The sequence below is a fragment of the uncultured Imperialibacter sp. genome (genome assembly GCF_963974565.1).
GTDB classification, from domain to species: domain Bacteria; phylum Bacteroidota; class Bacteroidia; order Cytophagales; family Cyclobacteriaceae; genus Imperialibacter; species Imperialibacter roseus.
The window spans coordinates 115,343-166,005 of record NZ_CAXBCJ010000015.1 but is presented as its reverse complement, the minus strand read 5'-3'; the positions used below and the strand labels follow the sequence as shown (position 1 = coordinate 166,005).

Sequence of the window (50,663 nt, the reverse complement as noted above, 5' to 3'; positions counted from 1 at the left end):
AAGTCGTTTAATCACAACTTTACACGAAACTCAGCAAAATGTTCGGACAGAAGTGGAGCCAGGTAAGCTAATAGTTGGTGTCAACGCAATATTGATCTATATTTGAGCTCTCATAAAAATTTCGAAACTATGGCAATGGTAGTTATTATTGGTGTTTTGTTTGTGTTGGCGATTATTTGCCCGATTATTTTGCCCAACAGCAAAGTGAGCAGCCACAACAAAGACCTGGAAGTATAACGAGCAGGCTCGTGCCTGCAATTGCATCCAGGCTGTCTCCGGTTTTTTTGGTCTAGTCGATCCTGGGCTGAGTGAAAAGCTTCATTTCGTTTAGCTCAAGGCAGCAGAGCGATCCCATATCCTTTCTTTCGCCTGAATACACACAACCATTGTCCAGTGGAATCACTGGAAATTTCCTCTCTATTCTTTTCCTCATAATTGCCAATTCTACAGGAAAGTGTCCATGAACGAGGCGCTTGTTGCTGGCCTTACGGGCGTCGTAATGAAAGGCCCTCGTGTTGACCATGGCTCTGGTGTCGTCAAAAATGCTTTTCCTTTCAAAGTTGAACCCGGCATGTACAAAAAAGGTGGTTTCAGTTTCGTAGTACAAGGGAAGCGAAAGAAGAAAATCTACAAATAGCCGCTTGTTGTGATCCGAAACGGTCTGATACTCTTCATAACGTTTCATGTTAGCGTATTCCGAAGAATCGAGCCAATCGTCGTCGTCTCTGGTGAGTAAGGAGAGGAGGTACTGATCGTGATTGCCTGCCAGAGGAAAGACTTTGGGAAACCGGCTTTTTAAATCGATGATAAAGTTGAGGGTGTCGAATGAAGAGGGCCCCTTGTTTACGTAGTCGCCCAATAAAAAAAGAGGCCATTGCCCCTTATAGTCGATTTGATCCAATAAAGCCTTTAACGTATTGATGCAGCCGTGTATATCGCCAATAGCGTATACTTTTTGCTCATTTTCTATTGAAACAAATGAGCCTGATGTACTCATTTTTTCAAAAGCAAACCCCTATTTGTGGTTCTCGTCAGCCTTGGCTTTCGTTTTTCTAGCGTTAACGAAAAGAAGTGCATTAACAAGGGAGATAAGTCCAATAGCGATGTAAACGAAAAGATCAACACCGGAAGTAACTGCAGGATTAAACATATTGCTTGTGTTTTTACGTTGCGAATATAATCAGTTTGGCCAGCCGAAAAAACAGCCATGGGATAAATAAACAGCTTTACGTTAAAAAAGAGTGGCCAGTGTGCTCATTTCAGCGTTTCTGGATATGTCCCACCTGCGGAAATCATCAATTTGTTGAAAAAAATTACACAGGTAATGGCTTTAGCAAGTAGGAGGAAAATGATTCTTACATCGGCCCTACATTTGTATTGTAAGTAACAGAGCAACCCGTGCAGAAATGATGCCGGCTAGACAAAGCCAGGAAGCTCGAAAAAGAAATTAGTTTTTCAACACAGCTAAGGAACAAGTAAGTAGGAATAGTTTAATGTTTTGCAATCCAGCTAATGGTTAAAGGCAGCTTCGAATCGAGCTGCCTTTTTTTGTCGCTCAGCTTGAGAGTTCGGTTTCGCCGAACATAACAGTGCATTTGATAACCAATGTCTGGTCACATGACGGTCGGCTCAACCGAAAAGTGCGATTTGGTCAACTAAGCAGATTTTTAGTTCGAGGCTTCCTCGTCAGTTCTGTTTCGGTTACGGAAGAAGAGACTTGCACCGATAATGATTAAAACAATCGGCCAAATATCCCTGAAATTGAAACTCATAATGTCGGGAAGCAGAAAAACGGCTCCAATACCGGCAAGTATAAAACCAGATGAACGATTTCCGGTGAGGAAATTGAAGGCTCCAAGCCCAATGAGTAACATTTGCCAGGTATGGAAATACCATGGTAAATCGATGATATCGAGGTTTCTTAGCAGAAAAAGCACACCGATGACGATGAGAAAGAGGCCTAAGACCAAACGTCTTTGTGATTGTTCCATGATGTCTTATTTAAACCAACCGAATAGAAATGATAAGGTGAATGATGGACTGCTAAAATCTTTATTGTCGTAAAATGAATTGTTAATAGCGGACACCGTGCGGTAACCTACACCGGCATTGACTTTGAACCAATGAGAGAAGTTCATTTCAGCGTCCAACTGCGGCACCCACACGAACACATTGTCGGATATGGGTGAGGTGTTGGACAAAAAGTCATCTTCGGGTGTTAGCCGAAGCACGCCCCACCCCAGCTTGTTGCTAACGCCAAAGTGAACCAGCTTGTGGGGAAAGAATACATAGCCAGCGTAAAAACCACCGTGGGTAAAACTGGTTTCCCGCCTGATCCCCATTGCGTCTTTGTGTACGCTGTTGGACAGACTGAGTCCGTAACCACCGAGAAAGAGCGACCTGTTGAAGAGTACCGCCCCACCGCCGCCATTCATAATGGCAGCATGACCCTCGATGGATGAGAATTCCAGGATGATTCCTCCAAACCCGGAAATGTTGATTTTTTCGCCTCCGAACAACACTTTTGGCTCTTCGTCTCTCGCCCTGTTTTGGGCATGTAGATGGCACAAGCAAGCCATAGTAAAAACACAGACCAGGTAGAAAATCCGTTTCATTAGTTGAAGATAAAAAATTACCAAAAGTTAAAAGTAGGCCCCCGAAAGGTCAAAAATAGATTCACCTCCCCTGACCTGTTGAACTAATACGGTAAACTGAGCAATAAGGGTACTGAAATGAAAAAGGCTCCTTTTGGGAGCCCTTCAAACATAAGTATTTTTACAGCTATTCTGCCGTGCCTCGGGTCTTCCCGATTTCTCTGTCAATTAGAATTTTACCAACGCCTTCTTCTCCCACCAGGTCAAATATTTCAAGGCATCTTCTTGCCGTTGCCTCTTCTTCCACCTGCTCGTTGATAAACCAGTCGAGAAAAGAGGCAGTGGTGTAATCCTTAGCTTTGTAGCACTTATCAACAATGTTGTTGATAGAATGAGTAATGGCAATTTCCTGCTCCAGGGCAATTTCGAAAACGGACTTGAAAGAGTCGAATTCCTGCACAATGTTGGTGATTTCAGGCACAATGGCGGTTCCGCCCACGCTCGAGATATAGTTGAATATCTTTTTCATGTGAGCACGTTCCTCGTCGGACTGAAGCTCGAAGAACCGGGCGCTATGCACGTAACCGTTGCGCTCGCACCAGGAGGAGATGGCTAAATAGTTGAAGGAGCTGATGGCCTCTCTGCGCACTTGCTCGTTCAAAAGTTTCTCAATTTCTTCAGAAAGTGAGGTTTTCATTCTTACAATATCCTTCATAACAAAATCTGGTTTCAATAGGCTAAGATAACAGGAATCGAAGCCAAAAAGTGTAGCTGCTGGCTGATTTGTAATTAAACTAAATAAGTACGTTGTAAACCCGCTTATAGAGAATTGAGGTTAGCTCAAGCATGGTGGCCGCCCCGGCGAAGAGGTCTTTTAAACCGATCATTTCCTGCACCCTCATAACGAGCAATACATCTATTGACGGGATGTACACAACCTCGGTGTCGCAAAGGGAGTGACTAAGCAGGAGACTTTCAGGATTAACTGCCTCCATTTTTGATTTGAGCCGACTGAACTGAATAGCATTGAAAGGCTGCACCACACCCTGAAAAACAAGGTAGAACCGCTTGTTGGAAGTGCTTTGGTACAAAGCACCTACCCCATTTTTGAAAAGTTCCTGAGCGTCTTCTGGTAACATAGACTATTAAAATCGACGCAAAATAACGCCTATTTAAAATCAGTCCAAATAAAAAGAACTGATTTTTGTCAGCTGGAAGATAGTTGGGCCAAAAAAAACCGGGTTGCAGAACCAATACCTCATTTTCATGTTAAGCAGGTACAACAAAAGCAAGTACCTATGAAAGCGATTTGGAACGGCCAGGTAATAGCAGAAAGCAATGACACCATTGTTATTGAAAACAATCACTACTTTCCTGCCAACACCATCAAGAGCGAGTTTTTTAAAGAGAGCAACACTCATACAGTCTGCCCGTGGAAGGGGACGGCTTCTTATTACACCTTGGAAGTGGCAGGAGAGCAAAACAAAGACGCCGCCTGGTATTACCCTAAAGCCAGCGAGCTGGCCAGAAACATAGAGGGTTATGTAGCTTTTTGGAAAGGTGTGAAGGTGGAGAAGTAACTAGAAGCCAATCGACCCCAGCAGCACATTGAAAACATAGGTGTCTTGATCTGGTATGTACACCATCCTGACACCAGTGGAAAAAACAGGCAGGTATCTCATGATATTGTAATCCAAGAAGAGGTCGAGGCCTACCGAACTGAATGTAACGTCGGAAGAGGGTGTGGTTCCTATTCCATAATCGTAGAATGCATTCGCCCGAACTCGCTGGACATAGAGCAATGGGCCCAGGGCGAGATCAGGATAAACTAGCGGTAGCGCATAGTTAGCGGAAAACGTGGTCAGACCCTTGAACGATGTGTAGCCATAGCCTCTGACGTACTGAACCTGGCTGCGAAACCTGTAGTTATTGATATCCTCTTTTTGGTAGGCTCCACGCAATCTGACGGAATGGTGCTTCAGCACACCGGGCAGGTACAGGTACGCCTCTCCCGACCACAGCGTCGACAAGTAATCGCTTCCTTTAAATGGCGTGTCAAAATAGCTGAGGCTAACCGATTGCCCCCACTTTGGATAAATATCACGCTTGCTTTGTTTGAGAAGCCTGGAGTAGCTCAGGCTGTATTGCGCAGAATAAAGGGAGCCATTTCTCTGTTGGTCAATGTCCAGCACCGGATTGGCATAGTCTTCAACCAGAGTGGAGGAAAAAACAGCTGCCACGGAAGCATCTTCCTGATACTTTGAGTGCGTGAAGTGAAAAGGAATGCGAAGGCCGCCGTTGAGTCCCTTTTCAGTCCAGGTGTACAGTCTGTTGTCGTTGTTGACATTTTCAAAAACAGACCTGGTGCCAGACAGCACACCTGCATCAAGAATGACAGGCAAGCCCTGGTAGGAGAGATTGGCCGACCAGTACCCGGTACCTTCAGTGAGGTTAACGGTGTACCCAGCATCCATATACATGGTGCTCAGAATGTTTTGCGAGTATAGCCCCAGCTCAATTTGTCTGTCGCTGAGTGTGTTTATCCAGCCCCAGCCATAAGGCCGGAAAAGGTGCTTGAACTGCTGGTACTTTTTAACATTAAAGGTTACCTCCGGCACAGTGTTAAGTATGTCGGCCTGATTCTCCTGCGCTACCAAAGGCTCAAAATAATTGACCGGATTGACCACCATGTCTTGGAGTTTAGTCCAGCTCGCAGGCTCGAATGGAATCCGAACAATGTCCCAACCATCTTTGGTCATTTCGTTGTAGTAAATCCAACTTCCATCGCTTGTGACGCTGGGGTTGTAGGCCCCCAGCCTCGAGGAAGTAATCTGGAAACGCTCTTTAGAAGAAAGCTTGAATGCGTATAAATTGTCGAGGCCGGATGCATCGGAGGCATAAAGCAACCAGTCATCCGTCAGCACAGGATGCCCGAGGTTTTCAGTGGATGAAATGATCCATTCAGTTTCCTGACCAGATTTAACGTCAATGCTAACGATGCTTTTTCTGGGAGCAGCATGCTTCAGCGCTACTATCGACAGCCCATCGCTTGCAAACTGTGCCATGGAATAGTAGTGATTGCCCGGGTTTTCGAATCTGTTGAGGACATTACCGCTTTTTGCGTCGAGCAGCACAATGTTGAACTGATTGTCGATGCTTGATTCTATGGTAATCACGGTTGTGCCATCTGGCGAAATGCCAGCTCCTTTGTAGCGCTTGCGTTTGCCCAGGGTAGCTGCTTTTCCTGTTTTCAAATCAAAAACTTTGATTGAGGAATAGGTGGTTTTGTCCCAGCGTGGGTGAAAGAGAATTTCATTCCAAACGACCTTGTCACCGCCCGACGATAGGTAACCGTTGTCTTCCCAAACACCAAGCGTGTGCAACACTCTCCAGCTCCCATTACTTTCCTGTTCTACGAGCTGAGAAATGTCGCCGATGCCATACCGGACGGCCAGTACACTCTGATCAGCCGATAACTGGGGATAGGCGTATTCTGTGTATGCTTTTCCTCTCTTTTGGTTCACGGACTCGAAACTTGTCAGCGTCAAGTCGGCCACCTGGTTTTCATATAGCCCTTCCATTTCCTCAGTCATGAGGTTGTAGTTTCTGGTGAGGTTGAGTCCGGTTTCTTTTTTCAGTGCCCTGGAGAATGTGAAGGGGAGAATTGGCCAGCTAAAGGACCGTTCGGTTACCCTGTCCAGAATGTCATCACCGTATGTCTTGCGAAGGAAGGTGGTCATCAGGTAACCGGTGAGGTAATGGTTAGGAACCTGGTCTTTGTAGGATCGCAAATACTGCTTCTGATACTTAAATCCACCTCTGTCAAGCACATTGGCACGGTGAAGTGCCTGGAAATAGGGAATGCGGCCCCTGCCCGAAGCGGACATAGCTGTTTCGATTCCCACGGCGTCGCCCTCCCAAAGCCAAAGGGGTGTGGAGATAAATGCCAGGCCCGCCAGTACGTCCTCTCCAAAAAACCAGTAGCCAAGCTTTGAAATCCCTGTGATAGCCTTGTCGTATTGCACAACATGCCGGAATTCGTGGGTAGCCAGCGTGTTGAGCCAATCGTTGTTGCCGAGAAACTTGTAGTCTTGAGGGGGAGAGGTGTAAAATTCGGATCGTCTGGGCCCCAGTGTTACAAATCCGTTGGAGATAACTCCTTGATTTTGCAACAGAATTGGAATAGGTCTCGGCTTCTTGCCCAGCGACCTGGACACAGGGCCATGGAGGTGCTCCAGCGTGCTGGCCATTCGCTGGCCTTCTTTTTCAAAGCCTTCGGGAAAGAGCACATTGAAGTTGTCGGTTATTATCTCGTTCCATTTTAGTGTGGTAGGGTTGTTTTCCATCACCGGAACCTGCGCAAAAATAGGATGAAAAAAACACAGCAGAAGTAAGGTTAGAGCGGTTGGCTTTAGCATAGGCTGAAAACAACCTACCATTTGGTTAACCTTAATCATTCGAAGCATTTAAGTAAGACAGAAATATCGTCGAAATTGTTGTAAACATTGGGTGAAATGCGGATAGAGGTACCTCTGACGGAAACACTGACTTTGTGCTGTTGAAGGAGGGCCTGGGTTTTCTCAAAAGAGGTCTTTTCTTTGAACCTAACCCCAAAGAGGTGAGGAGAGCGATAGGCGTCATCTTCGATCAGATAGCCTTTGTTACGCAAAATGGTAATAGCCTCCCGGGTGAGTTGAGTGCAATATCCGCTTATTTCAGGCACCTGCCATTTGATGATTTGTTTGAGAGCAGCCTTTAGCATAGGTACGAGGATAAAATTGCTATGCTCGCCTACCTCATAGCGGAGTGCACCGGGTTGATAATTCTCCTGGTAATTGATGAGGTTAGTGAAATCTTCGCTCTCAAACCGGTTGATCCAGTTTTCTTCCACCGGCGAGCCATTGTCAAAGTGTGGGCCGTAGTAGGCAAGCCCGATGGAGTAAGGGCCCATCAGCCATTTGTAACCAGCGCAAACCAGGGCATCGGGCTCAATTTCTTTTACACTGAATGGGAAAGCTCCCACGGACTGCGTGCCGTCAATGACCAGCAACGCACCAACCTCCCTGGTACGCTGCCGAATTTTCTTCAATTCAAATACAGTACCATCGGCCCAATGACAATGGCTGATGGCCACAAGTTTAGTCTTACTGCTGATCGCTTCCAGTATGTTCTCATTCCACTTTTTCCCACGTCCGTCTGACAGCTCGGGTGGAGCAATTATTTTGAGCTCGGCGCCCTGGTTCCGGCAAGCGTTCATCCACGGATAGACATTGCTTGGAAACTGCTCTCCGGCAACAATTACTTCATCGCCCTTGCTCAGCTTCAGGTTCCTGGTAACGGTGGCCATGCCATAAGACACAGAAGGGATGACAACTATTCGATTGGCTTCAGGCGCATCAATTATCTCTGCAAACAGGTTCCTCAATTCGTCGGTATCCGAAAAAAAATCTTGTGGGGAGACCTGATAAGGAAACCGCTTTTTTTGCATACCCTCAATGCCTTTTTCTTCAACCTTGATCATCATAGGCGACATGTAGGCGCAGTTGAGGTAGGGCACACCTTCAGGCAGAAAAAATTTATCTCTTTGGCAATCGAGCATCGTTGTTCTAATTTTAGCTATCGGGGTAAAAATAATCGTAATAGTCACAATACATGCAATGGTATAAGGTATTTTCCAGCGAACAGGCCATGCAAAACAGTCTGACGATGAACAAGCCGGTAAAACTGACTGCTGGCGGGAAAACGCTTTGCCTTGTGATGACGCCGAAAGGAGTTTTTGCTTTTCACGACGCTTGTCCACATATGAGGTTTCCACTGCACCAGGGTAGGGTCAATCCCTTTGGTGAAATAGTTTGTGCATTACACAGCTATCGTTTCAACATGGAAACTGGCGAGGAGGCGGAGCAAAGAGGCAGCGACCTGGACTGTTGCCCGTTGGAGTGGAGGGAGGATGGGCTGTATGTGGGGGTAGCGTGATCCTTTCTGAGAAAGTGCTCTTATGAATCTCTTTTACTCGTATAATTGTGAACTGTTGCCACTCACTTTTTAAACCATGACTAACGTACTGCTGCTGGAAGACGATTTTACGATGGCCAATGAGCTCAAGCGACTTTTTGCCAGCCATGGCATGACTTGCGACGTGGTATATGACGGCGTGGTTTTTTTTAAACAGCTGCAAGCCAGTAGCTATCAGTTGTACGTGCTCGATATTAATGTGCCTTCCATGAGTGGGATAGAGGTTTGCAAAAAAATAAGAGAGACAGACAGTGCTACTCCCATCCTCATGCTAACCGCCTACAGTGCTGTGGAGGACAAAGTAGAAGCGCTTGAATATGGAGCGGACGATTACCTGGTAAAGCCATTTCAGATTGAAGAGCTGTTGGCCCGCATCAAGGCATTGCTGCGCAGAAGTGTGTCGCCGCAAAAGACGCCCGACAGTTTGCTGAAGGTCGCTGATTTGGAAATTTCAGTTGACGAGATGAAGGTGTGGCGGGCAAAAAAGGAAATTGTGTTAACGCCAAAAGAGTATCGACTTCTGGAGTTGCTGGCCAATGCCCGGGGTCGAGTTGTTTCAAAGCAAGCCATTGCTGAGCAGGTGTGGGACATCAACTTTGAAACAGGCACCAACACTATTGAGGTGTATATTAACTTTTTGAGGAACAAGGTTGACAAGGGCTTTGACTCGAAACTTATCCATACCAGACCGGGCTTTGGATATTATCTGAAGGAGGAAGAGTAAAATGAACCTGAAGCAGCGATTTTCAATCATTTTTAGCATGCTGTTTTCGGCGCTTCTGGGGGTTGTGCTCCTGATGATATTTTCGTTGTTTTCTCAATTTAGAAAAGAGGATTTTGAGGAGCGTCTTCAAGAAAAGGCCATTACCTCGATCAAGCTTCTTGTAGAAGTAAAAGAAGTAGACTATCAGCTCCTCAAAATCATCGACAGGAACACCATCCACAAGCTGTATAATGAGAAAATCTTGATCTTCAACGACAGTTTAGACCTGATTTATAGCAGTATCGATGATGCTGTCATTAGCTGGGACCTGGACGACTTAAAGTACCTGAGGGACAATAAGACTTTTTTTAAAAGGAGTAACGAGTATGATGTTTATGGCATGTACTACGACTCCAACGAGAAGGATTACTTTGCACTGGTTACTGCCGAAGACAAATACGGGAACAGAAAGCTCGACTACCTGAAGTATCTTTTGTCGGGGGCCTTTTTTGTGGGGGCAACCACTGTTTGGATCTTGTCATTTTACCTCAGTAAGAAAAGCCTGCTCCCTCTGGACATTGTGCGGGAGAGGATTCAGCAGATTACCGACAATAATCTTAATATCAGGCTTCCGGCTTCTAGCAAAAAGGATGAAATTGACATGCTTTCGGGTTCGTTTAACCAGATGCTTGACCGTATAGAGGGCTCTTATAAAAGGCAGAGAGAATTTGCTTCCAACGCATCACATGAGCTTCGAACCCCCATTACCCGAATTGTTACCCAACTTGAAAACGTGGTGCATGAGAAGAGCCTTTCGCCGGAGGCAAGGCAGACCTTGCGAAGTATTTCTGGCGACACTTACCAGCTATCTGATGTTGTCACTTCTCTCCTTATTTTATCAAGAATAGATGAAAAGAAGGGGCTGGGCTCCTTTCAGAAGGTGAGACTTGACGAGTCGGTCTTTGCTTGCTCGCAAAAACTTTCCAGGATTTACCCCGACTACAAGCTTCACTTTGAAATAGAGAACAATACCAGTCAGGAGATAAGTTTGGAAATAGAGGGGGACGAAATTCTGTTGGGCATCGCCATTACCAACCTTTTGAAAAATGCCTACCTGTACTCTGACAATCAGCAGGTGCTTTGCACATTGCGCACCAATACCGATACAATCGAACTAGTGCTTGTTAACAGTGGAGAAACACCCTCTGAGAGTGAGCTTACCCGGCTTTTTCAGGCGTTCAAGCGAGGATCCAATACCGCCAATAAGCCGGGAAGCGGGCTTGGCCTGGGCATAGTGCAACGAATTTTTCAATACCACGGGGCATCCATCACCTATAGGATTCCCGAGGCTCGTAAAAACGAAGTGGTGGCCACTTTTAAAATTTAAGGTTTATTTAAGGCAGTCTTTAAGCTTCCTATAAGCTCGGCGCCGTCTATTTGCTACCAGGTTATTTAAGACGGTAAGCAAAGTATGCGTTATCATATCACAGGCTTTTTGTTTTTGGTCACAGTTTTTAGGGCATTTGGGCAGGGAGGCTACACACTAGCCGAGGCTGAGTCGAAGTTTTTGAACGACAACCTCCTTCTGCTAGCCGAACAATACAATGTGGAGGCAGCGGGAGCATGGGCGATCCAGGCAAAACTTTGGGACAACCCCTACTTTTCGGCGGAATTGAATGCCTTGAACCCGCAGGAAAACCGGGTGCTGGATGTAGGGAAGGCGGGACAGAAGGGTTTTGCAATTGAGCAACTTATTCACCTTGGTGGACAGAAGAAGAATGAGGTGAACCTGGCGAGGTCCAATGTGAAGCTGGCTGAGCTTCAGTTCAATGATCTTCTTCGGAACTTGAAGTACCAATTGCGATTTAGCTACTTCTCCATTTATTACGATATGGTGTCGGTGGCGGCGCTCGACAACCAAATAAGCAATGTCGACTCGCTTCTGGCGGCGTACGAGGTGCAGGTGAACAAAGGAAACATTGCCCTCAAAGACATGGTGAGGCTCCGGTCGCTTTATCTCGGACTTAAGAATGACCGCACCATGCTGGCTTACGATATCATAGAACAGCAATCGATACTTAGGTTGCTTTTGGATTCCGGGACAGACGTTGTCCCCAATCCCACAACTGCCGAGCTACAGATATATGAACAGCGCCCCGCTCTTGGGGTAGACGTGCTGGCAGAGGCTGCTTCGGCCAACCGCCCCGACTTCTTGTACGCTTCTCAGCACGTTGAGTCGAATCAATGGAACGTGAAGTGGCAGAAGTCCTTGGCCATTCCTGACCTTACTCTCGGAGCGTCTTACGATCAACGGGGAGGCGCCTTTCAAAATCAGGTAAATCTTACGCTGGGCCTTCCTTTGCCGCTTTGGAACCGAAATCAGGGGCATATCAAACTAGCCGAGGCAGAGTTAGCGCAATCGCAAAAGTTATATGAGTTGCAGTCGTCAAAGTTGCAAAACGAGATCATCACAGCTTTGCAAAAGTACGACGAAGCCTCAGCCAATTATCAGTACATCAGCTCCCCGAACTCCGACTTCAACAATTTCGACAGAGTGTATGCCGGGGTGCTGGCCAACTTCCAGAAAAGGAATATTTCGCTGATAGAATTTACCGATTTTATGGAAAGCTATCAGCAAAGTATTATCCAGTCCAACAACATTAGAAAAGACTTCGCAGGTGCCTGCGAGCGTATTAATTACACGACTTCTACGCCAGTTTTCTGAATAAATAAACAATGAGAAAGCTATTACCTATCGTTCTCCTGGCAGTGCTGGCAACCCTTTTGGGATGCCGTCAACAGGATGCGGACACAAGTGAAAAAGAACAAACATTTGTGCTCAGCGATGCCATGCTTAAGTCCACAACTACGGCCAAAGCCGTTCTGGAGCCGCTTCGGAATGAGCTGAGGTTCTATGGTAAGATTACCACCGACAACAATAAATTGATCGAAGTATTTCCGGTGGTGGGAGGTAACGTGGTAAAAGTGTATGTGGAGCTTGGTGACTATGTGAACAAGGGTCAGTTGCTCGCCACTATCAGAAGTACCGAGGTGGCTGGCTTCGAGAAAGAACTGCAGGACGCAAAGAACGATGTGCTGGTGGCGTTGAATAATGTGAAAGTAGCGCAGGAGCTTTATGAGGGAAAGCTCGTGGCCGAAAGAGACGTGATTGAAGCCAAAAGCCAGCAAGAAAAGGCGCAATCGCAGCTCAACCGAATTGAGGAGACCTACCGGATTTACAATATGAAGTCGGGCTCAATCTATGAGGTAGTGTCGCCTATTAGTGGCTTTGTGATTGAGAAAAATATCAATCAGGACATGCAACTCAGGAGCGACCGAACCGACAACATTTTTGACATTGCCCAGATAGATGATGTGTGGGCCATTGCCAACGTGAACGAAAGCGACATCAATGAGGTGAAGCTTGGAGTAGATGCATTTGTAACCACCCTGAGCTACAAGGACAAAGTATTTCATGGCAAGGTGGACAAGATATTCAACATCATTGACCCCGCCACAAAAGCAATGAAAGTTCGGATCAAACTAGCCAATAATGATTATATGCTGAAACCGGAAATGAGAGCCTCGATTCGTATCAGCTATGCTGAAGACGTGCAAATGCTGGCTGTTCCTTCCAACGCCGTAATCTTTGACAAGAGTAAAAACTTTGTGGTCGTTTTCAACGATCGTTTTGACCTGGAAGTGAGACAAGTTGAGACTTTCAGGCAGCTGGGTGACATCACCTATATCGCCGCCGGATTGAAAGAAGGAGACAGGGTAGTTACCCACAATCAGCTACTCATTTACGACGCCCTAACTGACTAAGGTTCATGAATAAGTTCATTAGAAGCATTATTGCCTTTTCGCTCAAGAACCGGGCCTTCACTTTCTTTTGGGTCGGTATACTCGTGATCGCTGGCTTTATCAGTTTCAAAAATATGCCCATTGAGGCATTTCCGGACGTTACCAATACCCAAATCATCATCGTAACCGAGTGGAACGGACGAAGTGCAGAAGAAATTGAGCGATTCGTTACTACGCCGATAGAAATAGCCATGAACTCTGTCCAGAAGAAGACAAGTGTTCGCAGCATTACCATGTTTGGTCTTTCCGTCATAAAAATCATCTTCGACGATGATGTGGAAGATTTCTTTGCCCGGCAGCAGGTCAATAATCAGCTGAGAAACGTGTCGTTGCCTGAGGGGGTGGAGCCCGATGTGCAACCACCCTACGGCCCGACTGGCGAGGTTTTCCGGTATACGTTGAAAAGTAAAAACAGAGACACCAGGGAGTTGCTTACTATTCAAAACTGGGTGATCGACAGACAACTGCGCTCTATCCCGGGCGTTGCCGACCTTGTTGCATTTGGTGGTCAGGAGAAAGTTTATGAGATAAGTATTGACCCCAACAGGTTGGCACAATTCGACGTCACACCCCTTGAGGTGTATGAAGCCGTGGCAAAGAGTAACCTCAACGTTGGCGGGGATGTGATAGAAAAGAATGGTCAGGCCTATGTTGTCCGGGGTATTGGGCTGCTTCAAAGCCCGGAGGACATTGAGAATATTATCGTTGATGACGCAAACGGTAACCCGGTGCTTGTGAAGAACCTGGCTGAGGTAATAGAAAGCTCAATGCCACGGGTGGGCCAGGTAGGTTTGAATGACAACGACGATGTAGTTGAAGGCATAGTTGTGATGAGGAAGGGTGAGAACCCTAAGGAGGTACTGGAGAGAGTGAAAGCCAAAATAGAAGAGCTCAATACCCGGGTGCTGCCGTCAGATGTGAAAATGGAAACCTTCTACGACAGGGACAACCTGATGACCTACACCACCAATACCGTTATGCACAATCTTTTTGAAGGGATTGTGTTTGTAACTGTTATTGTATTTCTTTTCATGGCCGATTGGCGCACCACGCTGATCGTTTCTATCATCATTCCTCTATCGCTGCTCTTTGCTTTCCTCTGTCTTCGCATGAAGGGCATGAGTGCTAACCTGCTTTCGCTGGGAGCTGTCGACTTTGGGATTATTATTGACGGCGCTGTGGTGATGGTGGAAGGCCTCTTCGTATCGCTCGACCACATGGCCCGGCACAGAGGAATGGCCAACTTTAACAAGCTGGCAAAGGCTGGAATGATCAAGAAAACGGGTACAGAACTTGGCAAGGCCATATTCTTTTCCAAGCTGATTATCATTACCGCCCTGTTGCCAATTTTTGCCTTTCAGAAGGTGGAAGGTAAGATGTTTTCCCCCCTCGCCTACACACTGGGTTTTGCCCTGATTGGCGCCCTGATTTTCACGCTTACATTGGTTCCCGTTCTCTCTCACCTGCTGCTCAACAAGAACGTAAAGGAGACCTACAATCCATTTGTTAACATCTGGAATCGACTGGTTGAGAAGGGGTTTTTGTGGACATTCAGGAACAAGAAAATATCATTGATTACAGCACTTATTTTGCTGGCGGCTACGCTCTTTTCATCAAAGTTTTTGGGTACCGAGTTTTTACCGCAGTTGAATGAGGGGGCACTTTGGGTGGAGGCCAAGCTGCCGATGAGCTCCAGCCTGAACGAAACTGTGAAGACTGTAGCCACGCTTAGAAAAGAGCTTCAGAGTTTTGAGGAGGTAAATGGTGTCCTTTCCCAAACCGGAAGAAGCAACGACGGTACTGACCCAAGTGGGTTTTATTATGTGCAGATGCAAGTGAACCTGAAGCCAAAGGAGGAGTGGAAGCGAAAGATCTCACTGGACGAATTGGTAGAGGAAATGGATGAAAAGCTGAGAGCCTATCAGGGCATCGTTTACAACTACTCTCAGCCAATTATTGACAACGTTGCGGAGTCGGTGGCTGGCATCAACGCATCCAATGCAATTAAGGTTTACGGCGATGACCTCGACGACCTTGACGAAATAGCTGGCCGGGTAATTGAACAAATAAAGGACGTGCCGGGCATCAAGGACGTGGGCATATTGAGGAACCTTGGGCAACCGGAAATCAGTGTAGTTCTTGACAGGGAGAGGATGGCTGCTTATGGAGTGACTATCGCCGATGCACAAGCAGTACTGGAAATGGCTTTTGGTGGCAAAACAGTGACTCAGAAATATGAGGGAGAAAAGAAATTTGATGTGCGCATCAGGTATGATAAGGATTACAGGAAAGACGAGAGGGACATTGCTAACCTCAAGGTACCCAGCATTCACGGGGCCAAAATCGCACTGAAGGAAATTTGCTCCATTGAAACCATTTCAGGCCCAGCCTTTATTTATCGGGACAATACTAAACGCTTTATTGGCGTGAAGTTTTCGGTGCGTGAGAGAGACCTCGGCAGTACTATTGAGGAGGCACAGAAAAAAGTGTCAGCGAACATCGAATTGCCTATTGGGTATAGTATTGGCTGGACGGGAGAATTTGAAAACCAGGTAAGGGCCACAAAAAGGCTGGGAGAGGTAGTGCCCATCAGCATCATCGGTATTTTTGTGCTTTTGTTTATCATGTTTGGCAATGTAAAGGATTCGCTCCTTGTGCTAGCCAACGTGCCTTTTGCTCTCATAGGAGGTATTTTGGCTCTTCACATGACGGGCATCAATTTCGGAATTTCTGCTGGTGTCGGCTTTATTGCCCTATTTGGCATTTGTATCCAAAATGGGGTAATTCTTATCTCCGAATTTCACAAAAACATTAAGGCAAAACAGTCGCTCAATGAGTCGATCATAGAGGGTGTGAAAGTCAGAACGAGGCCAGTGGTAATGACCGCCCTTATGGCGTCAATAGGCCTGATCCCGGCTGCAACGTCAACCGGTATTGGCTCCGAATCGCAAAAACCACTGGCTGTGGTGATTATTGGCGGCCTGATTACAGCGACCGTTCTAACACTGCTCGTGTTCCCAATTATTTTCTGGGTATTCAACAAAACCAAACACGAACAGATCAGGTAGTGACGGAATTATTTGGCGAACGATTTACCGAACGGCAGGTCTTCCAGGTCAACATTGCCACCGGTGAGAATGATGCCAATTTTTTGCCCCTTGAATTCCTCTTTTCTTTTCAACAAAGCGGCAAAGGGTACGGCACATGAAGGTTCGATGATGATTTTCATACGCTCCCAGATGATGCGCATGGCGTCGACAATTTCAGTTTCTGAAACTGTGACAATTTCCTTAACGTGATTTCTGATGATCTCGAAGGTGAGCGGGCTCAGGCTTGTTCGCAGGCCATCGGCAATTGTCACGGGCGGCTTGGCAGGCATCAGCTTGCCTTTCTTCACCGACTGATAGGCATCGTCTGCTAACTCAGGCTCGGCCCCAATAACCGCAGTTTTCGGCGAGAGGTAATGGCAAGCCAGGGCGGTGCCACTTAGCAAGCCACCGCCACCTACAGGGGCCATTACTACATTCAAATCCACGACCTCTTCCATCAGCTCTTTGGCAGCAGTCGCCTGGCCGGCGATGATAGCCGGGTCGTCGTAAGGAGGGATAAATGTCGCTCCCGTTTCAGCTATTACTTTCTTTAGTGTGTCCTCTCTTGACTTCAGTGTAGGCTCACAAAAAATGACTTCGGCACCGTAGCCGATTGCAGCGTTTTTCTTCACTTCGGCCGAATTACTGGGCATCACAATGTAGGCCTTTACACCAGCCATTTTAGATGCCAGGGCAACAGCCTGTGCGTGATTGCCCGACGAGTGTGTTGCGAACCCCTTTGTCCGGTTTTCAGGCACGATGGAGAAGATGGCATTTACGGCTCCCCTCATTTTGAAAGCCCCGACCTTTTGGAAGTTTTCGCATTTAAAATAAACACTGGCGCCAACCATTTCATCAATGCTATGCGAGGTGAGTACAGGTGTTTGCAGGATGTGACGAGCGATTCGGGTGTGCGCCCGTTTGATATCGCTCATAGAGGGAATGGTCAATTCCATTTTTTATGGTATTTCTAGGTTGTTAGTTCATTGTAAAAGGTGATCGATATCCAGCATTCAACTAACCGGTTACGGACGACCTCGCAAGGTTTTAATGTGCCTCCAGCCAGTTATTGCCTACACCGGTGCCGACCTCCAAAGGTACTTCAAGGGAAATGGCATTTTCCATAAAATGCACCACTTTTTCTTTGACTACATCCAGCTCACTTTCATGCACATCGAAAACCAATTCATCATGCACTTGCATGATCATTTTAGTCTTCATTTTTTCCTTGATAAGCCAGTCATGTATGCGTATCATGGCGATTTTTATAATATCGGCGGCACTCCCCTGGATAGGCGCATTGATGGCGTTTCGCTCGGCGAACCCACGGATGGTAATGTTTCGGGAGTTGATATCTCTCAGGTAGCGACGTCTCCCCAGTATGGTTGTTACGTATTCCTGTTCACGTGCCACGTTCACAATATGATCCATGTAGCGTTTTACTGCCGGAAACTCAGTGAAATACGCATCAATAATTTCTTTTGACTCGGTACGGGAAATACTTAGGTTTTCCGCCAGACCAAAAGCCGAAATTCCGTAGATGATACCAAAGTTAGCCGACTTGGCAATGCGCCTCATGTCGGAGTCCACTTCTTCCAATGGCTTTTTGAAGATTTTGGCGGCTGTGGTTGAGTGAATATCCCGGCCGTTTTTAAAGGCCTCAATCATACTTTCGTCTTTGGCGAAAGCGGCAATAATGCGCAGCTCGATCTGAGAATAATCTGCAGAGAAAATTTTGTAGCCTTCTTCCCGTGGTATGAAGGCCTTTCTGATTTCTCGTCCCTTTTCGGTTCTTATCGGGATGTTCTGCAGGTTTGGATTGTTTGAGCTCAGTCGCCCTGTGGCAGCTACCGCCTGACGGTAGTCGGTGTGTACCCGCCCATCTATTTTGCTAATCATCAGCGGTAAGGCATCCACATAGGTCGACTTCAGCTTTTGATACTCCCGGAATTCCAGAATCTTGTTGGCGATGGGGTGTTCGTTCGCCAGCTTTGAAAGGATATCTTCGCCGGTTGCATATTGGCCAGTCTTTGTCTTTTTAGGGCTGTCGATCAGTTTGAGTTTGTCAAAAAGTATCTCACCCAGCTGCTTGGGAGAAGCAATGTTGAATGTTTCGCCAGCAATTTCGTAGATTTCTTTTTCCACTATTTTACTAGCCTTCTCCAGCTCTCCCGACATTTGACTCAGCGCATCCGTATCAATTTTAACGCCTTCGTATTCCATGTATGACAGCACTTTTACTAACGGACCTTCTACTTCGTCCAGCAGTTTTTTCATGCCGTATTTTTCTACCTCAGGCTCAAGTTTTTCCTTTAATTGCAAGGTGATGTCGGCATCTTCAGCGGCATATTCCTTGATGGCCGCCAAATTGGCATCCCTCATAGTGCCCTGCTTCACGCCTTTTTTGCCGATAAGGGTCTCGATAGAAATAGGGCTGTAGTTCAGGTAGTTTTCAGCGAGCACATCCATGTTGTGACGGGTGTCGGGATCGACCAGGTAGTGAGCCAGCATGGTGTCGAACAGCGGCCCTGCCACTTCAACGCCATACTTCTTCAGCACCGTCATATCGTATTTGATGTTCTGCCCAATCTTGGTAATGGTTTCGCTTTCAAATACCTCCCTGAACTCTTCGGCTATTTTTTTAGCATCCTCAAACTTTTCCGGCACAGGGATATAGTAGGCCTCGCCGACTACATAGGCAAAGGAGATGCCCACTAGCTCGGCCTCAAATGAGTCAATATTGGTGGTTTCCGTGTCGAAGCAGACCTCTTTTTGCAGAAGCAGATATTTGAGGAGACTTTTCCTTAGCTCCGGCGTGTCGATCAGGTGGTAGTCGTGCACTTCCGTGAAAGCCGTTTTCTTTTCAGCAGGCTCCTCGTCTTCGAAACTCTCGTTGCTGATTACCGGAGCCGGGGCACCGAAAAGATCCATTTGCGACCCGATTTCCTGCTTTTTAGGCTCGCCGAAAATACGTTTGGCAAGGGTTCGGAATTCCAGCTCATTGAATATCCCCTTCAGCTTTTCCTCATCCGGCCCTTTAAAACGCAACAGCTCCTCATCAAACTCGATAGGCACTTCACAGTGGATGGTAGCCAATTCTTTGCTCAAAACACCTTGTTGAGCAAACTGAATTACATTTTCCTGAAGCTTGCCTTTAAGTTTATCAGTATTGGCGATGAGGTTTTCTACGGTGCCAAATTCTTTTAAAAGCTTGGAGGCTGTTTTGGCGCCCACACCTGGTATGCCGGGTATATTGTCAACGGAGTCGCCCTGTAAGCCGAGCAAATCACGCACCTGGTCCACATGGTCGATGTCGAATTTGGCCAGCACTTCAGGGATACCCAGAATTTCCACAGAATTGCCCAGGAAAGCTGGCTTGTATAGGTAAACATGTTCCTGCACAAGTTGGGCGTAATCTTTGTCGGGGGTCATCATGAAGACTTCAAATCCCATGTGGCCAGCTTTTGTGGCAAAAGTGCCTACAATGTCATCGGCTTCATAACCATCCAGCTCAAGCACGGGGATTTGGTAGGCTTCCGCCATTCGCTTTACCCATGGAATGGCTATAGATATGTCTTCTGGCTGAGCTTCCCGGTGAGCTTTGTATGGCTCGTACTGCACATGCCTGAAAGTTGGGGCAGCAGTATCGAAGCAGACGGCAATATGAGTAGGCTTTTCCTTAGTTAAGATTTCGAGCAGCGAATTAGTGAAGCCAAGAATTGCTCCTGTGCTCATGCCTTTTGAGTTTATTCTTGGGTTTTTGCTAAAGGCAAAATGGGCCCTGTAGATGAGGGCCATTGCGTCAAGCAGAAAAAGTTTTTTCTCGGGTTTGCTCATAATGGTAAAGGTAGAAAAAATGGAGTTTCCATTCGAGAAAGTATGCAGCTTAGCTCCGCCTAAAATTTTTTTTAAGACAGCACCAACCTTTTATTTCCAATTGTGTCATTGATGGTGTTATGAGAAAACGAAGATATTTTTTGATTTTATTGGGACTGGTTGTAGGGATGGTTTGCTTTTTAACCTCGTTTGAGTCTAAACCGTCAGCTGGGCGTAATGCTTCTGTTGTTAGCTATTACCTCCGCTGAGACTGATCCTCGTTTTTTGATCACCATCAATCTTTGTGGTTCGCCTTTGTGGCGAACTGCAAAGAACTGGAGGTGCATGTGATTTCTCCCACAAATGTTAAAAATTGCTAAAAAGGTACTAGTGGCATTGCTTTTGATTGTTATAAGGTTGTACTAAACAATTAGAAGCTATGAAGAAGTTGAAGAATTTAGCGGTGCTTGGATTGTTGATCTTAGTAGTACCGGCTTATAGCCAAACGGCTGATGACAATCAGAAAGTTTCCAAATCAGATAGAAAAGAACTTAAACAGTTAGAGCGGGATCAGGAAATGACTGAGCTCAAAGAAGTAGTGAATGATCGGTCGTTCCTCATAGATGCTGATTTCCTACTTGACAGACAGAGCCGACAATATATGGCCACGGCCAATAATTTTGTTTCCATAGAGGGAGACAGAGTTATTATGCAAACGGCTTCTCCCTACGGCATAGGCTACAACGGCATTGGTGGCGTCACTTTTGTTGGTCGAATACTAGACTATAAGGTCAACGAGAGTAAAAATGGCAACAACTTATTCGTCACCATTCAAACGAGCTCCGTTGGCTATGGTAACGGCACCATATTTATAACTATTCGGGGCAAGGAAAACGCTGTGGCTCGATTTTATGGGCCTTGGGGAAGAAGCCTTGCCTTTTCGGGAGATGTGGAACGCCATGGGGAATCGTTTAAATACAAAGGAATGAGTGTTCCAATGTAGCACTTGGAAAAACACAGAGAGAAAGGCTCGTTGCTTAGCAACGGGCTTTTTATTTTATAATAAATTTAACGCTATTTTAGAGATTGCTTGCGACCGGGTCAGCAGCTGTACTTTGCTTTCCAGATTGCCACATTACTTTTCTTTAGTCAATTGTTGTATTAATTTCTAACCTGAGTAAACATGAAAAAATTTATTACTAGTGCCCAATTGGCGCTCTCCCTTGCCGTTATTCTTTCAATCGGCGGTTGTGGCGATAAAGACGAAGAGCCGTCACCTTCACTGGCGTTTGACGGGAGCTATCACGGGCTTTTTTCTATGCAGGGAGTTCAAATTGGCACCTGGACTATGCTGGTTCACAAGGGACAGGCCAGTGGATCTTTTGATTATATCACCGGAAGTACAGCTTACACAGGCACTGTTTATGAAGGAGGCAAGCTTGAAGTAAACATCACCTACGACGACGGATCTACCACAGAGACGGTCATCACCATTAAAGAAGATGGGGAAGTATCGGGAACCTGGGCAAACTCTGATGTGGAGTTTGGAGAGCTTTCCGGAGCTATAGAGGTGACTAGCTTTGACGGCAGCTACAACGGGATTGCTTTTTCTGACGATATGTATTCCGCTTCCTGGTCACTGACAATCAGCAAGGGAAAGGCAACAGGCGCATACAGTGGAGGAGACGGCAACGGCCTGATATCGGGATACGTTGATGGCGACGGAAAATTATCAATCGGCTCTGCCTTTGCCACAGGCACGGTGCTAACAGCACAGGGGAGTATTGCAGATGGTGATGTAACTGTGGTTTGGTTTGACACCACACAAGAGTCGGGTACAGCCGTTGGTGCTATTGCTACCGGAGCTTTTGACAATGATTACGAAGGAACGGCATTAGGCGGCGGTGTCGTAATTGGCACCTGGACTTTAAATATTGCGAGCGGCAAGGCGATGGGCGTTTATAATGGCAGCGATGATTCGTCGGCGATTAATGGCTTTGCCAACGAGGACGGCGACATTTATCTGGGTATCAACCAGGGTGATGGAGATGTGGTGACTGTCACGGGCACCATCGAAGGTGGGGATATCGCTGGCTCATGGACCGACTCTGACGGACGAAGTGGAACGTTCGTAGGCGGCATCTAATACACGAGGATCGCTGGCTAACCCTAACCAACCAATTCAGCATTTACATTAAATTTATTCTGAAGATCACAAAGTCGACTGCATACCAGCCGACTTTGTTTTATTTTACCCTGGCTGCGCCTTTTGTGTAAGGCTGCTTTTAAAAGTTTTGAATAAGGTGAAAATTGTTCAAAATAATATTGACCCCATGAGACCAATCTACATTGTTGTACTTTTGCTTGCTCTTTCATTTTCCGCAGCCACTGCCCAGTCATCCCTTTCCATTCCGCAGATCATGCAGGGCCAAGATTTCACAGGCTACTGGCCGTCCAGTCCATGGTGGTCAGAAGATGGTAAGACGATCTACTTCGACTGGAATCCTGACAAGAACCCGAGCGATTCACTATATAAGTACGTCGTTGGCTCCAATGGCCCCGTGAAGGTAACTCCGAACGAGAGACGGGCTCTTCCACCCAGACGAGGCACCTACAACGAGGCAATGACCAAAAAGCTGTACGAAAAAGGCGGGGACGTATTTGTGCTGGATCTGAAGAGTGGAGCAGCTACCCAGGTAACGAACACGATAGAGAGAGAATCGGATGCTTATTTTGGTCCGGATGAAAGGACCATCCAATTTACCTCCGATAACAACCTGCTTTCCTGGGACATCTCATCCGGGGTTATCACCCAACTTACCAACTTTAAAGAGGGCTCCGCAAAGAAGCCCAAGAAGCTATCGGAACAAGATGAATGGCTGAAAAATGATCAACTGGGGCTTTCGAAGATTGTGAAGCAGCGCCACGAGGAAGATGAGCTGGAAAAGGAAATCCGAAAGGCAGATCAACCAGGCAGACCAATGGAAATTTACCTTGAGGGCAAAAGTGTGTCGGGTATTCAAATGAGTCCCGATGGCAAAATCATTTCTTATGTTCTCTTTAAATCGGCCGACAATACCCACAATACCATGGTGCCTGAGTTTGTAGCTGAGTCAGGCTACACGGAAGCAATCAATACGAGAACGAAAGTGGGCTCCGATTTGTCCAAAAGGGAAGTTTGGATGTTTACACCTGCCACAGGAAAGGTGATGCAGGTGAAAACCAATGATTTGCCTGGGATCAAAGACAAGCCCGATTTTTACGCCGACTATCCAAAGCTTGATACGATGAAGGCTTTCGAGAGAGAAGTGTTCAGCTTTGGCCCTTTCTGGTCTGATGACGGGTCGAAGGCCATTATGGTGTATCGTTCGGTGGACAACAAAGACCGGTGGATCACTCTGTTGAACCCTGAAGACGGATCGAATACATTACTGGATAGGCAAAGGGATGAGGCCTGGGTAGGCGGCCCCGGCGTTGGTTGGTCAATGTATTCTCCTGGTGACATTGGGTGGCTGCCCGACAACAAAAGGATTTGGTTTCAGTCGGAAGAAACAGGCTTCTCACATTTGTACTTACTGGATGTAGAGAGCAAAAGCAAAAAGGCTTTAACGGCCGGAAAACATGAGGTGTACGATGTAAGCTTGTCCAAAGACAAGAAGTCGTGGTATTTCAGCAGCAATGAGGGAGACTTCGGGCAAAGGCACTTTTACAAATTGCCGTTGGAAGGAGGCAAAGCTTTGAAAATTACATCGCAGGTAGGAAGCAACGACGTCACATTGTCGCCGGATGAAAAGAACCTGGCCATGTTATATTCAACAGCCAACAAACCCTGGGAGCTGTTCCTGATGCCGAACAAACCGGGGGCAACAATGAAGAAGATTACCTCGTCAACTACGCCGGAATTCGAGGCATATAACTGGAGAACTCCCGAGTTTACCACTTTCACAGCCAGGGATGGTACTGAAGTGCCGGCGAGGCTTTATAAACCGGCTAATCCCACTCCCAATGGTGCGGCGGTTGTTTTTGTGCACGGAGCTGGCTACCTGCAAAATGCGCACAAATGGTGGAGCAGCTATTACCGTGAGTACATGTTCCACAACTTCCTGGTAGACAATGGCTATACAGTGCTCGACATCGACTACAGAGCCAGTGCAGGCTACGGCCGTGACTGGCGCACTGCCATCTATCGGTTTATGGGAGGTTGGGACCTGTCCGACAATGTGGATGGGGCTAAGTTTCTGGTAGAGAAGCACAGCGTGGGCAAAGACAAGATCGGCGTTTATGGCGGTTCCTATGGAGGCTTTATTACGCTGATGGCATTATTTACCGAGCCCGATGTTTTTGCGGCTGGTGCCGGCCTGCGGTCTGTTACCGACTGGGCTCACTATAACCACGGCTATACGTCTAATATCCTGAACACACCTGTGCTGGATAGCATTGCCTACCGCAAGTCGTCACCGATTTATTATGCAGAAAACCTGAAAAAGCCATTGCTTATTGCACATGGCATGGTCGACACCAATGTACACTTTCAGGATGTTGTTCGGCTGTCGCAAAGGTTGATTGAGTTAGGCAAAAAGGATTGGGAAATGGCTTTGTATCCGGTGGAAAACCACGGCTTTGTGGAGGCTTCCAGCTGGGCCGACGAGTACCGGAGAATTTTTGAGCTATTTGAGAAAAACCTGAAAAAGTAGTTTTTCAGAAGGGAAAAATAATGGGGATCAGGATGCTTGCTACTATCCAGAACACCAGGGAAAGTGGCCAGCCTACCTTAAAGTAGTCGGTAAATTTGTAGCCGCCCGCACTGTATACCATAGTATTGGTTTGGTAGCCCACCGGAGTCATGAAGCTGGCAGAAGCAGCAAAGGTGACAGCCATTAGGAAAGGTGTGGGGCTCAGGTCAAGCGATTGCGCAGTTACTATGGCAATAGGAGCTAGTAAGGCAGCGGTGGCATTGTTGGACATCATTTCCGTCAATAGTGCGGTGACCAGATAAAGACCCGACACGATGGCAATTGGCCCAAATTCGCCCAACGAATCAATCAGCGAGCTGGCAATGATAGCAGCGAGCCCACTTTTTTGCATCGCCACACCAAGGCTGAGGGCACCAGCCAGCAGAAAAACCACTTTCCATTCAATGGCCTGGTACACCTCCTTCATCGTGATTGATTTAGACACGACAAGTATCGCAGTGCCGGCAATAGCTCCAATCATTATATTAACGAGATTAAAAGCTGCCAGAAACACAATGGTTCCAATAATTGTCAACACAAAAAGGAACCGTTTCTTTTTAAAGTCCATCACACCCTCTTCTGAAAGGATAAGGAAGGGGCTTTCATGGTGAGTCTCCTGCTTTTTAAGCTCAGTCAGGTGGTGGGTTTTTATTTCTGCAAGGATAACGTCTCCAGCCTTTAAAGGCACCTCATGCAAGTGTTCGTGAAGCACCTCTTCACGATGGCGAATGGCCAGGGGCACCGCCCGGTAGCTCCTGCGAAAGTCGATCTCCCTTAGAGTTTTTCCTTCAAAACTAGATTGGGAAGTAATGACCAACTCCACCAGCGTCATACCCTGGTTGTTGAGGGCTTCTTCACCAATACTTACGGCAGATTGCGATTGAATCTTTACCAGATCTTTGAGCCCTTTAATCTTCTCAACATTGCACCGAACTTTCAGTACGTCGCCGGAAAGTAGCACCATATCGCCGGGAGGCAGCCCATATTTTTGTCCATTGCGTCGAACTTCCAGAATATCCATTTCCAGTTCCTTCACAATCGGGCTGTCCATAATGCGCTGGCCTGTGAAGGCGCCATCTTCCTTTAGCTCAATTTCAGTAAGGAAGTCCCGGAAAGAAACACTGCTTTTGAACCCTTCGGCAACCGATCGGTCGGGTAGAAGTTTTATTCCGATGAATGCGATATACAATGTGCCAATCACGAGAAAGATCAGGCCAAGGGGAGACATTTCGAACATACCAAACTCGGGCAGTCCGTTTTTCATTGCCACACCCGACACGACGATATTGGTAGACGTACCTATCAGAGAGCAAACACCCCCAAAGATGGAAGCGAAGGAGATAGGAATGAGCAGCTTGGAGGGACTTATATTGCTGGTATGGGCGATCTGCACGGCAACCGGGATAAATACTGCTACAACTGGTGTATTGTTGACAAACGCCGATGTGAACCCGACAAAGAGCACGAGGCTAATCATTCCAAGAAGGTAATTCGATTTAAACAGGCCGGCAAGCTTCGGCGTCATTAGCTGAAGCGCACCCGTTTTGAGCAGCGCCGCACTGAGAACAAACATGAAAGCCACCGTAATGGTGGCAGGGTTAGCAAAGCCTGCTACTCCCTCCTCAGGGCTGATAATGCCGAGAAGAACAAGAGAACACAATATAAGGAGCGCAACAACGTCGATTGAGAAGAATTCCGTGACGAATAGCAGTACTGCCACTACTATCACACCTAATACCAACCATGCATCTAGCCCCATATTTTCTGAATAAGCGGGCAAATATTATAAAATCTATAAACTATACCAAATTAGTAGACTTTTGAACAAAGAAATAATCACTTCTGAACTGATTCCTTTTCGATGATGGAAGCAAGGGTGTTTTGCTTCAGAATGTGAACAGTCTCATTTCTAACAGCCATAAATACATCCCGGATACCACAAGTTTCCTCGTCTTTACACTCCTCGCAGCGTTCATAATATTTGTAAGTAACGCAGGGAAGTAACGCAATGGGACCATCAAGCAAACGCATAACATCAGCTACGTTCACTTCTTCGGGGGGCTTAATGAGGTAGTATCCGCCGCCCTTGCCTTTTTTGCTAGCCAATATCCCTGCATTTTTCAGGTCAAGAAGAATGGCCTCAAGAAACTTTTGGGGGATGTTTTCCTGCTCGGATATATAACTAATTAGCACCGGCCCCTGCTCGAATTTTTTGGCCAGGTGAACCAGCGCATTGAGTGCATACTTGGTTTTCTTTGAAATCATTAACAGCTACTGAGTTGACAGCGTAGCAAATATAACTATATAAATAGAACCCGAAGAAAATGGTGTGTGGGATTCCATTCCTAAAAAATTTGTTGGTGCCGTTGAGATACTTCTATAGCTTCTCGAAAAATATTCCATGAAGAGAAGAGTAGTTTTGCTGCTGCTGGTGGTTTTGAGTTTTGGAAGCGGTTTTTTTGTAGCCTCCAGACATCCGTTTTCCAGGAAGGACATAGGCTCCGCACAAAAGCTTATCGGTCTGCAATTCGGCAAAGGCGATGTGGACACCATGTTCGCCTATCTGGAAAGGAACCTGACGGGTTATGAAGCGATGAGAAGCCTTCGGTTGCCCGAGACAACTGTGCCGCCTCTGCTTTTCACCACCAATTATCGGACGGGCTCCAAAGAACAGCACAAAAAAATCGATTGGTCTGTGGAAGCCAATCCGGACGCAGTTTCTGAAGAGGAGCTGGCTTTTTTAAATGTTGAACAACTGGCTGCCCTAATCAAAGCAAAGAAAGTTTCTTCAGTCGAGCTGACTCAGCTATTTCTCAGCCGGATTAAGCAATACGACCCAACACTGCTGGCGGTGATAACCGTAACCGAGGAGCTTGCTTTGGCCCAGGCTCGAAAAATGGACGAAGAGCTTGCCGAAGGTAAATACAGGGGCCCTTTGCATGGCATACCCTACGGCATTAAGGATTTGTTTGCGGTGCAAGGTTACCCCACCACCTGGGGCTCAAAGCCGTACGAGCATCAGGTGCTGGATTACAATGCTACAGTGGTAACAAAGCTTGAGGAGGCCGGGGCCGTGCTGGTTGCGAAGCTCACCTCAGGTGCTCTTGCCCGTGGCGACGTTTGGTTTGGTGGACAAACGAAAAACCCCTGGGATACCACGCAGGGAGCCAGCGGCTCCTCGGCCGGAGTGGGGTCGGCAGTGGCTGCAGGGCTGGTGCCATTTGGTATCGGTACGGAAACACTTGGCTCTATTGTAAGCCCATCGTCCCGTTGTGGTGTGACCGGGTTGCGCCCCACTTTTGGAAGGGTGAGCCGATACGGCTGCATGAGCCTGAGCTGGAGTATGGACAAGCCTGGGCCAATTACCAAAACGGCCATGGACTGTGCCATTGTGTTAGAGGCCATTATGGGACCTGACAACCTTGATCTTACTGTCGATGATGTCCAGCTCCAGCATCCGGCGGTGCTCTCGGCCAAATCGCTGCGAGTGGGTTATTTGAAGGGCATGATGGAGAGCGACAGCACAGAGTTGGGGAAAAATGCCATTGCCCTGCTCAATGGGCTAATGGAGGCAGGCTATGAAATGCAGGAGATTGAGTTGCCTGCGGAGGATTCAATCCCCTACAGCTCTTTTGATGTGATCCTTAGGGCCGAGGCCGGTGCTTTTTTCGACGAGCTGGTGCGGAGCCACGGCGTCGATAAAATGGTTGAGCAGACGGGCGGATCAAGGGCTAATTCGCTACGACAATCAAGGTTTATACCGGCAGTGGAATACCTTCAGGCCAATAGGCATCGACAGGTGTTGATGGACAAAATGGATGAAACGATGGCTGAAATAGACATACTCATTGCACCGACGTTCAGCCGCCAGCTACTGATAACGAACCTGACAGGTCATCCGGCGCTGGCATTTCCCACAGGCTTCGACGACAAATCGAGACCAACAAGCCTTACCCTGGTCGGTCATTTATTTGAAGAGGAAGAGCTGGTGGCCTTTGGGGCCCAGATTCAGGCGCTGACTGACTTTCACGTTCAGCATCCTCCGATGTTCAAATAAAAAACCCCTCTGCCGCAGACAGAAGGGTTCTCACTTTTCTATTGGAAGGGGTTTTTACTCACCCACCATTATGAACGCACCCCAGTAGTAAGGCTCAGGGTATTTTTTCTTCAGCGACTTTTGCGCATTGATAAATGAAGCATGCTTATCGCCTGTCTTAAGCCAATTTTCATAAAAGTGAGTCATGAGTTCTTGTGTGGCATCGTCATCTACTGTCCACATCGACATGATCATGCTTTTGGCTCCGGCCACTCTGAATGCCCTCTGTAGTCCGTAAACACCCTCGCCGTTTTGTACTTCGCCAAGACCCGTTTCGCAGGCAGATAGTACTACTAACTCAGTACCATCAAGGTTGAGGTTCATTGCTTCGTAGGCAGTTAGAATACCGTCGTCGTCTGTCATTTCGCCGGTTGCCAGAAAGCTATTGGCTCCTGCAAACACCAGACCCGACTTAAGAAGCGGGTTCTCAATATACTTAGTGTCGATAGCCTCTTCAGGCTTAGGATCCTCAAGGAAAAACCCGTGCGTGGCCACATGTAAAGTGCGGGGATATTTGACACTCTTAAGCGATGTCTCGATAGCATTGTCGCCCAGCACAACTTCCGATGAAGTTTTGCTCGAGGTGTAAAGGGCGTTAATTTTTTCCACCTCTACTTTTGTTCCCGGGAGAAGCGCAAGCAGGTCGTCACTGTTGATGTAGCGGTTGAGGTTTCCTCTGATTCCTCGTGGAAGGCCCCTGGAAGCTCCCCTTGTCAAACCACGGCTAGCGCTTTCTTCACCATCTGAACCTCTCGACCCCCGTGTTCCACGAGTGCCTCTGGTTCCCCGCACCCCCCGGCTATCTCCACCGCCTTCAGCGGCAGCTGCCACTACGCTGGAAGCAATGGCTTCTTCAGCTTTTATGTCTTCAAAGGCGCCTTTGTTATAGTTGGGATAGCCTATGAGCACTGCTTTGCCGTCCTTAGTTTGTAAGGCCGACTGTTTTCTTTCCTCTACGAGGTCTTTGGTATTGGTTACTACCTGAATCTCTATTTCGTCGAGCGTGTAATTGCCGGTATCTGGGTTTCGCAGGGTATAGATGCTGATTTGGTTAAAGGCCCCATCTGGTGACAAATACACCTTTTTGACGCCTTCTAATTTATTGGCGATAGGCTTCCAGAATAGTCCGTAAGAGAAGTCTTCTTCAATTTTGTACCGGATGGCGTTCCTATAGTTGGCCAGGTAGCGGTCTTCCATTTGGTTACCATTTCTTATAATCACCAGGTCAGGGTTGTCCTTTGTGTCGCTGCGAACAATCAATGCTGCGTAAAAAACATTATCTGTAAAAATGCCGCTTGAATCGGGCTTGAATTCTCTAAAGCGGATAATTTCTACAGCAGCTTCTCCAGGCTTAAGCTTGTCCCGTACATTTTGCCAGGTGTAGTCTTTCTTCACAAACGTATTGGAGAAAGCAGCCGAAGCGGTACTTAACTCCCTTTCAAGGCTATTGGCAATGTTAGATAGTGAGTCAATTTTTCGATTTCTGATGTCCAGTTCCTCATCGTTTGAAGAGTATAACTTGGCGATCTTCTCCTTTTGACTTATCCAATCCTGGTACTTGTTGATGATAACGGTATCACCACTGTTGAGGATGCTTTCACGCACTTTGTTGGTGGCATACAGAATCAAGCCTTTAGTAGCGAGCTGAATATTGTACATATCGCCAATAAGCGCAGGGTTGTCCTGGAACCTGTCAATGGCAAAGGAATTAAACTCTTCGAAGGCAGTTCGTAACTTGGTATAGTAGAACGTTGCTTTTTCGTCTTCGCTAAGAATTGGGAAGTAAGCGTTGATCTGAGTGAAAAAGTTATCAAATGTTTCCTTGTAGAATGCTTCAGCACCTTTTGAGTCCTTTTGTGCCCATTTAAGGATAGCTAGCTTATTTGTCGTTTCAGCATATTTTGGATGAGTGGCACCCAGCGCTCTTTTCCTTATTCTTAAAGATTCGCTATAATACTTATCGGCTTCGCCATAGTTTTCTCGCTTGAACTGAAGATTACCCATGTTGTGTACACTATTGGCGTAGTCAGGATGATCTCCTCCCAATACGGCCTTATCGGTGGCCAAGACTTCGGTCATCGTGCTGAGAGCCTTTTCCAGCTGGCCATCGTTGATATATGCAAGTGCCAGGTTGGCCTGAGTGTAGGAGTAGTCGAAGCTATCGGCGCCCATCACATCACCAATAATTTGCATTGCCATTTCGTATGCTTCGATGGACTGAGTGTGATTTCCCATATAATTGTAGACCGACCCAAGTGCGTCGAGAGAGTAGGCATACAAAGGAGACTCTACTCCGTACAAAGTCGAATCTATTTTGAGTGCCTGTGTAAAGTAGTTGACGGCTTCCTCGTATAGGCCCATTCTGAATTTTACGGTGCCTGTATAATTATAAATAAGACTTTTTACCTGCTCGTTTTCTCCCTGAAGTCTGTTTAGAATTGAGTTAGCCTCTGTAAGCGTTTCCTCGGCTTCGGAATAGCGGCCTGCTGACTGATAGAGATAACTCAAACTGCTTAATGCAACCACATAATCAACCGAAGCACTCCCTACGCTATTTTCCAGCAACTCTAGTGCCCTTTCGAAAGTCCTTTCTGATTTCGAGTATTCTCCTGTAGCGGTGTATAAAATGGCTAGGTTGGTGACCACCGAAGGATAATTAGGATTATCACTATCAATCTCTCGCATCAGTTTTCTCAGTGTTGTTTCGCTGTCTTTGTAGCGTCCCATGCTCTTGTAAAGGTCAGCAAGGTTTTTCACTGTCCTGGCGTACTCTTCACTCTTATCTCCATAGGCCTTTTTGTCTTCGTCGACCAGTTCTAAAAACAGCTTTTCTGACTCCTGATAGTCGCCAAGCCCCATGGCATAGAAAGCCAGGTTGAACAACAAACCCCCATAATTGTATTCTGATTTATCCTGAATGGATTGTCGTAGGGCATATTCCTTTTTGTAGTAATCATAGGCCTTCATAGGGTCGCCCTCCACATCGTACGACTCGCCCAAAAACGAGTAAATGAGGGCAGTAAGGGTATCTTTTTTAGGCTCGGAGAACTTTAGAAGATCGGCTTCGAGATCAAGGATAGTGGCGTAGTCGTAACCGTCATAAGCTTTCTTTGCCTTTTCAAAAGTTTTTTTGAAAGGCTTACTGTCAAACTTATACTGGGCTGATGTCGGCAGAAATGCAATTGTCAGAAAAAAAATCAGAAAGCCTTTAAAAAACAAAATGGGGGTCTTCATGAACCGTCAGATTTAGGTTGATTGCTTTAACCGAACAAGTTACAACATAGAAATATAATAATCCCAGAAGAAAATAGGATTTCTCTAATTCGGTTGGCGATCGGTTGAGTTTTTAAACTGGAGACAGACAAAAGATGACTAAAGACCTGGGCATATCCGATCATTGGAGGAGATATCGTGAATTTTTTTTATATAATCTGGTTGGCGGAGTAGTAAAATTTAGCTTTTGAGCTTATGTTTAGGAGAGAATGTGCTAATCGAACTTTTTCATCGCTTAGTTCACGTTTCACTGTTTCCTTCAGCTATTGAATAATTTTTTTAAAAGGGCTCAAATTGAGTACCTGGCCAACTTCATTCGTTCAGGTTTTTTATTTCTTCCAGGGTTTACTATGCCTTCACCGAAGTTCCATTTTCCTCCTTTCAGGATACTGTTAGTAGTATGCGCTATTTTCTTGTCGTTTTCAGAAGCCTTTTCGCAAATGACAGTGGCCACTGTTACTCCGAGCCTAAATGCGGGCAATGTAAGCCCGGCTACCAATCTGGTCATTTCATTTGATACAAACATTAATTCAGTCACCGTTGATGGCAACATCCTGATCAGGGGTGCCATTTCCGGCACTATTTCCGGCATTTTTAACACTACCGGCACCGATGTTACTTTCGATCCCACCAATGATTTTGCGCCTGGTGAAGTAGTAACGGTGACGGTTACTGATGCTGTGCTGGGTATTGGGGCTGAAGTAGCCACTCCGTATACTTTTTCTTTTACGGTAGCGGCCGGTCTATTTGAAGGAGCTTTTATCCCGGTATCAACCGCAATTACTGGCGTTGGAGAAAACGCCGGTTCCGCATGGGGAGACTATGACGGCGATGGTGATCCCGATCTGGTTGTTACGGGGTTTGATAATAATTACGACCCTACAACGGTGATCTATCGAAACGACGCTGGTGTTTTTACAGACATAAGTGCCCCGTTGCAAGGGGGATTTTACAGCGCCGTAGCCTGGGGTGATTACGATAATGATGGGGACCTGGATTTGTTTTTTGCTGGTTCCGATTCGTCTCCCGTTCGCTATGCCATTATATATAGAAATGACGGAAGCGATACCTTTACTGATATCAGCGCAGGTCTTCAAGGAGTGGACTATGCTAGCGGTGAGTGGGGAGATTTCGACAATGATGGCGACCTGGATCTTGCTTATCAGGGAAGAGTTACCAACAGTCCTTCAGATGTTACATTTGCTGCCATCTACAGAAATGACGGAGGAGATACTTTTAACGATATAGGCGCTGGGCTAACGGGACTGTTCCTTGGAGATATTTCATGGGCGGACTACGATAATGACGGTGATCTTGACCTGTTCAGTATGGGTGCTAATGATGCATCAAGTCGTGAAAGTACCCTCTATCAAAACAATGGAGGAGTCTTTACAAATGCAGATGCAGGAATAATAGAGAAGAGTTACGGTAAAAGTGATTGGGGTGATTATGATAATGACGGTGATTTAGACTTGCTTGTTTCCGGTGTTGAAAATGGATTTGGTGCACCTAACCTGATCCGCATTTATCAAAATAGTGGCGGAGTTTTTACAGATATAAATGCCGGACTGCCTGAGAATTCCGAGGGAGAGATTAAGTGGGTAGACTACGACGGCGATGGTGACCTTGATATATCGGTGAACGGCTCTGGCAGTACGAATGATCCCACTACCACGATTTACGACAATAGTGGCGGCGTTTTCACCGAAGCGAATATTACCTTGGATCAAATCATGTATGGCACCATCAACTGGGTAGATTTTGATGGAGACGGCGACCTTGATTTTTTTCAGACTGGGTCAGATGACTTTGGCTCTACTTTCAGGGCGTCGCTATGGGAAAATACGCTTCCCCCACCGGCCATATTTAACGCGACTAATGTTTCCACGTTTGGCTTTACACCCAATCTGATTGCACCGTCCGGGGCAGTTGATCTTCTTGTGGATGTTTCTACCGACCCAGCATTTGGCTCATTCCTGCCGTCAGGTCAGAATATTAGTGTGGGAATATCGGGAGGAGTCGATATTAGCGTGACCCTCACCCCGGGAACACAATACTTCTACCGGGCCAAGACTGATTTTGGTGGAAGTGAAAGTTCCTACTACGTGTCGAACGGTTTTATGGTCCGCCAGGGAAATGCCTTGCCATTTACTGTGGACGATTATGTGGAGATGTTCGATAACCCGATATTGGAACCAGCAGGTGCTTTCACTATAGAATTTTGGTTTAGTACGACTGCCACAGGTAATAAGGTATTCATCGAAAAAGGAAATTCAGATACGGAATATTCGGTTCAGCAATCATTGGGGGATCAAATAACTCTTGTAGTTAACGGTGGTTCCATGCAAACTAATGGCACGTACAACGATGGTGTCTGGCACCATGTAGCGGTTGTGTATCGTGGTGCAGGCGACGGAACCATTTATGTAGATGGGGTTGACGATACAGACACAGGGACCAACACTCTCGGGACACCGGCCTACTCATTCGGTCGTTTGAACATAGGAGATCGAAGGTTTGGCGGAAGCTTCAATATCGAAGGAAGCATCGACGATGTACGCATTTGGGACGGGGAGCGTACGTTGAGCGAAATCAATGACAACAGATCTTTAACACTCGTGGGTAACGAAGCAGGGCTGCTTGCATACTATCGTTTTGATGAGGTATCAGGTCTGGTGTTGCCAGACTTGACCGGCAATGGGTTGAATGGAGAGTTGATGAACATGACTGGCACAGAATGGATAGCTTCCGGTGTGCCTGATCCGGCCAAAACCATTTACGTGAAGGCCGATGCATCCGGATTGAATAACGGAACTTCGTGGACGAATGCTTATACGGATTTGCAGGACGCCCTGGCCGCTGCTGCAGATGGTGACCAGATATGGGTGGCCAACGGTGTATACAGGCCTGATGGGATCAATGCGGGCAACACATCTCTTTCGTTCGTGATCACTCAAAACGATCTGAGTATTTTTGGTGGTTTTGATGGCATTGAAGGAAGCCTTGGTGAGAGGTACGCAGATCCGTCGCAGACGGTTTTAAGTGGTGACCTCAACGGCGACGATGACTTCAACTTTTCTTTTATTTCTGACAACTCAAATAACGTCGTTATCATCAGCAACGTGACTGGGGTTTACCTAGATGGTCTGACAATTAGCGGGGGTAATGCGGCCGGCGATGGTGGCGGAATCTACTCATCAACGGCTGAATTTAGTATTAATAATGTGTTTGTTGAGTATAATTATGCCGGAACAAGTGGCGGTGGCGCTTATATCACGGGCACGAGCATAACAATCCTTAACAGCCATTTCCAGAACAACCAGGCAACGACTGGTGGAGGAGCTTATTTGGACGCTTCGGAGCCATTCATCTACAGAAGCGTCTTTCAATATAACGACGCAGTTTCTGGCGGCGGGCTTTATATGAATGGCTCAAACCTGATTGACAACTCAGTGAGCTATTACAATAAATTTCTTAACAATGGAGCTACAGCTACAACCGGCGGAGGTATTTACCTCCAGGAGAGCTACTTTGAGGCTTTTCAAAACCTTTTTGCTGGCAACTTTGCATATGATTACGGTGGGGCGATTGTCGTCGACGACCTGTCTACCTCTATCGTGGTCAATTCTACCATTGCTGACAATGCTTCGAATGACGGACCAGGCGCCCTGAACTTCTTTTCGGGCGCAACCATACAGATTGATAATTCGATTTTTTGGGGGAATACCTCGGTGGCACAGGCAGGTAGTTTGAAAAACTTTAACGACGGCGGAGCGTTTACGATCCAGAACTCCATAGTGGAGGATTGGGACAATACGGCTTACGCCGCTGAGACTGAGAGTAATATTTACCTCACCGATCCCCTGTTTATCAATTCGGCCAACCAGGACTATCACCTTTTGCTGCCATCACCAGCTATCGATGCCGGCGACAATTTTGTTCTTGAACAACCTTGGTATATAGACATATTCGATGAGGATCAGGATGCGGACTATCTGGAGTATGCGCCGTACGATTTAGGAAAGAACCCCAGATACTACAACTTTACAGTAGATTTGGGTGCTTTTGAACACCAGGGCAATCCTGATCCTTTGTTGTTTGCCTATGTAGATGTGAATGCGGTTGGCAACAACGATGGGAGTACCTGGACGGACGCCTTCACCGATTTGCAAAGTGCACTTGCCGCAGCGGTGGATGGTACGGAGATTTGGGTAGCGGCAGGCAATTACTATCCAAGCGGAGACGATCCGTCTATTCCTTTCGTGATCCCAACGGGAACATCCGTTTATGGGGGCTTTAACGGGACAGAAACAAATCTTTCGCAACGAGATCCGGTGACTAATGTGACTAGTCTTGATGGCGATTCTCCTAATTTTCTCAACAGTTACCTTGTCGTTTATATTGGAGGCTCTGGCAACAATGCAAGGCTTGACGGTTTTACTATTAGTGGCGGTAGCGGGGAGTTTGGAACCGATAACTATGGCGGAGGCATTAAGATCGAAGGAGGTGCTGATCCCATTTTGGCCAACCTCACCATTCAACTTAATCAGAACGATTTCGGTGCCGGCTTATATGTAGGTAATAGCACCGTTACTATTGAGAAGTCTTCATTTCTTTCCAACTCGGTGATCAACTTTGGTACTGGAGGGGCCATTTATGCCGACAATGCTATCATTAAGATTTCGAATAGCTATTTTAACAACAACACAGCGTGGGAAGCCGGCGGTATTTATCTTTCGAACGGATCTTCTCTACTGGCTGTCAGTGTCGATTTCGATACGAATAGTGCGTTTGGCCTGAATGGGGGAGCCATTGGATCCCTTGATTCAGACATTTCCCTCACAAATGGGAGATTCTACAATAACTCTGGGAATCCGGGTGCTGGGATTTATTTTAAATCGGCTTCATCTGATCACAGTGTGATCTTAACTCAAACAACATTTACCACTTCATCCAGTAGCGATGGAGTAGCAGTTGTTTCTTCCGGCGGCTTTGTTTCCAGCGCTGTCATTAGCAACAGTATTCTTTGGGCTAATGCAGGTAGTCAGATCAATATTATCGACGACGGCTCCAATCTTGACATTTCCAACTCGGTTGTGGATTCCTGGAACATAGGAGATTATTCGGGCTTTGCAGGAACAATTACCGCTGCCAATATATCGGTAGCAGATCCCCTTTTCACCTCGTCAGGCACTGGAGACCTCTCCATCCAAAGTGGGTCTTCAGCGCAGGATTTCGGCGATATCTCGTTCCTTCCGCTTGACGACCTTGACGTCGACAACGATGCGAATACTGTTGAAGTGTTGCCTTTGGATTTGGCGGGCAATCCCCGTATTTCGAATGCTCAGGTCGACGCTGGTACATATGAAATTCAGGTGGGCCCTGGTCCTTTTGTAGTAACTTCCAATAATGGAGAAACGCCCGTGGCTGCTGTTAACAATGGCACGCCTGATGTTGTTGTGGCGGGATTAGCTGTTAATATCACTGCTGGAACCACATTGACGAGGGTCGCTTTTACGTCAAGTGTGGACCTGAGCAAGAGTTTCCAGAATTACAGACTGTACTACTCGGTAGATCAGTTTTTCTCCACTGGGGGCGACAATGTATTATTAAGCAGTAGTCCATTTTTGTCAATTACAGATATTGAATTCCAGTCTCTCAGTGAGGTGCTGACTGCCGCTGACCATTACCTTTTCCTTGTGGCAGATACTAAAATTGAGGCGAACCCCACCCAACCGGGTATTAGTTTTGCCTCTTCCGAGTTGGGTATTGATTTTTCAACAGGAACGGTTGATCCATTCACCTATAGTGGCCCAACGATAACATTTAAGGCGGGCCCCATTTTTAGTGCTACTGCTCAAAACAACACAGGCTCAGAGGTTACGGTTGGCAGCGGGTCATCAGGCATTGTGTTACTGGAAGCGCTCATTTCAGCTAATCAGTACGCCGAGCTCACCGGTCTGACTTACAACTTTTCAGAAGACCCCCAGGCTAACCTCCAGAACTTCCAATTAGTGATTTCTGCGGACAATAGTCTGGCCACTACAGGTGATAATGCAATTATTTCCCCTACTCTGGTGACAGCCAGCAATGCTTCTTTTGACCTCACTAATGAGCCCCTTTATGTGGCAGGAAAATATTTCTATTTTATTGCTGATTCACGAGCTGACGCTACCGGAACAGGTGCCCCGTTGACATTTTCGATGGACGATGCAAGCATCTCCGTGGCATTTGGTCTGGTTACAGGCATTAGCGTGATAAGTGACCCACTGGTAGTGACAACTGTGGTTACACCAACAGCACCAACTGGTCTCACATTGGGAAAAAATTCGGCAAATGAGGTCACTGGTAATTTTCCAACGTCAGGAGCTGAAGGCTATGTGGTTATTCGAAGATTGACTTCTTCGGCAGCCTATGTGCCGCAAAATGGTGCAGCCCTCACTCAGGGAGCAACGCCTTCCACCGACAACTACGTGGTGCAGGTAGGGGCAACATTTTCATTTACAGATACAGGCCTGGTTCCGTCAACCGACTACACGTACGATGTTTATGCATTTAACGGCACGGGAAGCAGCACCATTTATAGTGCAACTTCTGCCACCTCAAGTATCCTTACTTACCCCGCTACCCCGACTGATGCAGGCGCTCTTGCTCTCTCAAAGGACAAGGCGAATGCTATTAGCGGCTCTTTTAATGGCTTCGGGTCAGATGGTTATGTTGTTATCAGAAAGCTGACCAGTGCTGCTTCCTATACGCCTGTAACTGGTGTGCCGCTAACGCAGGGATCGACTCCGGCGGCGGACAATACAGTGATACAGGTTGACATAGCCACCAGTTTTACCGATACTGGTTTGCTGCCAGAGACGGACTACACCTATTTGGTTTATGCTTTCAATGGAACAGGAGCTGAAACAGTTTACAGCATCAACCCAGTAATTGCAAGTGTTTTAAGCTTTGCAAGTACTCCCATAGAGCAGGCAAGTGGACTAGTCTTGACTCAGAATGGCGCTGTAGTGACGGGCTCGTTTACGGCTGCAGCTGACGCAGCCAGCTACCTTATTTTGAGAAGATTGGTCGGAGTAGTTGACACGGCCCCGCTGGACGCCGCAGACTATGTGTATGGGGAGATTTACAGTGAACAATTCGTTGTTCAATCGGCAACGGCCCTCACTTTTTCTGATACCTTAAGCGAAGTTGCAGGCACAGAGATATTTTATGATATATACTCCTTCAATGGAACTACGGCGACTACGAACTACAATGTGACTAGCCCTCTTCAGGGCAGCATTGTTCTGGAAGCAATAGATTTGACGCCCACCTGGCTGGCTGCAACCAACATTACAAGCTTTGGTTTTCAGGCCAACTGGTCCGCTTCAGAGGCTGTTGATGGCTACAGGCTGGAAATAGCAACCGACGGACTCTTTACAAACTATTTGCCAGGCTACAATCCCTTTGAGACTGCCGACACCGTGGCCTCAGTGACTGGTCTTTACCATGCCACGAGCTATTTCATGAGGATAAAGGCATTCAATGCAGATGGTGAAACTGCCTATTCAGATACCCTTGAGGTCAAGACATTAAAATCTGACGAGTTGACGGAGGACTCAACAGCCCTTGTGAAAATCTATGATGAAATGGGAGGCGCCGGCTGGACAAATTCAGCAAACTGGAAAGCAGCTCAGGTGAGAGGTTGGTCGGGTGTTGTTGTTGAGAACAGCCGGGTGACGGCCCTGAACCTTCCCTCCAACAACGTGACGGGAGCTTTCCCAACGCTGACCGGCACCGAGCTAAATGCTTTGGTGCAGCTGGATCTGGCCAATAACCAAATCACCACGGTGCCAGCCAATGCTAACCTGTCAGCACTGCAGACACTCAACGTGTCAAATAACCGACTGGACTTTGGTTCGCTGGAGCAGTTTGCAGGAGTAACGACGTTTAGCTACTCACCGCAAGCGGACTTGTTTACCGCAGTTGACCTGCTTCAGGAGAGAGGAGAGCCTTTATCAATTGACCGGACAAGTGCAGGGACTTCAAACCAGTATCAGTGGTATAAAAACGGGACAGTCATCGATGGGGCCACCGGGCCGGAGTACACGATAGCCTTTCCAACATTTGCTGAAGAGGGGAGCTATACAGCTCAGATTAACAACACCCAGCTGCCCAACCTTACGTTGACCACATTGCCTGTGGCACTTCGGGTAAGCTCACTGGAACGGGACAGGCTGATATTGACCGAGCTTTATAACCTACTGGGGGGTGATAGCTGGAATAATAATACAAACTGGAACACGGCTGATATAGCGACCTGGTTTGGGATCACAGTAGCGAACGACCGTGTTACGGGCATAACCCTTCCATCCAACAATCTGCTGGGTGAATTACCGGTACGTCTCGGTGACATGCGAAGGCTGACAGTTATTGATATCTCCAACAATGAGGTAAGCAGCTTACCAACTCTTACTAACATCATAGCGCTTACCACCTTAAATGTGAGCAACAACCGGCTGCAGTTTGACGACCTGGAGCCCAACATAGGCATAGCCAGTATCAACTATGCCCCTCAGAAACTGACCGGCCAGGCCCGAGACGAAAAGATAGCTGTGAACACAGCAGTAACTGTAGAGGTGCCTGTTGGCGGCACAGCCAATAGCTACCAGTGGTACCACAATGGTTCATCGATAGCAGCAGGAACCAGCAGCACCTATCAACTGGGGCCGATAAGATATGAGAACATGGGAAGCTACGAGCTGGAGATAACCAGCAGCAAAGTGGCAGGGCTGACCTTGCGAAGCGAAGTACAAAAAGTGCTGGGCACCGCCACGATTACGGGTCTGATCTCCGACCTGAACAACGCTAGCGTTGCCAATGCAAATGGTGCATTGCTGGGAGTAAAGACCGGAGCGTACGATACAACAGGTTTTTACAACAGCGCAGCCAATGGAGGCTTTGAAATCAAAGATATAGTGTTGGGAGACTATCTTTTGTATGCCGAGCAGGACCACCAAAAATACATACCAAGTTACTACCGTAGTACGATCGACTGGGTGTTTGCTGATCTGATCCAGCTAAGAGACAATATTGGCGACCTGGTGTTGACGATGGTTAACGTACCGAGGGAATTGACGCCAGCAGATGGAGACAACACGTTCAAAGGTCTTTTTGAGTCGGACTTTGGGGACACTGGCGGCAAGGTGCTTGACCGCAGCCGTGTGCAGGGAGCAGGCGTGAGTGTGAGCCGTTCCCGGTTCAGGGCGAAGGACAATGAAGATGACTATGAGCTGATCGCCTATGTTCAAACAGATGAAACGGGTCAGTTTGAGATGAACAACCTGCCTGATGGTGACTATCGTGTTAATATTCAGTATCCGGGTATTCCGATGGATCCTACTTCTTTTATCGATTTTCAGCTTGGCGGTGGCACAGGCGTTGAGCAGAACAGAATCCGTATCAATGCGTTGGCTACGCCAACCAGCATTGTGGTGACCAAGGTGGAAGAGACGGGTATCTATTTGGATTACTTCAAGGGGCTGACGGTGTACCCTAACCCGGCGGATGACTATATCACGATACGGTACGAGAAGCTTGTAAAGGGCGAGGTTGTCGCAGAGCTTATGGATTTGAACGGTCAGACGATAATGTCAAAAGCGGTGCGGCAGGGCACCAGCCAGCAGACTGTATTGGATTTGACAGATGTTAAAAACGGCCTATATATATTGAGATTTTTTGACAAGCATGGGAATGGAGTAGAGATAGTCTCATTCAGGTTGATAGTGAAGAAGTAACCTGGATTCACATGCCATTCTGATTGGCAAATTTTTTAACACAAGTAGTGGTATTTCAGTAGATTATGCGTTAAGTTCTAATCTGTTATAGCCGCTCAGCCGACAAATTGCATCTGCAATCTAACCTTCGATCGTATGAAACTTGCTTTCAGAGGTCTCATGGTACTCATCATTTTTTTTTGCTGGCAAAACCTATTTGGGCAAAGCCGCAATGAGATGGGGATTCCACTAATAACGAATTTCAGCCATAAAGAAACTGGAGGGCACGCTCAAAACTGGGCCACGATTCAGGATGAAAAAGGAATACTGTACTTTGCCAATACCAATGGGGTTTTAGAATTTGATGGCGTTCGATGGAGGATAATTGAAACTAAAACCGGCCTGTTTTTCTCTCTCGCTAAGGATGAAAGTAATAGAATTTTTGCTGGCGGCTACGACGAAATCGGCTATCTGGCACCGGATTCAATCGGACAAATGCAGTTTGTATCCCTCAAGTCTGAAGTGGGGGAGGAAAATAGGGACTTTAGAAATATACGAAGAACCTTCTCTACACCTGAAGGGACTTATTTTTGTGGGTATAGTCACATTTTCCGATGGGATGGGTCAAAAATGAAGACCTGGCAGTCGGGCGAAAACACATTCGGCATCTCATTTTTTGTAAACAATGATTTCTATGTGCAGCAGCGAAATGTGGGTCTTCTGAAGCTTGTGGCAGACTCGCTGCAGCTGGTGCCGGGGAGTGAGAAACTGATGGACAAGCGATTCTATTTTATGCTTGGGAATAAAGCTGGTGGGGGCTTGGTCATTGGGACAGCAAATGATGGACTTTACCACTTCGACGGGACAGAATTTTCGGCGTTTCCCACTGAAATTGATGCTTTTCTTAAGGAAAGCCTACTTTATCATGGCATTTGGCTTGAGGATGGAAGCATGATGCTAAGTACCATATTGGGGGGAGCCGTAGTAGTTACCGGTGGTGGGGAGTTAAAATACAGACTTCATGCTGGGAACGGGCTTCAAAATGATGCGGTTCACGCTGCATTTGTTGATGATGGTGGTGCCGTATGGTTGGCGCTCGACAACGGAATAAGTAAGGTTGACGTTGCATCTCCAATTACTCGTTTTGACCAAAAAAATGGTGTTCGTGGCATAGTGAATGCCATTATCAGGCATGACAATGAACTATATGTAGCAACGGGCCATGAAGTCTCAACAATACGGAATGATAAGGACGGTGCAATGTTGAGCGGCATTGAGGGGGCCAATAACGCCTGGTCTTTTCTGACGGTCGACCGTTCTTTAGTAGTTGCCACCGATTTTGGCATTAAGGTATTGACTAAAAGCGGCTTCGAGCAAGTTCCTGTAGCTCCTCAGGGATATCGCCAACTTTATCAATCTCCTCAAAACCCAAACATTGTTTACGGCGGCACTACCGATGGCGTGGCAGTGTTCGAAGTGAAAGGCGGAAAATGGGAGAGTCTTGGAAAACTACCTGATGTCGGAGGGGAAATTCGCCGAATGCTGGTCGTGGATAGTATTCTTTGGATTAGCACCTTTCATCGTGGTATTTATCGACTGAAAACGGATCCTGGCTCACCGCTTGAGATTCAGGAGGCGCAGCTGTATGATACGCTGGGAGGCCTGCCCTCCATGGTTGAAAATTTCGTTTATCCATACGGAGGAGGTAAGGTTATAGTCACCCACCGTGGTATTTTTCAGTTTGATGCTGGGGTGAATAAATTTCGACCTGATTCTACTTTTGGAGATATGCTGGCCAATGGCTCTCATGCCGCCTATTTCTTTGAGGAAGGGACTGATGGTAGAGCATGGATACATATATACAATCGTGATAAGAAGGTTAGGGATACTGGCTATGCAAAGAGGGGAGAAGATGGAAAGTACGCCTGGGCGAATAACGCCTTTGCGGGATTGGAAGACGTCAACCTTTTTTACATCTATTCAGAGCCTAATGGTATTACCTGGCTGGGTGGCAACGATCTTTTGTTGCGACATGACCATAGCGTCTCTGTTAATTATGATAGACCTTTCAATACACTCATTAGGCAGGTTATCACCAAAAATGATTCCCTGATTTTTGGTGGGAACCAGAAGGAAAAAGCACTGGTAGTCCCCAAATTAGAGTTTCCGAACAATTTCATTCGGTTTCAATTTGCGGCGACCAGTTTCGACTTTGCAGAAAAAAACGAGTACCAGACTATGTTGGGAGGATATGATGAAGACTGGTCGGCCTGGACAACGGAGACACAAAAAGACTTTACGAACTTATCTGAAGGGTCTTATACTTTCTATGTACGAGGGAGAAACATTTATGGTGTGCAGGGCAAGGTTGATTCCTATGCTTTTTTGATCCTTCCGCCATGGTATCGCACCTGGTGGGCATTTGTCATTTACCTGGCGTTGTTTGTGGGAACGATACAGTTCATTATTCGTCGGCGCTCCAAACAACTTAAAGAAGAAAAATTGGTGCTTGAACGGATTGTAGGACAGCGAACACAAGAAATCGAGCAAAAGAATGCACAGCTTAAGGAGCAGGCCAGGCAGCTTCAGAAAATGGACAAAGTGAAATCTAGCTTCTTTGCCAATATTTCCCATGAGTTTCGAACACCGCTCACCCTAATACTTGGCCCGCTAAACGATCGGGCGGATGGCAACGATGCAGTGATGCCGGGCAGCGTGCTGAGCATGATGAAGTCCAACGCCGACCGGCTTTTGCGCTTGATCAACCAGCTTTTGGATCTGTCGAAGCTGGAGACCGGCTTGCTGAAGTTAGAAGCTGCAAAATATGATTTGGTAACATTTGTGAAAGGCCTGACCAGATCATTTGACTCGCTGGCAGAGCGCCGAGGGTTGACGTTGTCTATTTACTCGGAGGTAGACTCGCTGGACATTTTTTTTGATGTCGACAAAATTGAAAAAGTCTTTTTTAATCTAATCACTAACGCAATTAAGTTCACAGAAGACGGCGGAAGCATCAGTTTGACCATAAGAGAATTACAAGAATCCGTCGAAATTGATGTGGCGGATTCAGGCATTGGAATCCCTGAAGATCAACTGAAAAATATTTTCGAGAGGTTTTATCAGGTAGATAGCTCAACGACTAGATTTCAGGAAGGTTCAGGGATCGGGCTGGCGCTGACCCGGGAACTTGTTGAGCTTCATCATGGGTCAATTAGTGTCAATAGCACCAGAGAGAAGGGTACAGTGTTTACGGTCAAATTGCTTAAAGGAAGTGCTCACTTTGGGAAAGACGAAATTGTTGCAGAAAAAGTGACCGTCGATGTTGCCACAAAGCCGGCTAAAAGCAAAGTTTTGACAGAGAATAGTGTAGTGGCTGACGATGGCCGTCTCGTCGTGTTGGTGATTGAAGACAACTCGGATGTGAGAACCTATATCAAAAGCCAACTGGAGGGACAGTTTAGAATTCTTGAAGCAGGCGATGGAGAAGAAGGGTTGGCTATGTCCAAAGAAAAGGTACCCGATTTGATCATCAGCGATATAATGATGCCGGTCATGGATGGATATACATTGACGAAGAAATTGAAGGAACATGTAGCCACTTCACATATTCCTGTTGTGCTTCTGACCGCCCGGGCCGACAGTCAAGATAAAATTGAAGGGCTTGTAACAGGAGCTGATGACTATTTAACCAAGCCATTTGACGGAAAAGAGTTGGCCGTGCGGATTGACAACCTGATTAATATCAGACAAAAGTTGAGGGAAAGAATCCGCCAGCAGGTCTTGTTGGAGCCGACTCCAGTAGAAGCCATGTCAATGGACGAAACTTTTATCAGAAAAGCGGTGGCGCTCGTGGAGAAGCATCTGGCAGGTTCGGAATTAAGCGTAGAATGGCTGAGTGACGAGATGGCCATGAGTCGGATGCACCTCCACCGTAAGCTGAAGGCACTTACTGACCAATCGCCCAGCGAGTTCATCAGATCCATCCGGTTGAAGCGAGCTCACCAGCTCATCCGGAAGAGGAGCGCCACCGTGACAGAAATTGCCTTTGAGGTGGGCTTCAATAACCTTTCTTATTTTTCGAAATGCTTCAAAGAAGAGTATGGTTTGCTGCCCTCGGAACTTGAGGATAAATCAAGCGCTGGGAACTTCTGAGGTTTTTTGGGCTATATGTTACATCTGTGTGAGTCCGTGTTACGTGTCTGTTAGCATGTCGGTATCTGAGGGCCGAACTTGAAGCTATGAAAAAGCCAAAAGGCTGATCATCAGCTCAAGTTTTTAACTAACTCTCAGGATCATGAAAACCTTTTTTAATCAAAAAAATGGGCTTGCTTTTCTTTTGGGGATGCTCATAACTTACTTCGGAAGTGCTCAAAGCATTTTGACAGCGGATAGAAACCCGGGGGCAGTAGCCGTGCCGGGTGCTGTTTTTGTTGGTTCAACCGCTCTGCAGGACGCCATAGCGGCGGCGGTGGATGATGACATTATTCATGTAATCCGAAGCTCTAGCAGTTATGGAGCAATCACTATTGACAAGCGACTTAATATTTTTGGAATTGGGCTTTTCCCGGATACTGATGGCTCCAGCAGATCCTACGTAACCACGGTCGAGATAGCCGACCCGGCGGCAAGCGGTACCAGAATATCGGGTATGTATATTTCCTCCTCTCTGGCGCTTGGCGGTATTGCAGGGACACTATCGAATTTACTAATAGAAAATAGTGTAATCACAAGAATACAACATGCAGGAGCCATCACTGGTCTGAATAACGTCGTAGTCAGAAACAATATATTAGGCAGTGGCATTGGCAATAGCACTGAGGAGACAATCGATTTTCTTCAAGGCTATGTATCTAATATTGCAATAGTTAATAATATCATTTACGGTACCACAGCAGAAAGTTATGGGACCGCCACTTATGGATCAGTTACGACTGATCTCAGTACCATTGAAAACAATATTTTTATTCATACCGACGCAGAAGCAAATGGCTGGTTTGCTTTTAACCGGCTCACCAATTCTACTGTTAAAAACAATATCTTTTATGGCATTGGCCCAAGGGGCAAAACGGCTTTGTCAAACAACAGTTTCGAAAACAATCTTAGCTTCCATAGCAAGCCAACTCAAGGATTTCTCACTACTGGTGGCAACACAAGTGTTAATAATATTACTGGCCAAGACCCTCTTTTTGTCAATGTCTCATTTGGAACAGGAGTTCCCTCTCTCTCAACATTTGACCCAGCCCTGGATACGGGCTCACCTGCTCTTGGCTCAGGCACCAATGGCACCGATATGGGGGTGTATGGAGGCCCAATCCCTTTTAATTTGGAGGGCACCTTAATACCCACCATTCAGGTGCTCGATGTTCCTTCTATGGTGATTGAAGGCAATGACCTGAATGTGCACATCCAGGCCAAAGGAAACTAGTATAGCTCATCTCGAAAAAGATGAAAAGGCTTCTTTCCTTTTTGGGGTTGATATGCTGTGCGCAATTTGGGCTGGCACAGGCCCCGCAAATAACGGCCATGGAATACTATGTAGACGCCGACCCAGGTTTTGGCGGTGGTACCAGCGTTTTTTTCACACCTGCCGCTCAGGTAGATTTTAACTTTGCTGTGCCCACTGGCTCGCTTACGCCAGGCGTGCATACATTGTACGTTCGCACGATGGATGAAAACAACGTTTGGAGTCATTTTGAAAGAAGAGCTTTTTTTATCAGTCAATCCACAACCGAAACACGCAACAACATAGTAAGTATGGAGTATTACCTTGACTCTGATCCTGGTCAGGGTAATGGGACGCCGGTGGCGGTGACGCCGTCTGCTGATGTCGATGTTTTTGAGCTGATCCCCACGGCGTTCCTTAGCTCCGGTTTTCATAACATCTATTTCAGGGTGCAGGACGCATCCGGCCAGTGGAGTGCAGCAGAGCATCGGCCGTTTTTTATCAGTCAGTCAACGAGCGAGATCCGAAATGACATTGATGCCGTTGAGTATTTTATAGATGTTGATCCGGGTCAGGGCAACGGTGTGGCCGTAGCGGTAACACCATCTACAGATGTAGACCTGCTGGAGCAAATTCCCACTTCATCGTTAAGTGCTGGCTTTCACTCGGTCTATTTCAGAGTGCGTGATGCCTCCGGTCAGTGGAGTGCTACGGAGCATCGGCCGTTTTTTATCAGTCAGTCAACGAGCGAGATCCGAAATGACATTGATGCCGTTGAGTATTTTATAGATGTTGATCCGGGTCAGGGTAACGGTGTGGCCGTAGCGGTAACACCATCCACAGATGTAGACCTGCTGGAGCAGATTCCAACGTCATCGTTAGGTACAGGCTTTCACACGGTCTATTTCAGGGTACGTGATGCCTCCGGTCAGTGGAGCGCCACCGAACATCGACCATTTTTTATCACCACCTCGAGTGTTGAGGGTCAAAATACCATTACCTCGTTGGAATACTTTTTTGATGTGGATCCGGGATATGGAAATGGTTTGGCACTGGTCATTTCTCCTGGAACTCAGATCGATGCCGCTATTCCTATACCCATTGGGTCACTTTCTCCCGGGATGCATACGCTTCATATCAGGGCTCTGGATGATAGGGGGCAGTGGAGCCATATTGAATCAAGACCTTTTTTTAGAGATGGAACAAGGCTGATAACTACCGTTGAATACGCTATAGATACAGACCCCGGTGTGGGTCAGTCCACACAGGTGGTTGTGGCTTCTCCCCAAAATCCCATTGATGAAAATGTCAGTATACCTATTGCGGTCAATTCGTTAAGTAGTGGCAGCCATAATCTCTTAACGAGGGTAAAAGATGGAAATGGAGCGTGGAGCTTAACAAGTACGACTGCCTTCGAACTGCTAGGTTTTTCCCTTATGATAGACAGTGTGGCCCTTGATTCTATTTACAGAAAAACGGATGGAGCAAGTTGGGTAAATAGCACAAATTGGTTCAATGTGGATCTCAACACCTGGTACGGAATAGACACGCTGGGAGGCAGGGTGCAAGCGGTAAGCTTGAGCAGCAATAATTTGGAGGGCGGTTTCCCCTACGAATTGGCCTACTTATCTGAAGCAGTCAGTATTGATCTGTCGGATAACTTCTTGGCGGACAGCGTCCCTGAACAGATAGTGAATTTGCAGGCGCTGACCAGTTTTGACATTAGCAACAACGAACTAACCCACTTGCCCGACATGAGCTCACTCGGCCTGCTCGCCTCATTTGATGTGAGCAACAATCGATTTACCTTTGAAGATTTAGAGCCAAACGTAGGCATCATCACCGTCAATGCAGGACAGAAGCCGTTCGGCCTGAGCCAAACAATTGGACTAAATGCTGGAGATAGTCAAACATTGGCATTTGCAGTCGGTGGTATTAACAACGAATATCAGTGGGAGAAGGACGGGGAGGATATTGTTGGCGCCACAACTGATACGTACGAAATAACAAACTTTGGCCCACTGAACCTCGGTGTATATAAACTGAGGGTAACCAACACTGTAGTTATGGGATTGACCCTCATAAGTGAGCCAATCACCATTAAATCGCCAGCATCGGTGCTTTCTATTACAAGAAACGATGCCAACCCAAATAACTTTTCTTCAGTTAGCTGGACTGTCGCCTTCGACCAGCCGGTGACCGGGGTTTCCGAAGCAAATTTCTCGCTTGTCGAATCCGGCGTAGCTAGTCCAATCTTAATAGCTGTATCAGATGCAGATGGGGTCAACTGGGTCGTTGCAGCAGAATTTGGCGCAGCCGGGGGCACCCTGGGCCTAGATTTCACCGACAACGCTGGAGTTTTGCCAAGCGTTATCAACATCCCTTTCAATGGGGAGGTGTATAGCATCGACAATATCCCGGCCACTGCTGACTCCGTGATTGTGCAAAGTGGGCCCCTGAATCTTGATTCACAGTTATTAGACTTCGACATACTAAATGGAGAGATAGGAGCAACGTTTGAGTATTTTATTAATAGTGAGGCGGACAGCAGTGCCCTGACAATAAGTGGCAGTAACACTATTTCCTCTGACCCAGAGCGCCTTACCGAAATAGATTTGGCCAGCTTGGCCGACGGTATTTTCAGTGTTAAAGTTGTTTTAACCGATAGTCTTGGCAATCGGGGCGATACAATTAGTACCGAAGGGCTCAAAGACATTGTTCCCCCTACAGCCACGTTGACTTACAGCCTGCCTCAGCCGTCAATAACAGGCGTCATACCTGTTGACGTCCAATTTTCAGAAGCAGTCACCAATCTAACAAGCCAGGATTTTGAGGTGCTCAATGGCGTCGTGGATACAATTGTCCGAACCAACGCCTCAAATTATCAGCTTATTTTGTTGGTCACCGCAGACATTGCATTGTTGCAGGCAAGTCTTCGGTCGGTCGGTGTGACGGACTTAGCAGGGAATCTTGCAGAAAATAGTAATGTGCTTGAAATCCGGAAAATCAAGGATGGTGTCATCGCATCTGACTCCCTGGCCCTTGTGAGCCTGTATAATTCTCTTGACGGAGCTAATTGGGTCAATAATACTAATTGGCTTGCACCTGGCCAGAAAGTTGAGAACTGGTTTGGAGTGACGGCGTCTCTTTCAAGGATAACGGGCATTGATTTGGTAGCAAACGGCCTTAGAGGGGGTCTGCCCGATGATATTCTTGTGCTTGACTCATTGAAAACCCTCGATATCAGCAATAATCAGATTTCCAGATTACCCAACC

General features: G+C 46.9%; 28 protein-coding genes (1 of these 28 cut by a window edge). 15 read left to right on the top strand and 13 right to left on the bottom strand.

Going from position 1 to position 50,663, the window contains the following annotated elements; translation table 11 throughout:
• Positions 1-289: 289 nt before the first annotated feature.
• The 6 genes from AAC052_RS19640 to AAC052_RS19615 all read right to left on the bottom strand — a co-directional run bounded on the left by AAC052_RS19640 (position 290) and on the right by AAC052_RS19615 (position 3,733).
• Positions 290-997, bottom strand: a complete 708-nt coding sequence (locus AAC052_RS19640; protein ID WP_317488872.1) for a metallophosphoesterase family protein — start codon at positions 995-997, stop codon at positions 290-292.
• An 18-nt stretch (positions 998-1,015) separates the two neighbouring features.
• Entirely contained in the window at positions 1,016-1,150 is a 135-nt protein-coding gene (locus tag AAC052_RS19635) for a hypothetical protein (RefSeq protein ID WP_317488871.1), read from the bottom strand.
• A gap of 517 nt (positions 1,151-1,667) precedes the next feature.
• Positions 1,668-1,991 carry a DUF5668 domain-containing protein gene (locus AAC052_RS19630; RefSeq protein ID WP_317488870.1) on the bottom strand — a complete coding sequence of 108 codons (324 nt, stop codon included), beginning with the start codon at positions 1,989-1,991 and terminating at the stop codon, positions 1,668-1,670.
• Between the two features lie 6 nt (positions 1,992-1,997).
• Positions 1,998-2,615 carry a hypothetical protein gene (locus tag AAC052_RS19625; RefSeq protein WP_317488869.1) on the bottom strand — a complete coding sequence of 206 codons (618 nt, stop codon included), beginning with the start codon at positions 2,613-2,615 and terminating at the stop codon, positions 1,998-2,000.
• A 166-nt stretch (positions 2,616-2,781) separates the two neighbouring features.
• On the bottom strand, positions 2,782-3,309 hold the full coding sequence (locus tag AAC052_RS19620) for a ferritin (RefSeq protein ID WP_339815153.1): 528 nt from the start codon (positions 3,307-3,309) through the stop codon (positions 2,782-2,784).
• Positions 3,310-3,388: 79 nt separating this feature from the next.
• Positions 3,389-3,733 carry a hypothetical protein gene (locus AAC052_RS19615; RefSeq protein WP_152001490.1) on the bottom strand — a complete coding sequence of 115 codons (345 nt, stop codon included), beginning with the start codon at positions 3,731-3,733 and terminating at the stop codon, positions 3,389-3,391.
• A gap of 159 nt (positions 3,734-3,892) precedes the next feature.
• Between AAC052_RS19615 and AAC052_RS19610 the strand changes: the two genes are divergently transcribed.
• Complete coding sequence (locus AAC052_RS19610) at positions 3,893-4,174, top strand: DUF427 domain-containing protein (RefSeq protein WP_317488867.1); 282 nt, start codon at positions 3,893-3,895, stop codon at positions 4,172-4,174.
• Here AAC052_RS19610 and AAC052_RS19605 read toward each other — a convergent pair whose 3' ends face one another.
• On the bottom strand, positions 4,175-7,051 hold the full coding sequence (locus tag AAC052_RS19605; RefSeq protein ID WP_339815151.1) for a hypothetical protein: 2,877 nt from the start codon (positions 7,049-7,051) through the stop codon (positions 4,175-4,177).
• The gene (locus AAC052_RS19600; protein ID WP_339815150.1) at positions 7,048-8,193 is read right to left on the bottom strand and encodes an aminotransferase class V-fold PLP-dependent enzyme; all 1,146 of its coding nucleotides are present in this window, start codon (positions 8,191-8,193) and stop codon (positions 7,048-7,050) included. The genes AAC052_RS19605 and AAC052_RS19600 overlap by 4 nt, the downstream gene beginning before the upstream one ends.
• A 53-nt stretch (positions 8,194-8,246) precedes the next feature.
• On the opposite strand from AAC052_RS19600, the gene AAC052_RS19595 reads away from it, so the two are divergent.
• The 6 genes from AAC052_RS19595 (at position 8,247) to AAC052_RS19570 (ending at position 16,244) form a co-directional block, all read left to right on the top strand.
• Positions 8,247-8,570: a Rieske 2Fe-2S domain-containing protein gene (locus AAC052_RS19595; protein ID WP_317488864.1), complete on the top strand. Its 324-nt coding sequence runs from the start codon at positions 8,247-8,249 to the stop codon at positions 8,568-8,570.
• Between the two features lie 76 nt (positions 8,571-8,646).
• Complete coding sequence (locus AAC052_RS19590; RefSeq protein WP_317488863.1) at positions 8,647-9,333, top strand: response regulator transcription factor; 687 nt, start codon at positions 8,647-8,649, stop codon at positions 9,331-9,333.
• 37 nt (positions 9,334-9,370) lie between these two features.
• Positions 9,371-10,699, top strand: coding sequence for an ATP-binding protein (locus tag AAC052_RS19585; protein WP_339815149.1), 1,329 nt, complete (start codon positions 9,371-9,373; stop codon positions 10,697-10,699).
• Between the two features lie 84 nt (positions 10,700-10,783).
• On the top strand, positions 10,784-12,037 hold the full coding sequence (locus AAC052_RS19580) for a TolC family protein (protein WP_339815148.1): 1,254 nt from the start codon (positions 10,784-10,786) through the stop codon (positions 12,035-12,037).
• A gap of 11 nt (positions 12,038-12,048) precedes the next feature.
• Entirely contained in the window at positions 12,049-13,137 is a 1,089-nt protein-coding gene (locus tag AAC052_RS19575; protein WP_339815146.1) for an efflux RND transporter periplasmic adaptor subunit, read from the top strand.
• A 5-nt stretch (positions 13,138-13,142) separates the two neighbouring features.
• The gene (locus tag AAC052_RS19570; protein ID WP_339815144.1) at positions 13,143-16,244 is read left to right on the top strand and encodes a CusA/CzcA family heavy metal efflux RND transporter; all 3,102 of its coding nucleotides are present in this window, start codon (positions 13,143-13,145) and stop codon (positions 16,242-16,244) included.
• Between the two features lie 8 nt (positions 16,245-16,252).
• Here the strand turns inward: AAC052_RS19570 and AAC052_RS19565 are convergent, their stop codons facing one another.
• Together AAC052_RS19565 and polA are read right to left on the bottom strand one after the other, a co-directional pair.
• Positions 16,253-17,221, bottom strand: coding sequence for a pyridoxal-phosphate dependent enzyme (locus AAC052_RS19565; protein ID WP_317488858.1), 969 nt, complete (start codon positions 17,219-17,221; stop codon positions 16,253-16,255).
• A gap of 91 nt (positions 17,222-17,312) precedes the next feature.
• Positions 17,313-20,102 (bottom strand): DNA polymerase I, encoded by a 2,790-nt coding sequence (polA, locus tag AAC052_RS19560; protein ID WP_339815143.1) that lies wholly within the window; start codon positions 20,100-20,102, stop codon positions 17,313-17,315.
• A gap of 418 nt (positions 20,103-20,520) precedes the next feature.
• Between polA and AAC052_RS19555 the strand changes: the two genes are divergently transcribed.
• The 3 genes from AAC052_RS19555 to AAC052_RS19545 all read left to right on the top strand — a co-directional run bounded on the left by AAC052_RS19555 (position 20,521) and on the right by AAC052_RS19545 (position 24,775).
• A complete protein-coding gene (locus tag AAC052_RS19555; RefSeq protein ID WP_339815142.1) occupies positions 20,521-21,084 on the top strand; it encodes a DUF4251 domain-containing protein in 564 nt (187 codons plus the stop codon).
• A 180-nt stretch (positions 21,085-21,264) separates the two neighbouring features.
• Positions 21,265-22,227: a hypothetical protein gene (locus AAC052_RS19550; RefSeq protein ID WP_339815141.1), complete on the top strand. Its 963-nt coding sequence runs from the start codon at positions 21,265-21,267 to the stop codon at positions 22,225-22,227.
• A gap of 187 nt (positions 22,228-22,414) precedes the next feature.
• Complete coding sequence (locus tag AAC052_RS19545) at positions 22,415-24,775, top strand: prolyl oligopeptidase family serine peptidase (RefSeq protein ID WP_339815140.1); 2,361 nt, start codon at positions 22,415-22,417, stop codon at positions 24,773-24,775.
• Positions 24,776-24,779: 4 nt separating this feature from the next.
• On the opposite strand, the gene AAC052_RS19540 is transcribed toward AAC052_RS19545, so the two are convergent.
• Together AAC052_RS19540 and AAC052_RS19535 are read right to left on the bottom strand one after the other, a co-directional pair.
• Positions 24,780-26,573, bottom strand: a complete 1,794-nt coding sequence (locus tag AAC052_RS19540) for an SLC13 family permease (RefSeq protein WP_317488853.1) — start codon at positions 26,571-26,573, stop codon at positions 24,780-24,782.
• 77 nt (positions 26,574-26,650) lie between these two features.
• Positions 26,651-27,079, bottom strand: coding sequence for an Rrf2 family transcriptional regulator (locus AAC052_RS19535; RefSeq protein WP_317488852.1), 429 nt, complete (start codon positions 27,077-27,079; stop codon positions 26,651-26,653).
• A 136-nt stretch (positions 27,080-27,215) separates the two neighbouring features.
• Here AAC052_RS19535 and AAC052_RS19530 point away from each other — a divergent pair, with 136 nt between their 5' ends.
• Positions 27,216-28,871, top strand: coding sequence for an amidase (locus AAC052_RS19530; protein WP_339815139.1), 1,656 nt, complete (start codon positions 27,216-27,218; stop codon positions 28,869-28,871).
• A gap of 54 nt (positions 28,872-28,925) precedes the next feature.
• On the opposite strand, the gene AAC052_RS19525 is transcribed toward AAC052_RS19530, so the two are convergent.
• Positions 28,926-32,144, bottom strand: coding sequence for a CHAT domain-containing protein (locus AAC052_RS19525; RefSeq protein WP_317488850.1), 3,219 nt, complete (start codon positions 32,142-32,144; stop codon positions 28,926-28,928).
• Positions 32,145-32,533: 389 nt separating this feature from the next.
• On the opposite strand from AAC052_RS19525, the gene AAC052_RS19520 reads away from it, so the two are divergent.
• From AAC052_RS19520 to AAC052_RS19505, 4 genes are all read left to right on the top strand, one after another.
• The gene (locus tag AAC052_RS19520; protein ID WP_339815138.1) at positions 32,534-41,965 is read left to right on the top strand and encodes an FG-GAP-like repeat-containing protein; all 9,432 of its coding nucleotides are present in this window, start codon (positions 32,534-32,536) and stop codon (positions 41,963-41,965) included.
• Between the two features lie 135 nt (positions 41,966-42,100).
• Positions 42,101-46,096: a hybrid sensor histidine kinase/response regulator transcription factor gene (locus AAC052_RS19515; protein WP_339815137.1), complete on the top strand. Its 3,996-nt coding sequence runs from the start codon at positions 42,101-42,103 to the stop codon at positions 46,094-46,096.
• A gap of 142 nt (positions 46,097-46,238) precedes the next feature.
• A complete protein-coding gene (locus AAC052_RS19510; protein ID WP_317488847.1) occupies positions 46,239-47,369 on the top strand; it encodes a right-handed parallel beta-helix repeat-containing protein in 1,131 nt (376 codons plus the stop codon).
• Positions 47,370-47,389: 20 nt separating this feature from the next.
• Positions 47,390-50,663, top strand: the 5' portion of a protein-coding gene (locus AAC052_RS19505; RefSeq protein WP_339815136.1) for a T9SS type A sorting domain-containing protein. 1,934 nt of this gene lie beyond the right edge of the window; the window shows 3,274 of its 5,208 coding nt (coding positions 1-3,274); the start codon lies at positions 47,390-47,392; its stop codon lies off the right edge, out of view.

Bases quoted from the DNA above. Each gene is read 5' to 3' on its own strand.
- AAC052_RS19520 (WP_339815138.1), top strand. From the start codon at position 32,534: ATGCCTTCACCGAAGTTCCATTTTCCTCCTTTCAGGATACTGTTAGTA.
- AAC052_RS19515 (WP_339815137.1), top strand. From the start codon at position 42,101: ATGAAACTTGCTTTCAGAGGTCTCATGGTACTCATCATTTTTTTTTGC.
- AAC052_RS19605 (WP_339815151.1), bottom strand. From the start codon at position 7,051: ATGATTAAGGTTAACCAAATGGTAGGTTGTTTTCAGCCTATGCTAAAG.
- polA (WP_339815143.1), bottom strand. From the start codon at position 20,102: ATGAGCAAACCCGAGAAAAAACTTTTTCTGCTTGACGCAATGGCCCTC.
- AAC052_RS19510 (WP_317488847.1), top strand. From the start codon at position 46,239: ATGAAAACCTTTTTTAATCAAAAAAATGGGCTTGCTTTTCTTTTGGGG.
- AAC052_RS19570 (WP_339815144.1), top strand. From the start codon at position 13,143: ATGAATAAGTTCATTAGAAGCATTATTGCCTTTTCGCTCAAGAACCGG.
- AAC052_RS19625 (WP_317488869.1), bottom strand. From the start codon at position 2,615: ATGAAACGGATTTTCTACCTGGTCTGTGTTTTTACTATGGCTTGCTTG.
- AAC052_RS19535 (WP_317488852.1), bottom strand. From the start codon at position 27,079: ATGATTTCAAAGAAAACCAAGTATGCACTCAATGCGCTGGTTCACCTG.
- AAC052_RS19595 (WP_317488864.1), top strand. From the start codon at position 8,247: ATGCAATGGTATAAGGTATTTTCCAGCGAACAGGCCATGCAAAACAGT.
- AAC052_RS19525 (WP_317488850.1), bottom strand. From the start codon at position 32,144: ATGAAGACCCCCATTTTGTTTTTTAAAGGCTTTCTGATTTTTTTTCTG.
- AAC052_RS19565 (WP_317488858.1), bottom strand. From the start codon at position 17,221: ATGGAATTGACCATTCCCTCTATGAGCGATATCAAACGGGCGCACACC.
- AAC052_RS19640 (WP_317488872.1), bottom strand. From the start codon at position 997: ATGAGTACATCAGGCTCATTTGTTTCAATAGAAAATGAGCAAAAAGTA.
- AAC052_RS19575 (WP_339815146.1), top strand. From the start codon at position 12,049: ATGAGAAAGCTATTACCTATCGTTCTCCTGGCAGTGCTGGCAACCCTT.
- AAC052_RS19630 (WP_317488870.1), bottom strand. From the start codon at position 1,991: ATGGAACAATCACAAAGACGTTTGGTCTTAGGCCTCTTTCTCATCGTC.
- AAC052_RS19635 (WP_317488871.1), bottom strand. From the start codon at position 1,150: ATGTTTAATCCTGCAGTTACTTCCGGTGTTGATCTTTTCGTTTACATC.
- AAC052_RS19585 (WP_339815149.1), top strand. From the start codon at position 9,371: ATGCTGTTTTCGGCGCTTCTGGGGGTTGTGCTCCTGATGATATTTTCG.
- AAC052_RS19620 (WP_339815153.1), bottom strand. From the start codon at position 3,309: ATGAAGGATATTGTAAGAATGAAAACCTCACTTTCTGAAGAAATTGAG.
- AAC052_RS19600 (WP_339815150.1), bottom strand. From the start codon at position 8,193: ATGCTCGATTGCCAAAGAGATAAATTTTTTCTGCCTGAAGGTGTGCCC.
- AAC052_RS19615 (WP_152001490.1), bottom strand. From the start codon at position 3,733: ATGTTACCAGAAGACGCTCAGGAACTTTTCAAAAATGGGGTAGGTGCT.
- AAC052_RS19580 (WP_339815148.1), top strand. From the start codon at position 10,784: ATGCGTTATCATATCACAGGCTTTTTGTTTTTGGTCACAGTTTTTAGG.
- AAC052_RS19550 (WP_339815141.1), top strand. From the start codon at position 21,265: ATGAAAAAATTTATTACTAGTGCCCAATTGGCGCTCTCCCTTGCCGTT.
- AAC052_RS19610 (WP_317488867.1), top strand. From the start codon at position 3,893: ATGAAAGCGATTTGGAACGGCCAGGTAATAGCAGAAAGCAATGACACC.
- AAC052_RS19530 (WP_339815139.1), top strand. From the start codon at position 27,216: ATGAAGAGAAGAGTAGTTTTGCTGCTGCTGGTGGTTTTGAGTTTTGGA.
- AAC052_RS19545 (WP_339815140.1), top strand. From the start codon at position 22,415: ATGAGACCAATCTACATTGTTGTACTTTTGCTTGCTCTTTCATTTTCC.
- AAC052_RS19590 (WP_317488863.1), top strand. From the start codon at position 8,647: ATGACTAACGTACTGCTGCTGGAAGACGATTTTACGATGGCCAATGAG.
- AAC052_RS19540 (WP_317488853.1), bottom strand. From the start codon at position 26,573: ATGGGGCTAGATGCATGGTTGGTATTAGGTGTGATAGTAGTGGCAGTA.
- AAC052_RS19555 (WP_339815142.1), top strand. From the start codon at position 20,521: ATGAAGAAGTTGAAGAATTTAGCGGTGCTTGGATTGTTGATCTTAGTA.